Here is a 57,671-nt window from a genome sequence, read left to right on the forward strand (position 1 = left end):
AACAAAGAAGACAAGCGTTACCTGGCAGAAAATTTTGTCGCCTTCTTCAACCGTGATTATCACAAAGTAGCACAATTACATGTCGATTCTGGCTGGGTGCCGGCCAATACCAGCGTTGATGAATTTGAATTTGCCATTCGCAGAGTATGCGAGCCTATTTTTGAAAAGCCTTTAGCCGAAATTTCTTTTGGTCAGGTCTTAGTTAATTTATTTAATACTGCCCGACGCTTTAATATGGAAGTGCAACCGCAGTTAGTATTATTACAAAAAACTTTACTTTATATTGAGGGCTTAGGCCGTCAGTTATATCCACAACTTGATTTATGGAAAACAGCTAAACCATTTTTAGAAGACTGGGTAAAAGAACAAATGGGACCTAAAGCACTATTTAGTTCAATAAAAAGTAGCTTTCCATTTTGGGCTGAAAAAATGCCTGAATTACCAAATTTAGTTTATGACTATTTAAAAACAGGCAAAGAAAGTGCTCTTGCTCAACAAACGCTATTAGTAGAATTGAAACTGCAACAACAAAGGCAGCATAAACGTTTACGCTCAGCAATACTGGCAAGTACGCTATTGGTGGCAGCAACCGTCCTTTATATCGATCAACAGCACTTACTTGCTGCAACGACTTTACTACCCTGTGCCATTTTTGCGCTGTTATCATTTAAAAAATAGCTTTTAGCACAGTTAATTCGCTTGAAAATAGCCTTCAACACGCAAGGCTATGCCTGGGGTTGTTTTATAATTAACATCTTCCGGCCACTCGACAAATGGCTCTACCTCAAAATATAGCCAGCGCCGGTAGGCATTAACTCGATAGCGCCAGCTTAATGTATAGTTATCAACGACAAAACCTCTATCGCCATCATCTTCACCCGCAATAACCACACCTAACGCTGACGCTCGAAAGCGATCGAGTTGATGGAGGTAATAATAGCCATTTCGCCAACGTGTTCCTTCAAAGGCTTCTGAAGTTTTAACACTAAAGTTAGCGCGAAATTGCTTTTTTTCGGCAAAGTTAAAATCATATTCAAAGAATAAGCGACTACCAAAACCGTCATCTAAATAATAAAAAATAGAGGGCTGAAATTTGAATAAATGTCTATCTGAATTGTCTGTTTGTATTTTGGCTCGAACTTTGGCAAATAAATCTCCACCTGAAATACCTATTCTAGAATCGACAAAATCATCAATAGTATCAAGATTAATTAAACGGATGGCCGCAGTAAAAGAGTCATCATTTTGATCACCAGTTAATGCCCTACCGGAATTATTTTGCTCTTCAGAATTATTATCATCATCTTCATCTGAAAATATAATATCTACTTTATTTTCCAAGTTGGGTAATTTAACTCGCAAGCGAAATTTTTGTGTAAACACTTGCCAATCTCTAGCTCTAGGCTCATATCCAAGACGGATGCGAGCTAAGGTGTTCGGTGTTGTTTCTTCTTCCTCATCAATTGCAAAAAAGCTGTCAAACCATTTGGCCGAACCAAACACTGAATCACTAATGCTGTTATGAAACCCAAATAGCCAGTCATCCGCAGGATCGGGATGAACAATCATGGTTTCATCGATAGGTGCCAGAGACTGTTCCTCCTCACTTGCTAAGCAATTAGCACTTATTAATAAACTTAATAGCAAAAGTTTTTTCAGCAAACAATTTTCCTTAATTATTGTTGATTAGAATCAATACCTACATTGGTAAAATAATAGTAAATAACTCTTAGTCTTACAATCACAATAAATAATATGGAAATCAATAACAATTCTTTATTTTATAGTGAAAATAATTACTGAAAACAAGCATCCATCATAGTATATTGCTATGATACAAATAATACCAAGCCGATTGATTATATGAACATTCAAATAATAAAGCGGCTTGGTAAAATATAATTTTAAGCATTTAAGGAATACATCATGGGCGGCATTAGCATTTGGCAATTATTGATCATTTTTGCGATTATCATTTTATTATTTGGCACTAAAAAATTGCGCAATATTGGCGGTGATCTGGGCTCTGCGGTTAAAGGATTTAAAAAAGCAGTTAGTGAAGAAAAAGAAGACGCTAATAAAGACGATAAAGCGCCAGAAAAGCTAAACGAAACAGCACAAAAGAATGAAGAATCTTCTGTAACTAAAGCCGAAACTAAAGAAAAAGATCAGGCGTAAATATGTTTGATATTGGCTTTTGGGAACTGACTGTCATTGCCGTTATGGGGTTGATTGTGCTCGGTCCTGAACGTTTACCAACCGCAATCCGTACTATCAGAGGCTGGATGCGAAACATTAAACAGTTCAGTAGCAGTGTACAAACTGAGCTGAAGGAAGAGTTGCGCATTCATGAATTACATGAAAACTTAAAAAAAGCGGAACAACAAGGGTTGAAAGATTTAGCTCCTGAGCTGCAAGAATCTGTAGATAGCCTCAAAGAGGCGGCAGCACAAGTAACTCGACCTTATGCTAAAAAGACAGAGCCAGATTTAAGTACATCTGCTCCTTTACCAGAAAGCGATGTTAAAAATGACAAGTGATGCAAGTACAGGCGCGTCTTTATTTGACCATTTATTAGAGTTACGCAGCCGATTACTCGCCATAGTGCTTAGTATTTTGCTGATATTCGTTTCTCTTGCGTATTTTGCCCAAGATATTTATCAATATTTAGCGCAACCCCTGTTAGATGTAATGCCCGACGGCAGCAATATGATCGCAACCGATGTTGCCTCTCCATTTTTTGCACCGTTCAAACTAACCTTAGTTGTATCTATTTTCGCCGCTATGCCATATATTTTGTATCAAGTATGGAGTTTTATTGCTCCTGGTCTGTATCAAAATGAAAAACGTTTAGTCGCACCATTATTGTTTGGTTCTAGTTTACTTTTTTATGGCGGAATAGCATTTGCTTACTTTGTAGTATTCCCACTAGCATTTGCTTTTTTTAGTAGCGTAGCTCCGGAAGGAGTGACAATTGCAACTGATATATCAAGTTATCTGGATTTTGTTTTAAAATTATTTTTTGCCTTTGGCGCAGCATTTGAGATCCCGATAGCCATTATTTTAATGTGTTGGACCGGCTTTACTACCCCGGCTAAATTAAGAGAAAAACGTCCATATGTTATCGTCGGAGTATTTGTTCTCGGCATGCTGTTAACGCCACCAGATATTATTTCACAAACGTTATTAGCAATTCCGATGTGGCTGTTATTTGAAGTTGGGGTTATTTTTGCATCTTTTTACACTAAAAATAGCGATGAAGACGAGCAACAGGATGAGCAAACTAACGATGTATAACAAAACGATTCTAGTGCTTTTTTTTAGCACCATCAGCGTGGTCAGCTTTGCCGATATTCCAAGTGAATTAGCTGCTTGTAAGAGTATTGAAGATAAAGAATTACGTTTGCAATGCTTCGATAGTTATATAGTGGAGCAGAGCAATACCGAAAGCAAAGTGACTGCAGAAGCACCTCAACCTTTAGTGTTATCTTCAGAACCAGAAAGTGATGCAATAATAAGCAGTGCTGTTCCCCCAGCGATAGACACAACACAACAGCAAAAATTAATACAGCAACAAGAAGACCAACAGGTTAAACAGAACTTTGGCTTAGAGCATAAAAAAACCGCGATAGAAGAAGCTACGGAATCGCTCACTTTTACCATAGCAAAAGTAAAAAAATCTGTGCATGGCAAATGGACTTTAACCTTCACCAATGAACAAAAATGGGTCACGATCTCTTCTGAAAGAATGAAATTTAAGCCTGAGCAAAAAGTCATTGTTAGTCGAGGTGTGTTCAATTCATTTTTGTTAAAAATAAGTGGCTCTAACCGTTCAGTTAAAGTTAAGCGAATCAAGTAAGGCTATCTTTTGTTGATTGATATTGGTGTTAACCTTACCAATTCGCGATTTGATAAAGATCGAGAAAATGTAATAAACCAGGCACAATTAGCTGGAGTAACAAAGCTGATAATTACTGGTACCAATGTAGTGGAAAGTCAGCAAGCTTTAGATATTTGTCAACACTACCCTAATCTATTTTGCACGGCAGGAGTTCATCCACACGATGCAGATAATGTTAGTAATGGCTACTTGCAACAATTAGCGGAGTTGGCTAAAAATAAACAAGTTAAAGCTATTGGTGAATGTGGACTGGATTTTAATCGTAATTTTTCTACGCCAGAAAATCAGCAGCGAGTTTTTACCGAACAGTTAGAACTAGCTAAACAATTATCACTGCCTGTTTTTCTGCATCAACGCGATGCCTTTAATACATGGCAAAGTCTGCTACAAGAACAATTAAACGAATTAACTGGTGGGGTTAGCCATTGCTTTACTGGCAACCTGGAAGAATTAAAAACTTGTTTAGATATGGGGCTTTATATTGGTATAACTGGCTGGATTTGTGATGAACGCCGCGGTCAGGAGTTATTTGATATTGCTAAATACATCCCCTTAGACCGTATTATGGTTGAAACGGATGCACCATATTTACCCCCTAGAAATATTCGACCTAAACTGAAAAGTAGTCGCAACGAACCTAAATATTTACCTTATGTTGTTCGCACATTAGCGAGTGCAATGAAGGTAGGTGAAGATGAATTAATAAAGCATTCCAGCAACAATGCAACGAAATTATTTAAGCTTGCTGGATAGGAGAAACCATGAATAACAATAATCAATTTGGCCAATACCCGGCAAGGCGTTTACGCCGAATGCGTAAAGATGATTTTTCCCGCCGTTTGATGGCCGAAAATCAATTAACCGTTAATGATTTAATTTACCCTGTTTTTGTTTTAGAAGGTGAAAATCAGGTTGAACAAATTACCTCTATGCCTGGTGTTGAACGAAAGAGTATTGATCTTTTGTTAGAAGAAGCTGCAGAATTGGTTGAGTTAGGCGTGCCGGCAATCGCCCTTTTTCCTGTCACCCCAATGGACAAAAAGTCACTACTAGCTGAAGAAGCATTCAATGATGATGGTTTAGCTCAGCGCGCAGTTAGGGCATTAAAAGAAAAGTTTCCTGAGTTAGGGGTAATTACCGATGTTGCCCTGGATCCGTTTACTACCCATGGTCAAGATGGGATTATTGATGATGAAGGCTATGTATTAAATGAAGTAACCAAAGAAATCTTGGTTAAACAGGCGTTGTCACATGCAAAAGCTGGTGCTGATATTGTCGCCCCTTCAGATATGATGGATGGCCGAGTTGGCGCTATTCGTGAAGAGCTCGAAAAGCAAGGTTATGTAAATACCAAAATACTTGCCTACTCAGCAAAATATGCATCAAATTATTATGGCCCATTTAGAGATGCTGTCGGTTCAGCCAGTAATATCAAGGGTGGTAATAAATATTCATATCAGATGGACCCGGCTAATTCAGACGAAGCTTTGCAAGAAATTGCCCAAGACATTTATGAAGGTGCGGATATGGTCATGGTAAAGCCTGGTATGCCTTATTTAGATATTGTTCGACGAGTAAAGGACAATTTTCATGTACCTACTTATGCCTATCAAGTCAGTGGTGAATATGCCATGCACATGGCAGCAATACAAAATGGCTGGTTGGCAGAGCAGCCTTGTATTATGGAAGGTTTATTAGCTTTTAAACGCGCTGGCGCAGATGGTATCTTGACCTATTTTGCTAAACAGGTTGCTCGGTGGTTAAAAGAAAACTAACAGCAAGTATAACAAGCACACAAACTGCATATTTTTCTTTGCACGGGGCGGTAATATTACTCGCCCTTTGTGCATTATTTGCCAAATGGCTTACTCTACCAGCCTTGTATATCGTTGTCGGGCGAAGTTTATTTGCCGCTTTGGCTATCTTGCTCTTTTGCCGTTTTAACTCTCTTTCACTCAATTTGTCGAAACATTTGATAATCAAACTTGCACTCAGTGGGCTGATACTTGCTATGCATTGGTGGAGTTTTTTTTATACTATACAGATCAGTAGCGTAACCATAGGTTTATTAACTTTTGCCTGTTTTCCTTTATTTGTTGCCGTCATGTCTATCGCGTTAAAACTGCAAAAGTTAACAGTATCAATTCTAGTTCAAGCTTTGCTGTGTATTCTCGGTATTTACTTAGTCGAAGCCGCTCAACCGATAGCTCAGTCAGATATAACCGCTTTGGCGATTGGTTTATTTTCGGCTCTTAGTTTTGCTATTTTAACAATGTTTAATCAAAAATTTGTACAACACTGCTCCCCCATCGCAGTCACTTTTTGGCAAAACCTGTTTGCCGGTTTATGGTTATGCCCTGCTCTTTTCATTTATCAGATATGGCCAAGCGCCAATGAAACATTATTGATTGCTTTGCTCGGCATAGTATTCACGGCATTAGCCCACAGCCTTCTACTGTCGTCCTTAAAGGTGATCAATGCTTTTTTGGTAAGCTTAACCCTAACATTAGAGCCATTGTATGGAATTACTGCAGCGTGGCTTTTACTCGATGAACGTTTAACGCTTTCAATATTTGCTGGCGCAGGGTTAATTATATTAATGAATTATTGGGCAACTAGAGAACAAATAAATGAGTCAGCTAATTAACAACGTTTAAGCTAGTTAGAATTTACCGTTAAGGTCATATCAAGTTCGGTTAAATCTGCACACTCTTGTTTTAACTCAGCCGAAATCAGGGGATGCTTTCGCAGAAAGATTTTTGGTAAATTCAAGCTAAGCTGATATTGCTTAGCATCTATCGAAAAACTAGGCATTACATCGTCTGTGCGACGTTTAGATAAGATGACCGCAAGGCGTAAGATCACGATAAGGCATATTGCTTGTTGCTTAGTGGTAAAGTATTGCTTATCAATGACCGTACGATCTATGTCGGTTTTATAGTTCGTGACTAAAGCAATTAATAATTGTCTTTCAGAATTTGAAAATCCCGCTAAGTCAGTATTTTCAAGTATGTATTTGGCGTGCTTTTTACTACCCTTGTATTCAAGTAATAAGCCTATTTCATGAAGCACACAGGCAGATTGTAAAATAGTTGCCAGTTCACTGTTTAGATGCCAAATTGTTTGCAGCTGTGCAAATGCGTTATTAGCAATATCGGCAACACGATAGGCATGCCGCTCATCAATACTAAAGCGTTCAATTAAGCCTGATAACGTGCGCTGCCTAATATTTACGTTACGCATATTAGGCAATAATTCATATAAAATGCCTTCGCGTATAGCGCCACCTGCAAGGTGTACTTCCGTAACTTTAAATTCAGAAAAAATTGCGATTAAAATGGCAATGCCCGAAGCAAACACCGGTTTACGTTCAGTTTCCAGGCCGATAATATCAAGTTGTTCAATACGCTGACAAGCGATAATTTGTTGCTTTATTTCTTGCAGGTTGTGCAACGTTATCTTTTGCACTTTACCTTGCGAAGTTAAGACTTCGGCAACGGCTTGCAACGTTCCTGAAACACCTAATGCAGTATCCCAACCTATGGCTTTATACTCGGCAGTTTTTTCAGCTAAGATGAGTTCAGCTTTGTTTATAGCTTGGCTAAAAGCAATTTCACTTAACACCCCATCAGCAAAAAATTCATTATTGAAGGTTACACACCCCATATCTAACGAACAAGCTACTTTTACATCAAAACCAGAGCCGGCAATAAGTTCAGTGCTTGCACCACCTATATCAATAACTAAACGGTTATCAACACTACTCGTAGTGTGAGCCACGCCTAAATAAATATGATGAGCTTCTTCTAAACCTGAAATGAGATTTATTTTATGACCGAGAATTGTTTCGGCTTTGGTGATAAAGTCATCAGCATTAGTTGCTAAGCGCAATGTAGCTGTGGCAACAATTTTAATGTTTTGCTTGGGAATATCTTGTAAGCGTTCGGCAAAAAAACTTAAACACTCCCAACCTCGTGCCATAGCCTTGTCATTGAGAGTATTATTAGCGTCTAATCCTGAAGCCAAACGTACTTTACGTTTCACTTTATCAACTACCTGGACGCTATCAGCGACCAGGCGTGTGATTAACATATGAAATGAGTTAGAGCCCAAATCAATAACCGCATAAAGCGGCTGTGAGCAAGAAGGTAGGCTTGCGGTCACCGCTTATCTATCTCGGGTTATGAGGACGACGATGACCACGGTTATTAGAATTCCCCTGGCGACCACCTTTGCCACGATTGGCATTTGATTGATGGCGACGTGGCCTTGGCGCTGGCTTAGGGAAGTCGGTTAACAGTGCATCTGAATCATATTTACTTACCGGTAAGCTATGTCCAATATAATCTTCAATAGCCGGTAAATTAAACACTGAATCTTCACAAGCAAAACTTATCGCATGTCCAGTAGCACCGGCACGGCCAGTACGACCAATACGATGCACGTAATCTTCAAAATCATCCGGCAAGTCATAGTTAAATACATGAGTAACACTTGGAATATGCAATCCACGTGCGGCAACATCAGTTGCGACTAAAATATCTAATTGGCCTTTGGTAAATTGCTCAAGAATTTTAATGCGTTTGTTTTGTGCAACATCACCGGTCAATAAGCCCACACGATGTTTATCGGCTTGTAAATGCGCCCAAACTCTTTCACACACATGTTTGGTATTAGCAAAAACAATTGCTTTATCCGGCCACTCTTCTTCAATGATGGTTTGTAACAGAGCCATTTTTTCGTCATTTGACGGGTAAAATAACTCTTCTGAAATTCGTAAATTAGTTTTTTGCTCAGGAGCTACTTCAACGCTTTCAGGATCGTTCATATGTTCGAAAGCTAACTCTTTAACTCTAAACGAAAGTGTTGCTGAAAAAAGCATATTTAAACGCTCTTTTGGTCCAGGCATACGGTTGAACATAAAACGGATATCTTTAATAAAGCCAAGATCGAACATACGATCAGCCTCATCAAGAACTACAGCCTCGATATTATTTAGCTGGTAAATACCTTGCTTCAGATAATCAATTAAACGCCCGCATGTGCCGATAACAATATCAACGCCTTGTTCTAATTGTTGACGTTGACTTTCATAGCCTTCACCACCATAAACTACGCCAAGGCGCAAACCAGAACTTTTCGCCATCTCTTTGGCATCATTATGGATTTGAATGGCCAACTCTCGAGTAGGCGCCATAATAATAGCTCTAGGCTGATTATGTGTTGGTTTGTCATTGTTAAGTAAATGGTGGAAAATCGCGGCAAGAAAGGCGATTGTTTTGCCTTCACCTGTTTGTGCCTGACCAGCAATATCTTTACCTGATAATAAAATAGGTAAAGACTTTTCCTGTATTTCAGTACAATAGTGAAAGCCCATGGTTTCCAATCCGGTCACTACTTGCGGGGCAAGGCCAAGACTTGAAAATTTTGTTTCTGTTAAATGTGTTTTTTTCATAGCCGGTAGAATAACACAATTACCTAATCTATTAACTAATATCTCATTGATATTAGTTTATTTTTAAAAAGAGTATATCAACTGAAATGATATTATATAAAAATCGACTTGTATTTCTTGCAAACAGCCCCAAGATCGATAAACATAGCCCAATATAGTCAAGGGTATACCCAATTTATTATGGCGATTTGCCAACTTAACGGAGAGAAAAATGAGCGATAAAATTGTTCAGCTAACAGATGACAGCTTTGATACTGACGTAATTAATGCTTCGGCCCCAGTTCTAGTAGACTTTTGGGCTGAGTGGTGTGGTCCTTGTAAAATGATTGCTCCGATCCTTTCAGAAATAGCTGAAGAATATGATGGCAAAGTAACTGTTGCTAAATTAAACATAGATCAAAATGCTGGTACGCCACCAAAATATGGTATTCGCGGTATTCCAACATTATTATTATTTAAAGATGGTGCGATTGCCGATACTAAAGTTGGCGCACTTTCTAAAAATCAATTGAAAGAATTTTTAGACGCAAACTTATAATTGCGACTAAAATAGGAAGAGGTCGACAAATGTTGACCTTTTTTCGTTTATATAAACAAAAATTGCGTCATTATTAAGCAGTTACTTTACCTATTCTAGATTTAGTGCTAATTTATAGAAACTGGTATTAATCATACCGCTCCAAATTCTTTACTCTCTCATTTTAACAAGTTCTTTAATCTGTTTAAATGAGATAATAGCAACATAAACTTAAGCAATAAAAACTAAACTACATCACAAAGACCCATCAAATATGAATCTAATCGAACTCAAAGATAAATCCATTGGCGAATTAATCAAACTCGCTGAATCGATGAAGCTAGAACATTTAGCCCGTACTCGCAAGCAAGACGTAATTTTCGCAATATTAAAATCCCACGCTAAGAGCGGTGAAGACATTTTTGGTGGCGGTGTTTTAGAAATTTTACAAGATGGTTTTGGCTTCTTACGATCGGCAGATTCATCTTTTTTAGCCGGTCCAGACGATATCTATGTATCGCCAAGCCAGATTCGACGATTCAGCCTACGTACAGGTGATTCGGTTTTTGGTAAAATTAGACCTCCAAAAGATGGCGAACGTTATTTTGCCTTATTAAAAGTTAATGAAGTTAACTTTGATAAACCTGAAAACTCTCGCAATAAAATCCTTTTCGAAAACCTTACTCCTATTCATCCAAATCAACGCTTAACCATGGAACGTGGTAACGGTAGTACTGAAGATATTACTGCCCGCGTATTAGATTTAGCTTCTCCAATAGGTAAAGGTCAACGTGGTCTTATTGTTGCTCCGCCAAAAGCAGGTAAAACATTATTGCTACAAAACATCGCGCAAAGTATTGCTCATAATCACCCTGACTGTGAGTTGATGGTATTACTTATCGATGAACGTCCAGAAGAAGTTACCGAGATGCAACGCTTGGTTAAAGGTGAAGTAATCGCTTCTACATTTGATGAGCCAGCCAGTCGTCATGTACAAGTGGCAGAAATGGTTATTGAAAAAGCAAAACGTTTAACTGAGCACAAAAAAGACGTGGTTATCTTACTTGACTCAATTACCCGTTTAGCTCGCGCTTACAACACGGTGATCCCTTCTTCAGGTAAAATACTAACTGGTGGTGTTGATGCGAACGCCCTACACCGTCCAAAAAGATTCTTTGGTGCGGCACGTAATATTGAAGAAGGCGGTAGTTTAACTATTATTGCTACAGCTCTAGTGGATACTGGTTCTAAAATGGACGAAGTTATTTACGAGGAGTTTAAAGGTACTGGTAATATGGAATTACACCTTTCACGCAAAATTTCTGAAAAACGTGTATTCCCAGCAATCCACTTTAACCGCTCCGGTACTCGCCGTGAAGAATTGCTTACTAAGCAAGACGAATTACAAAAAATGTGGATTTTGCGTAAAATCGTACACGAAATGGGTGAAATTGATGCCATGGAATTCATGATTGATAAGTTAGCAATGACCAAAACTAACAACGAATTCTTTGATTCAATGAAACGTAAGTAACTCCGAAAACTGAGGAGTTATCCCAAATTCATTTTGGGATCCACTGAGGAGTTATCCCAAATTCATTTTGGCTTATCAGTTGTACATAAAATATTTTAAATAAAAACCGACAACTGTCGGTTTTTTTATGCAATAAATTCAAATTTAAGCGATAATCAGCATATATATATTATGTCCTAGAGAATTCAATCCTTTGTCTACTGAAAACGGTAAACGTCTAAATAAATTTATCAGTGAATCCGGTTACTGTTCACGTCGCGGCGCTGATAAATTAATTGAACAAAGCTTAGTTACCATTAATGGCAAACAGCCAGAGCTTGGCACTAAAGTAATGCCTGGCGACGAAGTGAAAGTTGAAGGTAAGCTAATTTCTGCTGCACCAGAAAATAAATCTGATCGTATTTATATCGCTTATAACAAACCCATTGGCATTATATGTACTACCGAGCTAGATGTTAGAGGCAATATTATCGATGCCATAGGTCACAAAGAACGTATTTTTCCTATTGGCAGATTAGATAAACCATCAGAAGGATTAATATTTTTAACCAGTGATGGTGATATTGTTAATAAAATTCTGCGGGCAGAAAATGCCCATGATAAAGAATATGTGGTAACTGTCGATCAACCAATTAGCGAACGATTTCTAGAGCGTATGGCACGTGGTGTACCAATTTTAGGAACGATCACTAAGCCCTGTAAAGTAAGCATGGTTGGCAAGTTTGTGTTTAAAATTGTGTTAACGCAAGGTTTAAACCGACAAATTAGACGTATGTGTGAATACCTTGGCTATGAAGTAACTAAGTTATCCAGATCTCGAATTATGTCGATATCAATCGGTAATTTAAAACCAGGACAGTGGCGAGATTTAAATGCTCAAGAAATGCAAGAAATCAACGATGCTGTTGCCGGGTCGACAAAAACGGCACCAGATAATCATCGTAAAGTTAATCCTAATGAAAAGGTGAATCCTTGGGCACAAGTAGAAGCAGAGCTTAATACTAAAGGTCCGAGTAAAAACTAAAAGGCTCTCTGTTCTAAAAAACCTAAACGTTAAGTTAGAACTGCCAACATTTATAACAAAATCACCACTGCCAGCACAAATAACAGTGGTGATTTAAACATGTTGACTCAACTAATTTTAGTTATCTATTCATCTTCATCATCTTCGCTAATGATTTCAAAACAACCTTCTGTGGCAGATTTATTACCATTTTCATCGCGTACTAAAATTTCAAATTTAAATTCTTCGGCCAATTCAAAATACTCTTCAGGAAATTCAAATTCAGTAACATCAGGCGGTAATAATGTACTAGAATCTATCTCTAATTCATCATCATCTTCACCTACTTCAGTTTCGATAACGACTTCGTAATACACGGGATTAACATCACCGGCTATGCCTAAAGTTGCGTGTGAACTCATGACTTCCCCCCAACTGATGGTCACTTCTTCCTCGGCTAGACCTTCCAACTCAACACAAACAAGTTCATCTTCAGCATCGAATTCAGCTGGAGGCATCTCTATGGTCTCATCACATTCATGTTTATCATGTGGGCCCATTCCGTTGCCGCTATGACACGGTACTTCGTATGACAACATAATGTCTGCTGGCGCAGCAGGAATAACATGAGATAAATCAACTTCTCCCTCAATCATGGCGCCTCCTAAAGTCATACCTTCTACTATGTATGTGCCCTCAGGAAATCGGTTAAAAAAGTCCATAGGATCAAGGTCATCAAATGTTGGCTCTGCCGATTCAAAAAAAAGCTCTGTAAGGCCTTGTTCCTGAAGATTGTTATAAATACTCAAATCCAGTAAAACGTCATCATCAGAAGTCAATATTTTTAACACTTTCCATTCTTCACCATCAAATTTACCATGAATACCTAAATCGCCATCAGTATCATTAAGTTCAAAAAATAGTTCCATTTCTTCAAGTTCGACAGCCCACGACAGCGGAGTCATCAACATCGCAGAAATAACTGCTGCGACCACTGTTTTAAGTAAAGTTTTCATCATCATTCTCCTAAACATAACTGTGTAAGTGTTAGCGACGATTTTCCAACAGCTCAATATAGCAACCCCCGCCGATAAGCTATTACTTGCAGTAATACTTCGCTCTAGTTAATAAGCTTAAGTAAGGAAGTTAATCTAAACCTTGCCCAATGATTACCATTTGGTTAACAAACAAAAAAAATCTAATTTTTGTTGTGTTATTAGCTATGCTGATACAAAGATAATTAAAACAGCAATTCGGTAATTTTATAGATATGTTCTACACTCTTTATTAGTGTGATTAATATTCAATAAAAATAATTAGTTAGGTGTCAATGAAAGCCTTCTCCAAGATACTTTTAAGTTTACTCTTTACGCTAATTATTTGCGGACAAGTTTATGCAGAAAATATTGAAGTAGATGGTGAGTTGGAAGAGTCTATTTGGCAGAATGCTACTGTAATTGAAGGCTTTAAAATAACCCATCCGTTATCTTTAGCCACACCTCCTAATCAAACCCAAGTGCTAGTAGCTTCTGATGAAATGGGAATTTACATTGGTTTTATTAATTATCAGCAAGACAACGAAAGCATAGTTTCAAACTCATTAAATGATGCTGATATTAACACCGATTATAACGAAGTGATCATTGATTTTGACGCCCAGGGCATCAGAGCCTATGGTTTTAAGGTGAGTCGAACCGGCGCAATTCAAGACTCTATTTGGAGTGATGAGAATCGTGAATCAACTGACTGGAACGGTGAGTGGCAACACGGTGTTGAAATTGAAGATGATGAAGGGTTTTGGTCTACTGAAATATTCATCCCCTGGTCAATTGCTGCCATGGTATCCACCGATAAGAGCAGCAGAATTGTTAATTTATATTTTTCTCGTTTTCATCAGGGGAAAAATATGCGCTTTTCATTCCCTGCGATTGAGCGCACGCAGAAAACCTTTGTTGGCAATTTTCAGTCGCAACAATTAGTGTTCAAAGAATCTTCAAAATTAGACTTTTTCCCATATGTCGCCTACAACCGAGACTTAGAACATCATAAAGACGACGAACGTTTTGGCGCTGACTTATTTTGGAAAATATCTTCATCACAACAATTAAACTTCACTTTGAATCCAGATTTTGGCCAAGTAGAATCAGATGAACTTGTGGTTAATTTCAGTGAAGTGGAAACGTTTTTCAGTGAAAAGCGGCCTTTCTTTCGAGAAAACCATGATGTATTCGATATGCAGGGCCCCGAAAACTTAATTCTGGTTCATACTCCCCGCATTGGCGGTGAAGCTGATGACGAGGACATAACGTCAACGGATATCGACGGTGCAGGTCGATATACTTATATAGGTAAAAGGTTCGATATTGGCCTGTTTTCAGCATTTGAAGAAGATACTAACTTTGCCGATGGCCGAGAATATTTTGCCGCTCGAATTCAGTATAAAAAAGATGATTTTCGCCTTGGCTTACTGCAAACCCACACTGAACGTCCAGTATTCGATCGACAATCTGATGTCACGGCGTTTGATTTTCAGTGGGAAGTAATAGATGAACTCCAACTTTCAGGCCAATTTATTAGCACCAACATTGAACAAAACCTGATTGAGGAGACTAGCCTCACTGATTATGATGACGATGGCTGGTGGCTGGGTATTGAATGGGAACCAAGCGAGCAGACCAGCCATGAACTTGCAATTATTGACTATGGCCGCTTTTTAGATCTTTCTGACTTTGGTTTTGTCGAGCGAGTCAATCGCCAAAAGCTACAATATGAAGGAAGTTATGAGTGGACACAGCTAAGTAATAACCTTAGAGATATCGAGTGGGAATGGCTTTATCAATATAATGAAAACGAACAAGATGACGATTTACCGAGCGAAGTTGAAACTGAATTAATTGTAAACTTTAATGAATCTGATGCTATTGAACTAGAGCTGGAATATCGTGAAGAAGGCATTCATGACACCATTACTAGAGGTAATAATCCAGTATTAGCACCTGAATTTTATAAGGCCGGGATCAAATATATCTCCGAGCAAAATAATTTTTTCACCTATGAAATAAGTTATGCAACAGGTGAAGATTACCTTGCCGGAGATTTTTACGAAATCGAGTTTATTCCAATTTTTCAAATCAATGATAATGCCGATTTATCATTTGAATTTGAATGGATAGACAATGACAGCTGGCTTATATGGGATGAAGAAAACGTACTGGAAGAATTCAAGCGAGAAGAATTGTCTATTGCGTTAAATATCAATGCCGTATTTTCTGAGCGTCATGAATTAAGATTGAAAATTGAGTCCGTTGCTCTTGAGGCGGTAGCCATTAATGAGTATGAAGCTGAATTTGACGGGGCATTAACCTTGGGCGATGAGCCACCGGATAGTTTCAGTTTAAGTGAATTTGCCGCGCAAGTTCGCTATCGCTATGAAATTAGCGCATTGTCCGAACTGTACATTGTTTATTCTCGTGCGGGTGAATTTGAGCAGGAGCGTATCGGCTTTCAAGGATTCGAATTGATGAATAAAAGTATTAATAGAGTAGATGATGAGAATTTTTTAGTAAAAATTAAATTGCATTTATAATGTAATCGATAATGTTCAATGCTCTTTATACCTATAATAGGCTTATAAAACTCAATTTTGGTACAAGTATTGTAGCTCATTTTATTACGAGCTTATTTAAATTGGGTTCGCTTGCAATAGAACCCTAAAACAACTACCTTGCCCTCGAATGCTTTCCACTTCAATTTTACCACCATGAGTTTTTACCACCGCCCTGGCAAAACTTAAGCCCAGTCCACAACCTCTTTGTAATCGAGATTGATCGCAACGGTAAAATCGTTCAAATATTTTACCTTGTTCCTCTTCAGGAATTCCAATACCACTGTCTTTCACTAAAAGGTTTATATGGCTGCCACCATTGCTCAGTTCTACATTTATTTGACCATTTTTGTCTGTATATTTAATCGCATTGTCCAATAAATTAGCGAGCATTCTTTGCAGCTTTTCTTCATCACCCGTCACATAACAACTTTCGATTATATTCATCTTTATGGTGATCAATTTTTCTTCGGCTAGCGGTTGGAATAAATCACAAGCATCATTGATAAGCTTACTAAAATTTACCGCTGTCATGTTGATTGTGGCAGCCCCAGCTTCCATTTCAGCTAAATCCAGTGTGGCATTAATCATGTGAATTAAACGGTCACACTCTTCGATGATATCGGCTGAGGCATCTTTATGCTCCTCAATGGTACTAAGTTGCGACAGTGATGTTTCAGCAATCACTCGTATTCTGGCCAAAGGACTACGTAAATCATGAGCAACATTGTCGGTTAGAGCTTTCATTTCTTGTACCAGATCACTGATTCTATCGAGCATGGTATTAAAGGTATTGGCCAACTGTTGTATTTCATCGCCCCACATTTCACCAGATACTCTTTTATCAAGTTCATGTACATCAATATCGTTGGCAATACGGCTTATTTTATTAATTCCTGACACCGCTTTTTTTGACATTAAAAAGCCAACAAACAACGCCATTGGCATGCCAATAAAAAACAATGCAACAATTAGCACCAAAAATAATTCATTAAGCTCTTCGTTCGCTTCTAACGATTCGCCAATATGCACTATATAGTCTTGGTTTATCACACCATACAAGGCGCGGATATCTTCATCAATGTCATCATCTTCATAAATATAAAGCACTGGCTTATCTGCAGCTTTTGCTTGCTCTAATAGCTTGGGATCAGTTTTTAAAGACGGCCATTTACTCAAATTTGTACTAAATAAATTATTGCCTTGATAATCTAACATGCGAATAAATTCAGAATCTGACGCGCCTTCTTCCATCGCTTCTCTGGCTATTTCACTTTTTAAGCCAGCTAAACCTTCAACTTGGAGAATTTGCTGGAACTCTTCAATATCTTCAACCAAGTCCTCATCTAAGCGCGCACTTAAAATTGAATTAAATGCAACAAAAAATATCGCAAAGATCCCGCCAATGAGTAGAGCATACGCTAAGCTATACCATAGAGTTAATCGCGCTGACAGGGTCGAAAACTTAATCATTATGATCCTTTAAAACATATCCTAAGCCTCGCACGGTATGAATTAATTGTTGTTCAAAGCCTTTATCAATTTTATTTCGTAAGTTACTTATACGTGCTTCAACAATGTTGGTTTGTGGATCAAAGTTGTAATCCCAAACTCTCTCCATAATCATGATTTTTGACACTACGTGATTAACATTGCGCATTAAATACTCCAGTAGCGCCAACTCTTTTGGCTGTAAATCAATTTTTTTGTCTTGACGGTGAGCAGTTCTGGCCAATAAATCGATAGTGAGTTCACCAACGGTTAGTGATGTTGATTGGGTATCATGATTTGAACGTCGTAAAAGTGCCTGAACTCTTGCTAATAATTCGGAAAAAGAAAACGGTTTTGTCAGGTAATCATCAGCGCCATCTTGCAACCCCCGCACCTTGTCATCTAATGAACGTTTTGCACTTAGGATAATAATAGGCATTTCAATTTTATTTTCACGTACCCTTTTAATTATTTCTAAGCCATTAAGGTTGGGTAACATGATGTCAAATATGCCTAAATCATAGCTGTTATTTTGCGCCAATTGCCAGCCTTTGCGGCCTTCCTCTGCATGCTCAACCACAAACCCAGCTTGCTTCATACCATTAATAACGAAGTTTGCTATGGTTAGGTCGTCTTCAATCAAAAGTATTTTCATGTTTGCGTATTGTTAACCGTGATTGACTGCATTCTATTTTTAAGCATAGCCTTTCTATGTTTATTTGTAATATTTTCAGCCGCTTCCTTACCAAATGGTAATAAATAATTAAACGATCAATAAAGCCAGTAACTTAAGTAAATTACTGGCTTTATAATCTTTATAAAATCGCTTAAAAATTAAGGACGGGTATACTGCTGTGGTTTTTCGTTATCAATTTTTAGGTAACGATCACGCAGTTTAGTTTGACGTGATTCAAGAGGTACTTCTTCACCATTGATAATCACATTTGTTGGTGCATGCATTACTTCCAGCGGATCGCCAGACCATATTACAACATCAGCTTGCATTCCTGCTTTTATACTACCCACCTGTTTGTCGATACCGTAAATTTTTGCCGGGGCTGTAGTTAGTGAAGCAAGGCCTGCTTGCCAAGGCAAACCGTTTGCTACAGCATTACCCGCATGTTGAGGAGCAAGGCGAATGTTATGAGTATTCATCCCAATTGCGATATTTACACCGGCATCATTTAAACGTGCAGCGTTCGCTAAGGTAGCGCCGTTTTGCTCAAAGGTATAAGGTAAATTAGACTCAGGATTTAATATTACCGACATCCCGGCAGCAGCAATTTCATCAGCAACTCGCCAAGCCTCGCTAGCACCTACTAAAGTGACATTTAAACGCTTAAAATTATCCGTCATTTTGATGATACGACGAATATCACTGGCACGGTGGATTTGAACTAATAGTGGCATTTCCCCTTTAACTACTGGAATTAAAGCCTGAACATTCGCTTTACTTAAAGTACCATGCCATTCAGTTTGTGGAGTAAAATTAATACTTTGCGCATAAATTGCTTCGTTTAAGGCATTACGAAAATCTACCCATAAAGCCGCTCTGCTGCCACCACTGACATCTGCACCACTATTCGATAAATCGATAGACATAAACGCCCGTTTTTTCATCACCGGATCAGCATCATCGCCTAAAGTAATTACAGCGCCACGACCTTTGTAGATTGAATCGGTATTGCCCACTGAAGTCGCCGCACTAGTAATACCTTCTATGCGTGAAATATTTATTAATGTGCTATCAGGGTTAACCGCTAGACTAGCATCTAAAGCGGCATGTAATTTGGACTTAGCAACGCTTGCATCGTTGGTGCCTGCCCAAGAAGAAACTTCAACTAAACCTAGAGAGGTAAATGCGCCAATAAAGCCTGGAGTAACCACTTTGCCTTTTGCATCAATAACACGATAACTGGCATCAGTAGACACCTCTTGCGAGATCACTTTACTTATTTTGCCATCTTCAATTAGTACAGTGGCATTTTCAATCGCGCCTTGCTCAGTCATGGTATGAACAGTGCCACCAATAATAGCTATTTTTTCAGCTTGTGCACCCGCACTGAAAGTAAGTGCCGTGATTGTTGCTATTGCGGTTAACGTTAATTTGCTCATTTGCGATCTCCTTCAGCCACTTGTCCTAATTCATAATCACTTACCGCCCATGTTTCTGGCTTGTTGCGATCAAATGCGACACCACCATCGATGAAGACCATTTCAGCTTGTGAGTAAGTTGAGAAAGGCTCAGCACTCCATATTACAATATCAGCATTTTTGCCCATTTCAATTGAGCCGGTTTGATCAAAAATCCCTAATGATTTAGCCGGATTTGCTGTTAACCAAGTCCAAGCATCGGCTTTGCTAAAATTGATACCAGCACGTTGGCCATCAGATAAAGCTTTGGCGGCTTCTTGGTTCAACCGCTGGATACCTTGGTCACTATCTGAATGCACTATTGCACAAGCTTTAGCGTTAGCTACCATAGGTATGTTTTCACGAATGCCGTCATAGGCTTCCATTTTAAAGCCCCACCAATCGGCCCACATAGCAGAACAAACATTGTTTTCAGCTAATTTATCTGCAATTTTGTAAGCTTCAACGGCGTGTTGGAAAGAAGCAATTTGATAATTAAATTCTTTCATGACATCCATCATGGAGCCCATATCATCAGCACGATAACAATGCATATGCACTAATATATCACCGCGTAGTACACCGGCCAAGGTGTCTAAATTCAAGTCACGTTTTGGCGCTTTGGCATCTTTGCCTGCATCATAGTCTTTCTTGTATTTATCCCATGAGCGCTGGTAGTTTTGCGCATCAGCCCAAGCTTGACGATAACCAGCAACATTACCCATACGGGTCATTGGCCCACCTTTCTTACCATAAACACGTTTTGGATTTTCACCACACGCCATTTTCATACCGTATGGTGCATCTGGAAATTTCATGTCTTGTATAACACGGTTCGGTAAGTTTTTAACGGTAACACCGCGGCCACCAATTAAATTACCTGAACCAGGTAAAATTTGCATTGCAGTGACACCGCCGGCTAATGCTCGGCGAAAGCCAGGGTCTTGCGGCCAAAGTGAATGTTCAGCCCAAACAGCTGCAGTCACTGGTTTAACCATCTCATTACCATCAGCATGAGAGCCGGTATCTGGAGTAGCATAGACCCCTAAATGACTATGAACGTCAATAATTCCAGGTGTTAGCCATTTACCTTTGCCATCAATAACGTTGGCATCATCGGCCGGCGTTGGTAATTTATTGCCAACGGCTTTTATCTTACCGTTTTCCAATAGCACAGAAGTGTTTTCAATTAAGTTACCAAGTCCATCATAAACATTCACATTTTTAATCAGCGTTGGCACACTTGTTAATGCTTTATAAGTACTCGGGAATGGGTCTTTGTTTATTTCAACAAAGGGAGACTGAGCTGTTTTCGCCTTATCACCGCCACAACCAACTAAGGTAGCAGCCGCTACTAAGCTAAAACCTGTTAACAGGACTTTATTTAGTGTTTTCATAGCTTCACTTTTATTTTTAATAATTTTATAAATAATCGCATTTACTCTAGCAGTGGATCCCATTAATGTCATGGTAACTTAACGTAAATATTTGTTTAACCAACTTAACTTACCTACTAAAAATTATTACTTTTTAGCAGTATAAGTACCATCAAAGAGAGTTTTCCAAGAAACGCCAGCATTATTGCTTTGTTGCCAATGTTGTCTTACTTTATTGTTTTCTAATTTACTCCAAGTTATTTTTTGTAATAACTTTGTACCTTTGCTATCAACAATAACTCCTGTTAACACCATGGCATTATCAATAAACTCACCATTGAGCTGTAACAATAAACCACTATTATCAGTCCATGATTGGTGCCATCTTTGCTGCTGTTTGTCATAAATATTTAAACTTTTACCTTCATATCCCGATGGTGTTTTATATTCTTCCAAAATAACGCAGCCACCCAATATTTTGGTAATTTTGCTCTCACTCACCTGGTTATTTTCTGGGTTAGTGACCTGCCATTGCCCTAGCCAAAAATCAAATTGTTGATACTCACTACTCGCACAACTTTCTTTTGCTTGCAGGTTAAATGTGAATAGCAGCAGGCTAAATACGCTAATTATCAGTGATTTCATAAAGTCTTCTCTCATTTTTATAGTATTGAGCCTAAACTTGAATGGTAAATAATTCAAATTAATGATGCTTGCAGGTATAATACCGACAAACAAATACTCGTATAAGATTATGAAATATAAGGATCTACGCGATTTTATTGCTCAGTTAGAAAAAATTGGCCAGTTAAAACGTATTAAACAACCCATATCAACTAATTTAGCTATGACTGAAATTAGCGATCGCACGTTGCGCGCAGAAGGTCCGGCTTTGCTATTTGAAAACGCAATCGGTTACGACATGCCGGTGCTTACTAATTTATTTGGTACGCCTGAACGTGTTGCATTAGCGATGGGACAAAAGGATGTTAGCGAACTTCGTGACGTTGGCAAGCTCTTGGCCATGTTAAAAGAGCCTGAGCCGCCAAAAGGCTTTAAAGATGCTTTTGATAAGTTGCCGGTATTTAAGCAAGTATTAAATATGCCAACTAAGCGTTTGAAAAAAGCGCACTGTCAGGAGGTGATCATATCTGGCGACGAAGTAGATTTAACCAAGTTACCAATCCAAACTTGCTGGCCAGGTGATGTTGCTCCTCTTATTACTTGGGGCTTAACAGTCACACGAGGTCCTGAAAAAGAACGTCAGAATCTAGGAATTTACCGCCAGCAATTACTTGGTCCAAACAAAATTATCATGCGTTGGTTATCACATCGCGGCGGCGCGCTGGATTTTGAAGACTTTAAAAATAAATTTCCTGGTGAGAAGTACCCTGTTTCAGTCGCTCTTGGTGCCGATCCGGCAACAACATTAGGCGCCGTAACCCCAGTGCCTGACTCTTTGTCTGAATATGCCTTTGCAGGCCTGCTCCGTGGCAGTAAGACCGAAGTCGTTAAAAGCATCAGTAACGATTTAGAAGTACCTGCTACCGCAGAGATTATTCTTGAAGGTTATTTAGATCCAGATGAAATAGCTCCGGAAGGCCCTTATGGTGATCATACTGGTTATTATAATGAAGTTGATAACTTTCCAGTAATGACGGTTACTCATATTACGCATCGTAAAGATCCAATTTACCACAGTACCTATACAGGCCGTCCGCCTGATGAACCAGCAATACTCGGTGTGGCCTTAAATGAAGTATTTGTGCCTATTATCCAAAAGCAATTCCCTGAAATTGTGGATTTTTATTTACCGCCTGAAGGTTGTTCTTATCGTATGGCAGTAGTCACCATGAAGAAACAATACCCTGGTCATGCAAAACGTGTGATGATGGGCGTTTGGTCGTTTTTACGACAGTTTATGTACACCAAGTTTGTTATTGTTTGCGATGACGATGTAAATGCCCGTGATTGGAAAGATGTAATTTGGGCTATGACTACTCGAATGGATCCGGCTAGAGATACTGTATTAGTAGAGAATACCCCGATTGATTATTTAGATTTTGCTTCACCAGTTTCAGGCCTAGGTTCAAAAATGGGTATGGATGCCACCAATAAATGGCCTGGTGAAACAACCCGGGAATGGGGTGAACCAATCACTATGACCGATGAAATTAAACAGCATGTGGACGAAATTTGGGACGAATTAAACATTTTCGGACTAAACTTAGATCATAACGAACCACAAAATTAATAGACCAACTTAAGAAATAAATAATGAATACCATTAGTTGCCAAGTGCAATCATTAACCCCGTTAACTGACAATGTTTTTCAAGTGTTGTTAAAGCCAGAGCAGAACGTGAGTTTTGCTGCAGGTCAGTACCTAAACTTTGTCATGAGTAGCGATGATAAACGTCCATTTTCAATTGCTTCAAGTCCAGATTGTGAGCTAATTGAGTTACAAATTGGTGCATTTGCTGCCGACAGTTGGGCTATGCAAGTAATTGATCATGTAAGAAACAACAAAAACGTTACTATTGAAATGCCGGGCGGACACGCGCAGCTTCGCACAGAAAGCCTACGACCAATTATTCTTTTAGCTGGTGGTACAGGTTTTTCTTATATCAAATCTATTCTTAGCGATTTAGTGAAGCGTAAAGTACAACAACCGGTACTAGTGTATTGGGGTCTTCGAGATCCAAGTGCCTGTTATCAGTTAGATGAAACTCAGGCAATGGTTGAACAACTAGCACATGGCCAGTTTATGCCGGTAGTTGAAACTCCTAATGATAACTGGCAAGGGCGGGTAGGTAAGGTTCATGAGCCTTTATTACATGATGTGATCAGCCTAGAGCCGTACGATATTTATATGGCTGGTCGTTTTGATATGGTTGGTTTTTTACGAAGCGAATTTATTGAACACGGCGGCATTAAAGAACATATGTATGCGGATGCATTTGCGTTTATCTAGGTCATTACTGGTTTGCACTCCTGCATCGCTGAAGTTACAAACCTAAAACCTTCCCTGGTGGTTTGCATTCCTTCGTCCCTGAAGTTACAAACCTAAAAACCTTCCCTGGTGGTTTGCATTCCTTCGTCCCTGAAGTAAAAAAACCGCTCACAATTGTGAGCGGTTACTCAAAATCGAGTAATATTGGTTGGAACTAAACAATAGAGTCTTTCCACGATTTTCATGAGGAGAAACTATACTTATGGGTAGTGGCCAAGGACTTTAAAAGTCTAAACGGTAGCCTACTAAAATTGTATCAGTTGCTTCATATACTTGTTCTGCTTCATCACCCCAGGCGCTGTATTCAGCATAGAAAGTACCCGCTTTATGATGATAAATGACATCTAAGATCACTTGGCTAGTATCAACCGTAAGGCCACTTGGCGAGTCCATTGAGACATCAGCGTAGGTAGCTTGTATCTGCCATTCGTTAATTTTGTAACCGGCATAAACTTCATAAATTTCTTCTTCAACAATTTCACCACTTGGGTTTAATCCTTCGTAAAAACGCATATCGCTAGAGTCTTGATAACGCGCAGCCAGGCTTAATTGTTCGTGATTGTAAGCAACCTGAACAGCATCAACCTTGTTATCGCCTACCATACCGGTTAAATCATAACGAGAAGCCGACACAGTAATATCCGCAATAGTATATTTAGCGGCAAAGTTGTAGCCAACAATGCTTTCACTTTCTGTACCGGCAGCATTAGATTTAACATCACCGTTATTGGTGACTGCCATTATCGCAGCTTGAAAGCCTGCCATATTTGGCGTCATATAAGTGATGGCACGATCTGGACGTAAATATTCGATATAATGACCATTGCCTGCGGCATCTACTGCCCATAAACCATACCTATGGGTATGACAAATAACCCCAGCAGATTCATTAGTACAACCGGCCGATTGATCAATATCAGAGAAGATATCAATTGCATTGTCGGTGAAATTCCAGTGTGGTGAATATTGCTTACCAATTAGAAATGAACCAAAATCCCCTTCCAGTCCAACGTTGGCAAGACGTGCTCTGTCATCATCTCCAGCAAAAGAGCCATCGTCAGTAAACAGACGAAACTCAAAATTATAAGTTGCTTTGATCCCATCCAAGATTTCGGTACTACCATAAGCACCTATACGAGAATAGTTATCTTTATATTCAACTTCGCCATCTTTGGTGTCTTGTAGCTGCACGCGAATGCTGCCATACCAATTAAATAATTCGCTATTCGCTTGTGCTAGCGTTGGCGTTAACATTGTTGCCACTAAGGCTATGCTCGTGCTTAATTTCATAATAGTACCCTTCAAATAAAACCGTAATTACATCGTATTTTTATATCGACAGCCAAAATGTTCTGCGTTATCGATATTCGACTTAAAACTAAATTTGTTATTGTTAATATTCGATAATGATAATAAGAAGGTGAGAGAATATTGTGAAATCAGTTAACTTAATCGGTTAATAAGTGGTTCTTATTTTAGTAATTCTACATTTAGATTAACATCTTGTTTACAAATGATATTTTGATGATTTACAGACAACTAAAAACGATAAAAAACGGCTGTATTTGCGGATATTAGTAAGTCTTATCCAACAGTAAATCATTCTAATTAGACGTCTTATAAGCAAACATGGATAATTGACTTCCTATGCGCTGAAATAGCACTTTAATACCAATTTGGTATACAGCAACGGTAAATTCACTATGTTCAATGATCCCAACCTCCTTATAATTGCCATAGTGGCTGTCACATTGGGCGCGGCGCTACAAAGCTTGGCCGGGTTTGGTATTGGAGTGATAGCTGCGCCGATTTTAGTGATGATAGATCCTGCATTTATTCCGGCGCCAATCCTGATGATGGGATTAGTATTGTCGCTGTTAAACACCATTCACTATCGCCAACAATTAAAGTTTGGCAATATTGGCGTTGCTTTATTAGGTCGTATTACCGGCTCCTTATTGGCAGTAATGTTATTATTATTATTGCCGCCAGTATTTTTTACGCTATGCTTTGCCTTATTTATTATGCTGTGTGTGTTCTTAAGCTACAGTCACTTTCACATCAAGTATTCGCCACGAAATTTATTAATTGGTGGATTTTTTTCCGGGCTGGCGGGTACCACAACTTCGGTAGGTGGCCCGCCGATAGCAATGGTCTACCAAAATAGTGAACTCAACTCTACGCGGGCCGAACTTGGCTTATTTTTTCTTATCGCAACCCTTATATCACTCACCTTATTGCTCATTTCGGGAAATTTCAGTTATTATCAACTGCAGCTTACTCTGCCATTGTTACCGGCAATATTTCTTGGCTTTGGCATATCATTGTGGTTAGGTAAGCGCTTCAAGCCGCATTACCTAAAACCTGCTATAGCCTTACTTTCATTAACTTCCAGCGCCATTATCGTAATGCAGTTAGTCAATGATTTATAAGTCTAGCTTTATCATTTAAGACGATAAGTTATTCTTTTCCCCGCCTGCCGGGTAAAATTCCACTGTGCTTTTTACATCCGGATCAGTCGTTTTCGAGGATTCTGCATAGTCGATACGAGGATCCAGGTCAATTGCCGAAGAAATCGCTGTTCCTTGCATGACAAAGTTTTCCTGTTCAACCACCGGTAATGCCCTACGTTTGACCATACGGTAGATCACGAACCCGGCTAATAAAAGTTGAATTATTGCCAGAAAATAAAATAATGACGTATTACCAAAAGTTTTCATCACGACTGATGCTGCATAAGGACCAATAATTCCGCCAAAAGCAAACGCCAGAATCATACAGCCCATCGCCGCCGCCATTTCATTCTGACGTAGCCGGTCAAATGCCTCGGAAATGCTTAATGGATAGGTACAGGCAATTATGCCACTAGTAATGGCGGTGACTAAAAATAGCACGGGTGTCATGTTAAGAGGCGCCAGTATAGTTACCGCAACATCTGCCAGCGCAGAGATAAACAGCAGCAGCAGTAATACTGATCGACGATCATAGCGATCCGATAAATAGCCGACCGGAAATTGTAAAATAAAGGCACCAAAAATGGCAGCTCCCATGTAGAGAGAAAGTTGGAATTCAACAATGCTATATTCTTTGGCAAAAACAGGTAGCAGGTTGAATATTGAAGCGTAGATCACGCCAGAAACAAAGCAACTTACCACCCCCAAAGGAGACGTTTTAAACAAGGTTGATAATGACATTGAACTAACTTCATCCATTATCGGACCCGAATGACTGCTTAAGACAATAGGGATCACTGCAGCACAGAGGATAATACCAGCGATAACAAATAGTGTAGGCTGTTGTGGATCGGCCAGGTTCATAAAAAACTGACCAGCAAACAACCCACTTAACACCACGGCATTATAGACCGCAAGTATTTTTCCTCGAGTTTTCTTAGTTGAACTGTGGCTAAGCCAGCTTTCCATCGCCGTAAAAGCACAGGCATTACAAAATCCGAGAATTATCCTCATAGCCCCTAATAACAGCGATTCAGGATAAAGACTACAAACCAGTATGCTGACCGCCCCCAGTGCAACACAGCCGGCAAACATCCGCACATGTCCGGCGCGCCTGATCAGGTTGATACTGTATATCGCACCGAGTAACAAGCCAACAAAATAAAGCGATAGCACCATGCCAATAGTATCAGTACCAGCACCATCCAAGCCCATGCGCACCGGCAACAGAACATTAATTAAACCATTGCCTAAAAGAAGAATAAAACAACTGCTAAACAAGGCAAATAACGAGAACAAGGTTTTATGCATAAATAGAAGCCTAAAATGGTTTGAATACCAAGACCTATGAATTTTTGAATTGGTATAATCAATAAAATAAAAAAAGCCAGCACAAGGCCAGCTTATTGATTTCCACAGTAATAACATAGCAACTTACGACGCTAAAATATCATTTTACTTAAGTACTGGGTTTGCTACACGGTATTACGGCACAGCGGCATAAGCCACAACTTCACACAGCATTTCTTCCCGTGCAAGGCCGGCAACAATCATTGCAGCACGGTTTGGATATGGTGCCTGAAAATATTCAGCATAGACTTTATTAAAAACAGCTAACTGAGAGCGTTCGGTCACATAAATCAACACTTGAGTTACGTCATCCATAGTTAGCTCAGCAGCTTCAATAGTGTGTTTGAAGTTGTCCATGGTTTGGCGAGCTTGTGCTTCAATGCCGCCATCAACAACCTTGCCTTCTGCGTCAATTGGAATTTGCGCCGTCGACAAAGTGCCATTGGCAATAATGGCCCACTCCAGCGGTGCTTTCGAGGCAAATAATTCTGTTTTTACAGGGGTTTTCATATTCGTTTCTACTCTATTAAGGTAATTATAAATAATGGGGTAAGTAGCCACGTTCGTGGCTACTTTTGGCTAAATCAGCTTATAACCCTTGTTCTTTAGCCATTTTTATGGCGATTTGCGGCGCTGTCCATAAGGATGGCAGTAACACTAATGATACTGGAACGGCTGTCACTACGATAAAGGATTGCAGTGCAGAAATACCACCAGAACCAATTGAAATTAACAGTGCTGCCATAACACCCATCATAATCCCCCAAAATACTCTAATTGAAGCTTGTGGGTGATCGGTACCTGTCATCACCATAGAGACCGAATAAGTCATCGAATCACCTGTGGTAGCCACAAATATGGTGGTAAGGATTAAGAATAATACTGAAATCAAGAAGCCCATTGGTAACTGTTCGGTAATCGCTAACAACGCCGCGGGTAAATTGAAACCGGTAAATGGTTCTGAAATGACACCAGGAGTTGCCAATTCAAAAAACAAACCTGAACCGCCGACAATGGTAAACCAGAAACAAGTAATAATTGGCGCAACAATAGATATTAATAACACCATTTCACGAATCGTACGGCCGCGAGAAATACGTGCAACAAACATAGCCATTAATGGACCATAACCTAAGAACCAGCCCCAAAAAAATACTGTCCACCAGTCTAACCAACCAGTACTGGCCCTAAAAGTCGCCATGGGAATGAATTCATTAAGATAAATGCCAAAAGAATGTAAATAGCTATCGATTATAAAGGCCGTTGGTCCCATTAATAGAATGAATAGCATTAACACTACCGCCAAGATCACATTGAAACGGCTCAGTATTTGAATGCCTTTAGTTACACCACTCACTGCAGATAAGGTATAGATACAGATCAAGCCAAATAAAATGGCTACTTGAGTAACATATGTGTCAGGAATGCCGAACAGTTTTTCTAAACCAAAGCTCATTTGCAAACCAAGAAAACCAATCGGTCCTACAGTTCCGGCAACAACAGCCAGAACACAGCATGAATCAACAATTGCACCAAACGCGCCAGTCATTACACGATCACCAAACACTGGGTATAGCAAAGTGCGAGGCTTCAGTGGCAGTCCTTTCTCGTAGTGCAAGTACATGAATACAATGCCGGTTAAACTACCAAGAATGGCCCAGGCCAAGAATCCCCAGTGCATAAAGCTTTGTGCCAAAGCATTATACGCCGCATCAGTTGTACCTGTTTCACCACCAAATAACGGTGGCGGCGAAGTAAAGTGTGCCATTGGCTCAGCTGCAGCCCAGAATACACCGCCACCAGCAAGCAGCGTACACATGATGATACAAATCCATTTAAAGGTGGTAATTTCAGGAGTTTTTAAACCACCTAAAACCACAGAACCGGTACGACCAACAGCAAGAAATATACCTATGACAAAAGTCAGAAGTAATAGTACCTGCCAGTAGGCGCCAAATATTTTAGTGGATGCGGCAAAAGCTGTATTTACCCAGCCAGACATCATCTCAATGTCATAAAGCGCCAATATGGCAAATAACACCAGTACCCCGCCGCTGATTAAAAACACCGGCATATCGACACCTTCAAATAATTTACTTTTTGGCATTTCGACACCCCTATCGCTTACGATCTCTTGTGTTGCACTATTCATTTTACACTCCCATCAGATTAATTCTGCTTATTATGTGTTAAAGAATCCTTTTGATATGGCTACAGTTTGGGCTGTAGCGCATCATCCAGAAAATTCAGCCAGTTTAATCCCATAATTTTGGCTACTTCGTTATCACTAAACCCTCGTGTTTGCAGGCCTTTGGTGATATTTGGAAAATCACGACTATCTTTAAACCAGGACAAAGATCTTGGCCAATCGGCATCCGACTTAGAGCCCTCGCCATAATCCATGTCTTTTGACCAACGGCCATTACGCATCCACTCAAGAATGGAAACCGGTTGTTCCTGACACAAATCGGTACCAATACCGATATGGTCAATGCCCATCAAGTCGGCGGTATTTGCCACCATGTCGCAAAATTCGTTCAAACTACAATCCGGGCCATTTTTAAGATGGAATGGGTATAAACTAAAACCCAAAAGTCCACCGGATTCTCCTAACGCTTTCAATACAGTGTCTGATTTGTTGCGTTTGGCAGCATGAAAACTACTAGGGTTGGCGTGTGAAATAACGATAGGACGTTCTGATATTTCTATCGCTTCAAGCGTGCTGCGTTCGGCGCTGTGACTCATATCAACCACCATGCCGACACGGTTCATCTCTTTAATCACCTGACGACCAAAACGGGTTACGCCACTATCAACTGCTTCATAACAACCACTTGCTAACAAGCTTTGGTTGTTATAAGTCAATTGCATGATCATCAGGTTTAGCTCACGCATTACCTCAACCATGCCAATATCATCTTCGATTGCAGAACAATTTTGCGCACCAAACATGATGCCAACTTTGCCGAGCTGTTTGGCAAGGCGAATATCGTCAGCACTTTTAACCGGCATGATCAAATCACTGTTCATTTCAAAGTGGCGATTCCATTCACTGATCCGTAATAACGTTTCACGGATCTGCTCGTGGTAAACAATGGTTACATGAACCATAGTTACGCCGCCTTGTCGAAGTTGTTCAAAAATAGTCCGGTTCCAATTGGAGTACTGCAGACCATCTATAACAATTAAATCGTTATGCATAACAACACCCTCCGTTACGCGCGGATGTATGTGGTTTTTACCACGGTATAAAATTCTTTTGCGTAGGTTCCTTGCTCACGCGAACCGAAGCTTGATTCTTTACGGCCGCCAAAAGGTACGTGATAGTCAGTGCCAGCTGTTGGTAAGTTAACCATCACACAACCGGTTTGAGCACGACGTTTAAAGTCTGTTGCATACTTCAATGACTGAGTACAAATACCACCGGTTAAGCCATAATTGGTATCGTTCAGGGTAGCTAGCGCTTCTTCATAATCTTTTACTTTAATCACACAAGCGATAGGCGCAAAGGCTTCTTCACGGTTAATAGTCATATCGTTTGTGGTTTCAGTAAACAATGCAGGCTGTAAATAATAACCTTCTGTTTCTTCAGTGATCACTTCACCACCAATCAGCAGCTTGCCACCTTCATTTTTAGCAACCTCAAGATACTTAAGGTTTTGTTCCATTTGACGACCATCAGCAACCGCACCAATGTGTACACCTTCTTTTAACGGATGACCAACAACCAGTTGCTTCATTCGTTCTACGACGGCATCAACAAAGCGATCATGGATGCCTTCGGTAACAATTAATCGTGAAGAGGCTGTACATTTTTGTCCGGTACCAAAAAAGGCACCACCAACGGCACACTCAACTGCATTGTCTAAATCGGCGTCATCAAGTACAACCAAGGCATTTTTACTGCCCATTTCCAACTGACATTTCACCAAGTTAACTGCAGTAGCTGCTGCAACTTTTCGACCAGTCTCTAAAGAACCGGTAAATGTTAAGGCGTTAATCTTGCGAGAGTTAATTAATAAATCACCAACTTCAGCACCAGGCCCCATTACCAGGTTAAACGTACCGGCAGGCAATCCTTGACGAGAAATGATTTCTGTAAGAGCCCAGGCACTTGCTGGTACCTGATTAGCAGGTTTAAATACGATGGCATTACCGTATGCTAGTGCCGGTGCAATTTTCCATGCGCCAGTTGCCGTTGGAAAATTCCATGGGGTAATAATACCTACCACACCAACCGGCTCTCTACGGGTTTCAATTTCAACACCTGGGCGCACAGAGTCCGCGGTTTCACCCATTTGACGTAACACTTCTGCTGCGTAATAGTGGAAGAATTGACCTGAACGATAGGTTTCACCAACACCTTCAGCGAAAGTTTTGCCTTCTTCGCGTGCCAGTAATTTACCTAATTCATCTTTACGGGCAATAAGCTCATCACCAATTGCCATTAACACAGAATAACGTTGTTCTAGGCCACTTTTTTGCCATTCAAGCTGGCCTTTTACTGCAGCATCAATCGCCGCTTCGGCCTGTGCTTTATCAGCTTGTGCATAATGACCGATAGTATCGCTTAAATCTGCTGGGCTAATATTCGCTATTGCGCTAACACCTTCTACCCACTCACCTGCGATGTAATTTGAAAAAATTGATTCCGACATAAATACCTCCATAAAGTAATTGGACTCATTATAGGAAGCATGCTTTAATAATAAAAATTAATAATTGATATCTTTCGATAAGGAACACTTATCATGCTACCTGAATTTAAAATTGCTCAGCTAAGACACTTCGTCTGGGTCGCTGAATTAAAAGGGTTTCACAATGCTGCCGAGAAAGCTTGCCGTACCCAACCAGCAATTTCTTTATCAATAAGAGATCTGGAAAATAAATTAGGAACCAAGGTATTTGAAAAACGAAATGCTAAAACCACGATGACCGAACTGACTCCATTTGGTAAACATTTTTTACCTAAGGCAAAAGAATTAATCGCTCATCATGACAGTATTTCTCAGGACATGGCTTTGCTGCGTGAACATAAAGCCGGTCATTTACGCCTAGCTTCAGTGCCATCAATTGCCTGCAGAATGTTGCCAGAATTATTATCAAAATTTGCCGAAAATTTGCCAGAATTGCATATCAGTTTTTACGATGATAACTCAGAGGCAGTGTTAAGAAAGGTAGAGAAACAGCAAGTTGATATTGGTATTTCCAGCTTACCGCTTGGACACGAACATGCTGATATTTTATTCACGCCAATTTGGCAAGATCAGATCGGCGTAGTTTGTCGTAATGATCATCCGCTGGCAGATGCCGCTGAGGTGCACTGGAAAGAATTGCGTAAACGGCGTTTGATCAGTAACGGCACTTCACGCTTACTTGAAGACACCGAAGCCGAGCCCCTGCTGGGCGATTCACAATTCTATATTTCCAATATGCTGTCGTTAACTGCAATGCTTGAAGCCGGGCTGGGGATCACCACGTTACCTTGGTTTGCATTTCCGCAAGAGAGTACAAAGCTGCGCTTTATTCCACTAAGTGCGCCAAAAGTACTGCGCCAAATAGGTATTGTACAACTTAAGAATAAATCACTATCGCCAGCGGCTCAGGCTCTTGCAGATTTTATTATTGAACAAAATAGTAATGAACAGGAGTCTAGTTAAGACAGTATAAAAGGTAATATGAACCAGTCGATAAACTGGTTAAACCTTTAGTTGTAACCGCGTACATAACACGATGTGATCACATCGCTGTAGTTAGTTTCATAAGTCGATTTTAGTTTTTGTTCGACGACAAGTTTTATCTGACTGTTAGTTTTGCTGACAGCCATCTCTTCTCGCTCTGAACGACTATGGCTTGTGCAGTTACTATCATTGGCTATTGAATTCATGATCTACCTCTTTTCTGTTACTAATCCCCCCTATAATAGTAAGTAAGCTCATATAATAAAAATTAATTAAAAATATCTTTTGATAAATATTGCTTATCTAAATCGTTAAGCCTAAAAAACGCCATAGGAGACAACATAGATTCGATCAATATTTATCCTAAAATATATTCCACAATAAAACAAAGGTTATATAAGAGCATTTAAATCATATAGTTATCAGCACTTAATAAATTTTACTTATCAGCTGATAGACCTTTCTGACTTGTATGAAATGATGTTTTAGGTCAAATATATTAGCACTTTTAAGTGACCGGCTGTTTTGCTTGTCACTTGTTTTGATAAGCAAATACTCAATTTGCTAGTCTCTGAATATAACCAATGATTAACTATCATTGTGAAAGCGAATTCAGACACTAGAATTTGTATAGCACAAAGGAGCATTAGAATGACTACACATGCCGCTATCCATACATCACTATGGGGAGACAATGCATTACCATTACGTCCCGCCGGTCAAGTGATGAACCTGGAACGCTTAGGTGCATATCACCAAAGCCGCCTGAGCTTTATGCGCACCTTGGTTCGCCGTATTTTTCGTGAACGGTGGAGCATTGAACCGGCAATTTTTGAACTGGATAAGGATGGCTACGGTACTGTAGTCTATGAAGTCGATGCCCCTAATGGCATGTTCAGTTTTGTATTATTCTCAGATTATTTATCGGCTGATGAGCGAAATGATCGCGTAATTGCGACAAAATGGGACCTTACCATGGCCCTGGTAGAAGGCAAAGTTGATCGTCAATATGTAGAACAATTACGCCTAAATGTGCCTAAACAGGAAGCTGGTCGTGTTGACTCTAGAGTATTTGTTTTATCACGAGCCAATCGTAGTTCGCGAAACTTTGGTTATGTTGTCGATCAATTAGCTTCAGGACAGCAACCGGATATCAGCAAAATTTCCGAAGTGGGTTACCTCTATCGTACCACCGCAGTCTACGGCAGTGGTAAACTTGGCATGGCCGACTGGGAAAAAGTACATAGCAAACATAAAGACTTTTCCCGCCCATTTGCCGGTGAAATGTTTGTATGCCTGATGTTACGTAACTTCAGTTTATTGCAGGTAGAACATATTGCTCGTCATCGTTCACCAGAAACCTTTGGCGCAATGCAGCCAGAAATAAAGCGTTATTTTGGTATTGGTAATTCCACTGGCTTAGGTATGGCACCATATTTGGTCAATCACCCATTACTGATTAACCAATGGGTTGAGATGCGTGAATTGGCCTTAGCCCGGATCAGAACTTTAGGAGGTATCGACAAGCAAGTGCTCGCAACACTGAACGAACTGATTGAGCGTTCAGCCCAACATACCCTTGAAACCATTACCGAAGACGACTGGCAAACTCAAAATAACAAAGTTGTTATCGAAGATATGACAAAACTGGGGGGCTTCATTGAAACAGGGTTTAACAGTTGGAATGAACTAGTTGCCTTTAGTGAGCAGCAGTGTTCTTTACAAGGTCAGGAAATGCTGGTTTCCATTATGTTGGAAATGCATCCTGAGTTGGTAGATGAATTAGAAGATTTCCATTGTTCAGATGAACAATTAGACCTTGATCCCTTGATGCCTACCTCAGAACTTAAAGACATTATTGAACGTCGTTATGAGTGGGCATTAGCAATCGATTTTGACGCTGAAGGTGCCCGTGAAACTTATTGGTATCGCTCTGAAGAAAAAATGGAACCGCGCCTGGGCAGTGTTGCTGACATTGAAGGTAAAAAGAAACAAATGGCACTAGGTGTCGGTTATGCAGTGCGAAAATGTTATAACCACTTGTCAAACTATATAGAGCAAAATCCTGGTCACACTACCGCTCGATTTATGGTGGCACACCCCAAATTACGCGGCATTGTTCGTCGCATTCAAGGAATGGATCGCTGCATCTACGGCGATATCCAGGCTAATTTACTCGATCGAGATGTGTTACCTATGCATCTACTCCGTTGTAAGCTGGCGTTTTTTGGCGTAAGTAAATTTGATCCACGTTCTCGATTATGGGTACGTAACACCATGTTTCAGGGCGCACCGCTACTGGAAGATATTGGTAAACCGTTTGTTGATGACTGGTTTATGCCATTAGCACCAAAGCAATAAGGAGAGTCCTGTGAATATATCAATGAATGAACTAAAAGCGTCCCTGAAACGATGTTTTGAAGCCAGCGGCTACTTTGTCGGAAATTATGAAGACGCAGCGAGTATGGTGTTGTGGTTAGAAAAGCACGGTCTCAATGGCTTAAATGAACTTAAACATGCATTACCATACGTAGGCGATGATTTTGATAAACCGTTAAGTAATGTAATTTATGAAGATAGTACCTCAGCAATTATCGATGCTCATCATCGCAGCGCGCTCAATTGTATTGCCGCTGCCGTTGATTTGGCTCATGCCAAAGCATTGGAAAGTGGTATCGCTACAGTTACCGTGCATAACTGCCATAATCGCATGTTTATCCTCAAAGCCTTAACAGACAGAGGTCGAGCAGGTATCAGTGCTGCAGCCTATTGGAAAAATGGCAGTACCACGGTTACCGAACACACCGCAGCAATCCGCTCAGGACAACGTTACCCGAGTTACAGCGAAGCCGTGGCGAACTTGTCAAATAATGACGATGACAAACAAGCACTGACGATTATATGTAGCTCGAGAGTCGATTTAACCTCATCCTTGCAAAATGCCAATAGTACGTTTATCAGCCCAAAGCAGGTTGAGAAGAACAAGGAACATACTGTTGAATATGGCGTAGAGATCGATGAAGACGTTTGGGCCGAGATAAACCGTATTGGTACCGGCGTTTTAGTGGAAAACACTGAACGTTCTCGACAAGACGCTGGCGGGCGATAATAAGCTCAAATGCTTTTGATAACTAATAGTTAAGCCTTGCTGAGCAAGGCTTAACTTATAGAGCAAAGGCATGAATATTCTTAATAGCATTCCAGTCGAAAATTCACTTTCAAAGGTTAAACTGCATCAGGTGCAACAGAGCACACTTTCGTTAAGCACAATCCGTCAAACAGGACTATCACTTTTTAGATTTTAGCACCGCCAAATTAAGCGCTTACCTAAGCGTTTCTCCTAAGTATAAAGTAACAAAGCAAGGGAAAAATATGTCTAAACCTAGTAAAAATCAGTCTCCGTACAGATCACCTGCGGGTGGTTGGGGCGCACTAAAAAGTTCTGCTAAGCATTTAATTCTAAGTAGCGATGCAGCGAAAGGGGTTAAGGCGTTACTAAAGGCAAACCAACCTGGAGGTTTTGATTGCCCAGGATGTGCGTGGGGTGATAGTGCTGGTGCCGGAAAAGTTGATTTTTGTGAAAACGGCGTCAAAGCCATTGCCTGGGAAGCTACCAGCAAACGGGTAGAGCAAAATTTCTTTAACCAGTATTCAATTTCTGAGCTTCAACAATGGAACGATCATTCTCTAGAAAGCAGCGGCCGACTTACAGAGCCAATGTTATATGATGGTAGCAGCGATCACTACCAACCGATAAGTTGGCAACAAGCATTTGAGCTGATAGCCAATAATTTGCAGAGACTGGATTCTCCCGATCAAGCATTGTTGTACACATCAGGTCGAGCAAGTAATGAAGCCGCATACCTATATCAGTTGTTCGGTCGAGTGTTCGGTACCAATAACTTTCCTGATTGTTCAAACATGTGCCACGAAGCCTCTGGAGTCGGGATGACAAGCGGCATTGGTACAGGTAAAGGTACGGTAACCATGGAGGACTTTGATCTAGCCGATGCCATCTTCGTATTCGGACAGAATCCCGGAACGAATCACCCACGTATGCTTGCAACTTTACGCAAAGCGAGTAAACGGGGAGCACAGGTAGTCGCGATCAATAACCTAAAAGAGCAAGGCTTGCAAAAGTTTGCCGACCCACAAAGTCCAAAAGAAATGATCCTGTTCTCAAGCACCAATATTAGCCAGCATTACTTTACCCCTCGCCTGGGAGGCGACATGGCAATTCTGCGTGGTATGGCCAAAAGCTTGCTCGAAAAAGCAGAACATGACGACTCGGTATTAGATCATCAATTTATTGCTGAGCACTGCCATGGCTTTAATGAATATCGTAATGCAATCAACACCAGTTCATGGGATAAAATCGTTCAGCAGAGTGGTTTATCTTTTGATGAAATAGAGCAGATGACAAATATTTATATTAATAGCGACAAGGTGATTTTCACCTGGGCTATGGGCATCACACAGCATCGTCACTCAGTGGCAACAGTTCGAGAACTGCTCAATGTTCTGTTATTGAGAGGTAACATAGGTAAATCTGGGGCTGGAGCTTGCCCGGTAAGAGGCCATTCTAATGTTCAAGGCAATCGAACGGTAGGTATTGATGAACAGCCAAGCGCTGAACTCTTAGCGGCCTTAAAAACACGTTACTCCTTTACCCCCCCGCATAACCCTGGTTTGAATACCGTAGATTCGATTCATGCAATGCTGGCTGGTAATGCTAAAGTATTTATCGGCCTAGGTGGCAATTTTGCTGCAGCCACACCAGATACCGAACGTACTTATCAAGCATTACAACAATGCGATTTGACCGTACAAATAAGTACTAAACTTAACCGCAGCCATTTGATAACAGGAAAATGCGCGTTGATATTGCCCTGTCTTGGCCGTACTGAAATCGATAACCAAAGTAGTGGTCCACAAAGCATTACCGTAGAGGATACAATGAGTATGGTCCATAGCTCTATAGGTCAAAACCAGCCGGCATCGCAGCAGCTCAAATCCGAAGTCGCCGTCATTGCCGGCATCGCTAGCGCCACTTTAGGAGAGCAAGTGGTTGATTGGCAAAAGTTGACCAGTGACTACGGATTAATCCGTAATGAAATATCGGCAGTTTTGCCAGACTTTAAAGATTATAATTCGCGAATTCAGGCTGATAGAGGATTCTATCTGCAAAATCCAGCCGCACAACGCCAATGGAATACAAAACAGCAAAAAGCTGTGTTTTCAGCCGCAATGCTACCACAGCAATTAGCCCACGAAATGGTAAAGGCTCAGTATTCCAAATCAATTTTGACCTTACAAACTCTACGCTCTCACGATCAATACAATACCTCTATATATGGTATGAACGATCGATATCGCGGTGTTTACGGTGAGCGACGAGTATTATTCGCCAATAGTGATGATATGGCAAAACAAGGGTTACAAGATGGCGATACGGTAGAAATAACAACTGAAGCAAATGATGGCATTGAACGTAGAGTAAGTAACTTTAAAGTTGTCAGTTACCAAATTCCATCAGGCTGTGTAGCCGGTTATTACCCAGAAACCAATCCATTAGTGCCACTAGAGAGTGTTGCCGATGATTGCGGCACACCAACGTATAAATCAATACCTATAACACTTGCAAAGATAGGATAGTAAATACCCTATATCAAGCAGCTTAAGAAATGAATTATTTGAAACTCATCACTTTATATTTGACTTTAAAATAATCAGCCGGCCATCGTTTAGTGACCGGCTCAATTAAAATGAAACATTACACTTTAGGCTGTAGCTTGATTTTCTTCACTTGCAGCAACGTTCTCTGCTTCAATGGCGTTATCGATTTCAATCGCTTTTTCACGTCCTGGTAACAGTAAGTTTAGGAATAACGCAACCAATGAACCTGTGGTGATCCCGGACGCTAAAATGACTTTCAAAAACTCAGGAAGGTTGCCCAACAGCTCAGGACGGGCCGTTACAGCCATGCCCGCACCAACACCAACAGCGACAATAATGCTATTACGTTTTGTATGTGCCGTAGTCGAAAGAATATTAACCCCGGCGGAAATAATCATAGCAAACATAATTAAGCCTGCGCCACCAAGTACCGGCAATGGAATAATAACTACCAAGGCCCCTAATACTGGAAACAAGCCAGCTAAAATTAACATCGCGCCAGTAATGGCGACAACATAACGACTGGCAACACCTGTCATGCCAACAATTCCGACGTTTTGCGAAAACGAAGAGAATGGCGTAGTGGAAAAAATTGACGCTAGAGCCGAACCCAAACCATCCGCCAAAATGCCGCGTGAGAGCTTTTTACCGGTTAATTTTGTATTGGTGACGTTAGATAATGCTAGGAAATCACCGGTCGACTCAATTATGGTCACTAAATATGCGATAGACATGCCTATAATGCCACTGATTGGAAAACTTAAACCAAAATGCAGCGGGCTTGGTAAAGCGACCAATGCAGCCTGTTGCACAGGGATAAAGTCCACCAATCCAAGAGCAGCGCAGATAACAAAACCAACAATAATGCCCATCACCACAGCGGATGCTGCAAAAATACCCTTACCAAACTGAGATAACGCAATCACTAGAGCTAAAACAAAAAAGCCAATAATTAAATTAGAAATTGATGCATAACCTTCGCTGCCTACTTGACCGCCGGCGATCCAATCGACTGCTACCGGAATAAGAGATAAACCAATTAAAGTAACCACTGTGCCGGTAACGATAGGAGGAAACAATTTACGAATCATCGGCATAAAAAAACTACCGATAATCATCACCAAAGAAGCCACTAAAGCAGAACCTAAAATTCCAGCGACGCCATGTTCGAAGCCTATCGCTATTGACACACCAACAAAAGTAAAACTTGTGCCCATAACCACAGGTAATCGAATACCAACAGAGCCTACACCACGACACTGGATTATAGTAACCACACCAGAGACCAACATGGCAGCATTAACTAACACCACCATGTCTTCAGTTGAAAGCCCTAACACCCCGCCAACAACTAAAGGCACCGCAATAATTGCGCCCAAAGCAGCTAATAGATGTTGCGCTGCCAGTAAAATAGATGTGCCAACTGGTGGCTTGTCTTCCACTTTATACAATAACTCCATACAACCTTCCTTTAATTTTATTTATGGGTAAGCTTTTTTGACCGGGTGCACCGTGCCGAAAAATAGCTTAATTTCACGATATGATTAAAACAGCTGGTCCGGATGCACCGTGAACGCGGTTAAAATGTAGTGCCGATAAGAAACCGACAAGTTAAGAAGTAAGTATCGTGTTGCCTTACTGCTTATTTCACTCAGCTAAAGTAGCGGAATAAAATCAGTCGCCCAGTCAAAATATTCAGGCTGATTATAATTTAGACATTAGTTCTCTCTTCTTAAAAAATCTACAGTTGTGTCAAGTTTTCCATTTCATATAGTGGTTGTTGATTGACTCAGCAGAGTTAGTATTTACGCTATTGCTGATTTGGAGGAGGAGGGGAACAATTGCTAGAGGATGTAGGGGAATGGTTTTTATTTCTTCGTCTGTCGTTGTGAAATAAAAAAGGAGCTGTCGCTCCTTTTGATAATCAAAAACTATTATTAAAAATTAAATTTCGTGCTTTATTGTCCACAAGTAGTCTTCATGAGAACCACAAATACTGCTGAATTCTTCGCCTATTTTTTTGTCACCTTCGGCAAATAATTTATTAAGTATCGCGGCTCGCGCTTTTAATAAATCATCATAGTTTTCAGCACTCATTGTTGCTAATTTTCTGTATTTGCCACCAACGACATGAGCAAGCCAACCCCAAGAGGTTAATTGACCTTTGCCAACAAACTCGTTATATACCGGCGCAAATACTGTTTTTACAATTTCATCGGCTCTTTCTTCGGTAGTGAAATCACACTCCATATAAACCGACATGCTCGCTTTGCCTCTCGGTGAATTATCACCGACAGGTTTTGAACCGGCGACAAATTGCCATATGTAATCAACATGGCTAGGGCAGCCTGTTGCAATAGCATCTGCACCTTTACCTAAGGCTTTATCAAGCTTTTCGCCCATTTTTTCCTGCGCGCTCAATAACCCACTAACACTGGGTGCTGAATGGTAAAGAATGCGTCGCCATTCACCACCGGTTTGATGAGCTAGCCAGCCCCAACCGGCAATAGTGCCATCTTTAACGGCGGCATCATAAACAGGTGCATAGGAACTTTTAACCAGCTCATCGGCGGCGTCTTCTTTATCTGGTGCACACATAAAGTAAGTTGCATAACTGTACATTTCTGGTTCTTTCGGCTCGGCTGAAAGCGCAGCAAACGGTAGTAATAGTGAGACTGCAAAACTCATAAGAATCTTAAACTGCTTCATATTATTATCTCCTCATCCCATAAAGGGAAAATACCTATGTAACAAAGGGTTTTGTACATTGGTAAAAGATTCAGCTAAAGCATAGTGCATAGTTGAGATTTCTTTAGTTTTAATAATTATAAAAAAACACTTAAATATACTTATCAGATATATATAAAATCTCTAAGTAATTAACATTATTATCTTTTTCTAATCGGTCTTTTTAATCAATTAGCCAGAAATTCGCATTGTGAAGTGATTTGGGTATATAGTTAACAAGGTTAAAAAAACAACAATAAGAGGGATCTATGATATCCATTAAACAGCTAGCAATCTGGTTACTTTTAGCCGGAACCAGCTTTACCGCAACAAGTACTGAAGTTTTAAGCCCAACCTCATTGCCTGATGCTCAATATCCAAATATTTTAACTGGCAAGTATAATGAAAAAATTACTTCGCCAGAGACTTTTTTAGGTTTTGAAGTTGGTCAAAAAACCGCATCAGCAGAACAAATTAATACTTTGATAAACATTTGGGCAAAAGAAAGTGATCGCGCCAATATTATAGAGTATGCAAGAACTTATGAAGGTCGTCCGCTACATTATTTAGTTATTTCAAGCCGCGACAATGTTGCCAATATCGATACGATTAAAGCCAATATAGAAAAATTGAGTAGCCCGGATGATTTATCAAATTCTCAGGTTACAAAATTAATTAAAGATACTCCGGCAACCGCTTGGATGGCCTATTCTATTCATGGTAATGAGTCATCTGGGGCCGATTCATCTCTTGCCTTAATTTATCACTTAATCGCCAGTGAAGGTGAGGATGTTAGTGCTCTATTAAAGGATGTTGTGGTGCTTGTTGATCCGATGATGAACCCTGATGGCAGGGCTAGATTTACCAAACAACTACAACAAAATCGCAGTACCACGCCAAACTTTGACACTCAATCATTACTGCATTCGGGTGTTTGGCCATTTGGCCGTACAAATCATTATCATTTTGATTTAAATCGTGACTTTTATTATGCAGTAAATCCAGAATCGCGCGGTCGGATCAAAGCCATTAACCAATGGTACCCATTACTGATGATTGATGGTCATGAAATGGGCGCTTTAGATACCTTCTTATTTGGACCTCCACGCGAACCCGTAAATGAACATATTGCCGACAGTATTAATCAATGGAGTAAAATATTTGCCAGTGAACAAGCCAGCGCTTTTGATAAAAAATCTTGGCCATACTATACCGGTGAATGGTTTGAAAATTTATATCCTGGCTATTCTAATTATGCTGAATATAAAGGCTCGATTCATATACTTTATGAACAGGCTCGCACCGCAGAAGACGGTGTAAGGCTTGAAAATGGACAAATCCGCAGTTATAAAAAATCTGTACATCATCAATTTTATAGCTCGATGACAAACTTAACTACTTTAAGAAATCATCGGATAAAAATCTTTACTGACTTTGTTAAAAATAGAAAACATCACGTGTCAAAATCAAGCATCTATGCGAATAAAAGTTTTGTAATTTTACCCACTAAAAATCAATCTCGATTAAACAAGTTTTTGGATCTGATGGACTTGCAAGGCATTGAATATTACACCAACAACAGTGCAATAAAGGTGCGTAATGCAAAAAATCAGCTCGGTCAAAAGCTAAATAGCAGCACCATACCAGCGGGTTCAGTTGTTATTCCAAACCGTCAATATGATGCGCCATTAATTGCGGCTATTTTAGAGTTTGATGCGAAAATTAAAGATGAGGTTTTATTAGAAGAGCGTCAAAAAACGCTGCGTGATGGTAGCTCAGTTATGTACGATGCCACAGCCTGGAACCTTACTATGATGTATGGTTTGGCTGCGCTGGAAGTTAACCAACACCTGAAAAATGGCTTATCAAAGCTGACACGTGAAGATAGTCCAGTAGTTAACAATATGGAGAATACCATCGCTTATATTGTCGATGGTGCAAATGATGCATCAGTTGGCTACGCTGCACGTTTATTAGAGCAAGGAATACAAGTTAGGGCGCTAGATCGTAAAGGCGTATTTAACGAGATTGAATTTAGTCGCGGCTCAATAGTTGTGGCTGTTCATGACAATAAAAAGTCAGCTAATTTAATCAGCGTTCTAGCAAAAACAGCTAAAGATACTGGAGTAACAATACAGGCAATAAGCCAAGGGCTAGGTGAAGGAGATTTACCTGATATTGGTGGTGAACATTTTAAACTATTAAAACGCCCACAAATAGCCATGCTCACTCAAAACGGTATTAGCCCTTATGATTACGGTCATATTTGGCATATGCTGGACACAGAGTTAGGTGTTCGTCACTCGCATTTAAGTCAAGAGTTGTTCGACTCTATGGATTTACGCTCATATAACGTTTTGATAATTCCAGGTCGGTGGTACGGAGAATTAAGTGCAGGCAATATTAGCGCCGTTGATGCTTGGGTTAACGCTGGAGGAACACTGATTGTTACTGGTAATTCCACCGCGCAACTGGCGAAAGCTGAAAACTTTATCGGCACAACATTGCTCGGCGATTCATTCGAGAAAATGCAAGATTACAATATCGCCCTTTATAAAGAATGGTTGGCCACACAAGACAGCATTTCAAACCAAGATATTTTAGCGAGTCATTCAGTCGCTGATACCATTTGGTACCCATGGCAGAACCTTGAAGAATTAAAACCGATGAACAAAGAGCAGTTAACCAGATGGGATGCATGGACGTCACAGTTTATGCCTTCCGGAGCATTAGTGGGCACTCGCACAGATCAACAAAGTTGGCTCACCTATGGCGTTAATGAAATATTGCCAGTATTAATCGACAACTCACCACAATTAATGAGTAAAAGTCCTGCCAGCGCCATAGTACGCTACGGGGTATTAGTAGATAACCCGAAAGCAAAAGAGCGCTTAATTGGCTGGTCGACTATTCCTGAAGGTAAAGATTTATACCTGCGTATGAGTGGCTTAGTATGGCCCGAAGCCGCACAGCGGATTAGTAATTCGGCTTATTTAACTCGAGACAAGAAAGGCAATGGCCAAGTGATCATGTTTGCCAATTCACCAAATTTTAGAGGTGCCACAAAGGGAACCGCCAGACTGTTACTGAACGCAATAGTTTACGGCCCAGGACTTGGTAGTAACCAAGCGATAAATTTGTAAACCAAGATTAGCCACTATAATGTTTCCAAGTGGGTAAATTAACCCACTTGGTATTATCATCAATTACGTTATCAAAGATGTAGATTAAAAGCAGAACACTTGGCAATTCAATTCTTTGGCTGCGGCGATAAACTCATGGCTTTGCGATGTTTGGTTAGTGTTAAGATAACAAACCCGCTTACCCTGTTTTAATAGTGACAATGTTTCAGCAATATTGTCTTCATTAAAAGCTGCTTTCGGCGCATCGCGTCGGCATAAATCGATGATTACGCTGTCAACCTCAACATCATGCAGAATATTATCCGCTTTTTGCATATTTCTTACCGCGCCCAAGGTTAATAAATCTGGGTGGTCAGGCGTATTAATTACCAACAATTCAGCCTGAGTGCTGGTGACATCCTCACTGTTTTCAAGTTGCATATTGAATGCAGACTCTAGATCTTCACCTTGCTCAATACCAGTTTTGCTGAAAAACGATTCCCAGAAGACACGACGATTAGTAAAATTAGTAAAGCGGTCTTTTACTGCTTGACGTTTTTGGCCAGCAAAACTTGCTAACTTACCTAACGATTGTGGAATAATGGTTTCAAGTTTTTCTCGCCAGTAGCGTAATAAAACCGGTGACTGACCGGAGCTAATCATCGCAAAGACCATAGGTGAGCGATCAATAATTGCCGGCGTGATAAAGTGACATAAATCGGCATTATCAACTACATTCGCCAATACTCCATGCTCAAATGCTTCTTTATTTATTTGTTCATTTAAACTGCGGTTTTCAGTTGCTACAAACACCAACTGCTTTTGCGCAAGCATTGATTTATCATAATAATCATTGATGTATTTAATTTTTCCAGCAGTAAGTAATGCCTGAATATTCGCCGATATTTTCGGTGAAACTACAGTAACGGTTGCTGGGCTTTTTAGTAATAACTCAATTTTTGCACCGGCAATCTCACCGCCACCGACAACCAATACATTGAGCTTTTTTGCATCAAGGAAAATTGGGAAGTAATTCATTTCATCTCCACAGGAAATACTTGCTTTACACTACCTTTCGGTAATTAATGGCTAGTACCACGCTCATAGTGCGTTTTATTATAAACGTTATATTTTCCAGAAGGTTTCTTCATAGGTAAACGTTTAATTTCTTCTAAGGTATTAGCATCATACACAATTACTGCGCCATCGTTATCCCAAATACTCAATAAAACGTATTTTCCATCTTTGGTGAATTCTACATGTGCTGCCGTTTTGCCTGGCGCCGGAGCCAATGTTTTAACAATTTCCAGTGTATCTTTTTTAATAATATGAACTTTTTCTTTGTTCGGGCCAAAAAATACATCAACCCAGGCATAAGGCGATTTATTGTGGCTGCGCATAAAGAACCCCGGTCCTTCGGTTTTAATTTCTTTGATCACTTGCCAGTTATCCATATCAATTACCGTCACCCGACCATCTTTGATATTTGGTGAAGCAAATACTTGCTTGCCTTGATAATCCCAAGTGATACCTGATCCTAAATGCGGCATACCGGCCATTTCAATGGTCGCTACTTTCTTTTTCGCATCAAGATTAATTACTTGGCCATTTTGGCTATCACGTGAGGCACCAATCAAATTAATGTACTCAGGATCAAAGAAGAAATCATCTAAATAATCTTCGGTGGTAATCCGACGAATTGGGAACTGCTCTTCTGCTTTCCAGTTTTCCAGTTTGCCTTCACCGCCGTCTTTGCGATAGTCATGAGCCCAACCTTTATACACCTCAACACCGCCTTCATCTGAATAAGGAATTTCCCAAACCTCTTTCACATCTTTTAGAGCAACAATAAAACTGGTTCTCGGTGGTGCATTATAAACGGCGCTAACACGAGATGATTTACCATCTTTGTCGCTTGTTGCTACCACTTTAATTGGCGTTAAATTTGTCGTATCTAGAATAACAATATTATGGGGCAAGTAATTACCAACAATGGCGTATTTACCATCAGATGATACGGCCAAATTACGGGTGTTGATACCGGCTCGAATTTCAGCAACGGTTTTCATGTTGTAAATATCGTACTTGCTGATCCAACCATCACGTGAAGCAAAATAAACAAAACGACCATCAGGTGAGTACTTTGGACCACCATGTAAAGCAAAGCGTGTTTTGAAGCGGGTGATCGGCTCAAAGGTATCACCATTAAGCAAAGTTGCAGAATGGTCGGCAAGTTCAACCACAATAAATAAGTTCATTAAATCTGCATCAAATTGTGGTTTGTTGGGTAGTTTACTTTGGTCAAAGTGTTGCACATGAGATGTATTGATATCCGCTAATGTCCATTCAGGTACAGTGTCAGCGGGTGTATAAATATAATCAACTAACTGATCAATATTCTGTTTCGACAATGTTTGTTCAAAAGCCGGCATTTGTGTCGCAACACGGCCTTTACCAATAACAATGCTGGCTTTGTTTTTACGTAGCCTTGACAGGTTTTCAGGAAATAATGCGGGTCCCATACTGCCCAAACGATTTATTCCATGACAGCTTTGGCAATGTTGTTGGTACAATTGTTCAGCACTTTGTTTTTCATCGGCGAAAACATTTTGACTTAGCAACAAACTAAAACCAGTTGCGAATAAACTAAAAAAAGACAGTGTTTTGTTCATTGCTCATTCCTACCCAGCTGATAACTCAGGTACTTGCCCCAAAGTTTCAGTTACAACCTCAGCTTTAGTTTCAGCTTGAAAGTATCCTGCCCCGGCAACGTGTCTAGGGTCAAGTTGATCGATGACCTGACCTACAACGATAAGTGCAGGTGGTTTAATATCATTGTTGATAACCATCTGTTCAAGCGAGCCTAATGTACCGCGAAACACTTGTTGGTCAACCCTTGTGCCTTGCCTAATAATTGCCGCAGGAGTGCTGGCGCCACGACCATGTTCAATGAGTTTCTCTGAGATCATTTTTACCGCACTGATCCCCATATAAAACACTACGGTCTGATTATCATTATTCAAACTCTGCCAAGGCAGCACTAACTGACCATCATTTTGTAAGTGACCGGTTATAAACGTACAACACTGGGAAACACCACGATGCGTTAATGGAATGCCAGCATAAGTTGTCGCTGCTGAAGCTGCGGTAATACCAGACAACACATGGCAATTAACACCATGATTTAAAAGATGTTCAGCTTCTTCGCTGCCCCGGCCAAAAATAAATGGGTCACCACCTTTTAAACGCAGAACACGTTTATTTTGCTGAGCGTAAGTCACTAATACCTCATTAATATCCCCTTGCGGAACACAATGTTTAGCCTGTTTTTTACCTACGTAAAAACGCTCGCACTGGGCGGGTAACAACGCCATGATCTCATCACTAACCAAGCGGTCATAAACAACTACTTCAGCTTGGGCAATAAAGCGCACGGCTTTAACGGTTAATAATTCAGGGTCGCCAGGGCCTGCACCAACTAAAGCCACTTCACCTTTGGCAAAGCTGGTACGCTTAGCAATTTTATTGAGAAGGAAATCTGCCATAATAAGCTCTCTTAATTTTATATGTTGGTGACTGTAATTGCTTCACTGACAACAGCAGTTAAACCAATTTCACTATCAGTTAGGTAGCAACCTGGGTCTTCAGCCCAAACATCTTTGGTTTGAGCAAAAGCTCTGGTGCGGGTATTACCACCACAAATATTTAAATATTCACATTTTGCACAACGACCTTTTACTGGTCTAGGGCTTTGTCTAAAGCCCAGCATTAATGGATCTTGAGTGTTCTTCCAAACATCAGAAAATTTTTCAGTTTTAACGTTGCCTAGTGGATGATTCCACCAGTAGGTATCTGGATGAATTACGCCGGTATTATCAATGTTTGCTACATTTACACCACTGGCATTCCCCCCCCAGTTTATTAATCTTTGTTTTAAATTCGCTACACGCTGCGGATATTGCTCACCGAATTTTTTTTCAACCCATTGCAATAAAAATGGACCATCCGCATCGTTATTGCCGGTCACAAAATCGCTTTCTATGCCTTGCTCTAAATGTGCCCACGCACGTTCGAATAGCTGTTCCATTGCCCCCTTGGTCATAGCAAACATTGCATCATTTTCAGCACTGCGTTTTCCGCGACCAGAATAATTTAAGTGTGATAAATAAAATTTATCAATTTTGTGCTGCTCCATTAAATCTAGAATGGCAGGTAAATCTGCATAATTTTCACGAGTTAAGCACAGACGCATACCTACTTTTATGCCTGCTTCTTTACACAATTTCAGCGCATGCATTGATGTTTTAAAGCTGCCTTTTTGACGACGAAAATCGTCATGAAACTCTTCCAGGCCATCAATACTGATACCTACGTATTGATAATCAGCCGCTTTAATTTGTTCAATATTATCTTCGTTTATTAGTGTGCCGTTAGTTGATAATGCGACATAAAAACCTTTTGCTTTTGCGTAAGCAGTAATTTCATAAATATCAGGTCTTAGTAGAGGCTCACCACCTGATAGAATTAATACTGGCACCTGAGCAACTTTTAAATCATCGATGGTTGCTTTAATTTGTTCGGTATTAAGTTCATCTTTAAAGTCGATATCAAGCGATGTTGAGTAGCAATGTTTACACTGTAAATTACAACGTCGAATTAAATTCCAAATAACCACAGGGCCTGGCATTTTTACCGCTTTGCCAACCGGCAAATCATCATGCAAAGTTTTCAATAATTGTGAAATTCTAAACATTGGCTAGTCCTTTTTCTTTTGTAAACGCAAACCAGTTTTCTTCAGTATTTTGCTACTGGTTAACATGTCATTTGATTTATGTTGACCAGTTTGCAACACATCCTTTAACAATTGTTTGATCTGGGTTCTATATTCGCTAATTTGTTGTTCATTTTTACCATGGATCATGGCAAATAAATTGTAATTCCATTCAGGTAAACATCTGGGACGTCGATAACAATGACTAACAAAAGGCAGCCTGCCGATTAACGCGCCGTATTCCTTTACAACATCATCTTGCACATCCCAAACCGTCATACCATTAAAAGTGTAACCAGCTCGATAATGATTCGGAACGGCAGCAATACGCCTGATCACTCCCCGCTCTAATAAGTCTTCGCTCATTGCCAAAATTTCAGCCACACTTAACTTTAATTTTTCAGCCAAGTGATCATAAGGCCGACTTACAATTGGCAAGCCTTGTTGAGTTAACAAAATAAATTCACGCTCTATTGCTGTTAATGGCGCTTTTTTTCTTTCTCTAGACTGGTAAGTAGAGTCCAACATAAAACTCTTCCTCCTTTGGAAAATCATAAACTCGCAGTGAGCTTTGCTGTTCAATGTTTTGAAGCACCGCTTGAATCTCATCTTGCGATTCACACGCCACTACAAACCACATATTTAATCGATGTTGGCGCTTATAGTTATGAGCAACTTGACTGAATGCATTCACAATTTCAGTTACTTCATCGAAGCGTTCTTCTGGTACTTGCATTGCTGAAAGGGTAAATGCGCCGCCCAGGCTCGCTGCGTCATACATGGGGCCAAAACGACTTAGCAAACCATCATCAAGCATGTGTTGTAGCTTGTTGATAACTTGCTCTTCAGTACAATCTAGTTCATTGGCAATATCGGCAAACGGCTGTTCGCTTACCGGAATGCCACGCTGAGTTCGATTCAATATTTTTTTATCTAATGCATCCATAAATTAATTTCCTGATGCCGAGGCCTGGCTATATTTGCCGCCTCTTTGTTTATAAGCTTTATTGCTAAACAATATCTTTTTATCTATGCCGGCTAATTCGCTGTGCTGACACATATCATCTAACTGTTTGATCACTTGCGCTCTGTCTTTACCATGTATCATGCAAAATAAATTGTATGGCCAATCAGGCAGTACGCGCGGGCGGCGATAACATAGGGTAATTACTTTTTTCTGGGCTAAAATAGCGGCGACGTCATCGACACATGCATCATCAACATTCCAAACAACCATGGCATTTGCCACATAGCCTAGCTTTCTGTGACGAATAACCAAACCAAAACGACGAATCATTCCTTGTTCTTGCCAGTGTTCAATTGTTGAAATAACTTGCTCTTCAGTAGCACCAATTTCTTCGGCAATTGCTAAATATGGTTGAGCAACTAATGGTAATCCTTGCTCAATTGCAGCAAATAATTCCAATTGCTGTTCAGGGCTTAATTGTAGAGAATCAATATTGTCTGCTAGTAATTGTTGAGCCGTCATTATTGCACCCCGGTACTTTCAGTAAATTCAATATTAAAGCCAAGATCTATATGGTATGCCTGCTCCATAGGTAATATTAGTGGCTTAAAGCCAGTTTCTCGATGAATATGAGCTAGGCATTGCTGTAAAGCATCTTCATTCGTAGCCGTAGCCACAAACCAGAGATTGTAACTGTGCTCTCGGGCGTAATTGTGATTCACCTGAGTAAACTGATTCACTAGCTTGGCAATTTCATCGATTTGCTCCTCTGGCACAGCTAGGGCAGCTAAAGTGCTAGCGCCGGCTTTCTGGTGATTAAACACCGGTCCTAAACGAGACAACACTTGCATTTGTTGTAGGTCTTGAAAACACTCTAGCACTCGTTTTTCTGTGCTATTAAAGCGATTCGCCAGCTCCAAAAAAGGCCGATTACATAATGGAAATCCTTTTTGATAAGCATTGATTACTTGTTTGCTTAAATTATCTAAAGTGAAATTAGCATCATTCATCATTACAGCCCTATTTGGTGAGCTCGGTTAGTAAAGAAAATACCGCTTGGACTTTGTGCCGGTAGTTTTTTCAATAACTCAAAATTTTGGCTGTTATAAATCTGGATCTCATTACTATCACGTACCGACATCCACACATGTTCGCCACGCGGGGTAAATTCCATATGTAAAACACCTGGACCTGGCGTTAACGTTTTGATCAAACTTTGATTTTTAGTATCTATGACTTGGATAGTATCGTTTAGCGGGAAGGCGAAATTAACCCAAACTTGTCTGTTGTCAGGTTGAGCCATAACAAATACTGGCTGACCATGCACATCAATAGCGCCAACCTGCTGCCAGGTTTGCGTATCTATGATCAGCACTTGGTGTAAACCAACCGCGGGTACATAGGCAAAATTTCCAGCCATAGCCCAACCTTCCAAATGCGGCATTTTGTAAACCGGTAATTTTTTCTCACCTTTACCGTAGCCATCAAGAATGCGTTTAACACCTTGCTCAGGGGACCATAAATCAAGTAACGCCATACCATTTTCACCAAACAAACCGGCAATGTAGTAACGGCCATCAGGGCTTATTAAGGCATCATATGGATTAAGACCAATATCAGTATATTTAGTTAGTTCTATTTCTGGTTTAGAAAGATCTGCTATCCAGATTTCATGACTATCAAATAAACTGAATACAAACTTTTGCCCGGGTGCATCGACTAAACCAACGACTTTTGAGCGTTTAATTGAACCGTCTTTATTTCTTGGATGATTCACTAACTCAGTTGCCGGAATGTCAGCAACCAATTCTAAGGTATCACTGGCAAAAATTTTAACTCCACCGGGGGTGTAATTTGATACCGCGACAAATTTACCATCTTGACTAATCGCGCCGCCAATACTATTGCCTGACTGAATAACTCGTTTATCAATTTTGCTTTTCAATAAGTCAACTTTGGTTAGCCCCCCATCACGACCAAATACATAACCAAAACGTTGATCACGTGAATAAACAATAGAAGCATGTGATAAATCTCCCAAACCATCTATTTCTGCCAAACTATCTTTATTACTGTGATTAACAACTTTAACTTGTCCCGTAGCGCGCTCAATAACTAAGCCTAAATCGCCGGTTGCTCTTAATCCTGTTTGTACTGTTGCCATTGATGCGGAACTTGCTGTAGTTGTATCGTTCAGTTGCTGGCAACTCATTACAAATAAAGGTAATAGTAAGCTGATAAAAAGCTTCGTTTTAGTTTTGATCATTGTCTAGCCCTTTAATTAGTTGTTCTGCTATCCATTTAGCGTCTTGCTGATTTAGTATGTCTTTCCAAGGCGGCATTGCCGTACCTGGACGTCCTTCCAGGATGGTAATGGTAAGGAAATATTCAGGCTTATTAATTAATTCTTCCGGTAATAAAGATGGGCCTAAGCCACCTTTTAACGTCATGCCATGGCAAGAGCCGCAATCTTGTTTCACCAGATGCAGGAGGTATTTTTTACGCTGTTTGCTTAGTTCAGAATTGCTTGTTTTTGCTGTAGAGGTTTTATTAACATGCGGGCTGGGTTCGGCATAAGCTGAAAATAAGTTCAAGCTTAAACTTAAGCAAATGCAGGTTATAAAAATTGTTAAACTTTTCATTGGCAAACTTCAACGTTTCCTAACAAGGTAGCTAAAATTTACCAGTAAAAAAGGTAGGGTTTATTGTTTAAGATCACATTTTTAACAAAAAACTACCTATGGTTACACATATTAAGTTTTAGTTTTATATGAGTTAAAAATGAGCAGGTATTAATCAACTAGGTATCATTGTTTTTGAACAATCACGACACCAGTCATTTTTGGATGAGGACCGCATTCATACGGGAACTCTCCGACGTTATCAAATACATACTCATAACTTTCACCAGGAAAAAGGTAATCTGGCTCTTCTTTTACGAACTGTTTAAACCAAACATTGTGATACTGCCTTTTTTCAATATTTTTCCAAATTACTCTATCGCCAGGAGCAACAGTAATAGTCGCGGGAATAAATTTCTTTTTATATATTTCAACCACGACATCTTTTGCCAAAAGGTTAGCACTAAATACAGAAAGCGAAATTGCGGTAGTTAAATGAATAAATATCTTAAACAAGGTTAAGTTTCCTTAATTTTATACCTGTATCATCAAACGAAATAAACCTCACTGCCTTAAACAGTGAGGTTTTACTTCAAGTAACCTAAACTAGGTTTAGGACGACCTAGGTCGATTTTTCTTTAACTTACTAACTTAATTTTAGCACTTTCAAGCACTATTGCTTAATCGCGTTAATCTCTGCATCGCTATTATCTAAAGCCAGCTTATAGCCAAATGATACATGGTGATAACGCGCATTAGAGTAATCATCGTGGATGGCAAAACCAAAGTTATAAACTTGTCCTGCTTCTATTGAAACATCGCCAGATTTAGCTGATTTCAGCTTACGTTTGATCTCTACTGTCCAAGTACCATTTTTAAGATTTGCAACCGCTTGAGCGCCTTGGCCACCATGCATTAATCTTTGCTCAAGTATTTGCCCATCTTCAACTTGCTTACTACCAGATTTGTAGCGAACTATATCCATAAATTTTTGAGCTTGTTGATATTCAGCAATTTCTTCAGCTGTTTTAAGTTTATCCCAGCCACCTAAGGCTTTACCGCCTCGACCTTTAAGCTCTAACTTAGTCCGTGTTTCTTTGAGGTATTTGGTTACACCAGAATTTAGGTCTAGGCTTTTGCCCAATTCACTGCCAGCTAAAGCATCTTTGTCAGGTGCAAATGGCATTGAATTGGCATCTGCATGACATGTCCCCCAACAACCGGCTCTGTCGGCAAACTCGACATCGTCTGTTGAGATCATATAGGCCAGTTTCATTTGGTTTTCAGGGTCCATTTTACCCCCTTCAACAAAAGGTACCGGTGCATGGTCACCATCAGGCCAGCTAAATTTCAAAAATAAATTTTCACTGTCATGGGTTGCGGCGATACTAACGTCGATACTGCCACGCTTGTTCGGAATGATATTCGGTTCAAGTTCTTTTTCACTTTCACCTGTTACTATCAAATTACCAATATCAGCAATTTCTTCAGCATGACATTCAATACAACGGTCACCTTTGGTAAAGGCGCGTTTACCGCCGTGATTTCTGCCTAAGATCCACTCGATAGAAGCTGTACCTGGGAAGAACACACTAATGTCTGTTGAGCTGGCTTTTTTCCAGTTAACATTCAGGCTTTCAGCTGAGCTGGCTTTTGCCGCTTTCTTGCTTGCAGTTGGTTTACTATTGCTCGCTTGCGCGCTTGCTAATGCTGTTGCTACTGCTTGCTCTATTTGTAACTGAACTTTCTCTTTTTCAGCAACTGATTGAGCTTTCTTCTCGGCAGCAAGGGCTGCTTCTTTCGCTTCAACGCGTGCTAAGCCTTCTTTGTATTCTTGTGGCACTTCACGAATATACGCTTCTACCGGCGCTTCTAGCTCTTCCAATTGTTCATCGGTTAATTGATCACGAACATCATGGTGAGCAATACCTTTATGACAATCAATACATGTTTGTCCCGTTTCAAAAGCGTTAAGATGCTGCTTACGCGCTCGTGGTTTTTGGAATTCCGGATTCATAGATTCAAAGTTATGACAATTTCGACACTCTCTAGAATCTGTATCCTTCATCGCTTTCCATACATTTTGAGCCAGCTCAAAACGATGCTCATTAAATTTTTCTGGCGTATCTATTTTTCCAGTTAACCAAAAGAATACTTCTCTTGAGGCTTGAATTTTTCGAACAATTTTGTGAACCCAAGGACGCGGAACATGGCAATCAGGACAACCGGCACGTACACCTGTTCGATTGGAGTAATGGATTGTAGGTGTGTATTCTTTATAAACGTTATCTTCCATTTCATGACAACCGATACAAAACTCGGTTGTGTTGGTAGCTTCCATCGCGGTATTAAAGCCACCCCAAAAAATAATGCCGACAACGAAAAATATCACTGCGCCTGAAATAGTGGTGCCCAAGATCAAGCGACGAGACCAAAAACTTGGTTTATTTAATGTTTGATTTACCATAACTAACTCGTACTAAATTATACCAATCAGACTAAATAATCAGTCATTAAACAATCATTTACTCTGATTGGTATTAAGCGGAAAATTGCGAGCATAACCTTTGTTATGCTCGCATTATCAGTAAAATTACTGATTAGGTTTTGTGGTTCATACGGTTGTACACGTTGAACTTACCTGTTGGCGTAGTTAAGCCTTTAATGCGGTGTAACTCTTTAAGAGTTTTGGCATCATAAACTACGATTTCACCGGTAGGGTTCTTCGCGTCTGTACGGTTCCATACAGAGACCCAAACTTCAGTACCACCTTTGTTGAATTCCATGTGAAGAGCAGCTTTACCTTCTTCTTCAGTTACACGGATAGTCTTCACAATTTCACGCGTTTTCTTATCGAAAACTTGTACTGATTGTTGTACTTCAGGTTCTGGATGTTTTAATTGATCCGCCCAAACAAAGTCTGAGTTTTCGTGGGTACGGATGAACGCACCGGCACCATCGGTTTCCACTTCATAACAAAGTTTCCACGCTTGATCCGGGTGACCCATAGGATCGTTACCCCAAACAGATACTAGACCAGTACCTAAGTGAGTTGTACCACCAACAGGACCACATTTTTTATCAATCCAGTTAGCACCTGGACCAGGATGTGGTAAAGAATCAACATCAATTTGTGCTTCTAGCTTGCCCGTTTCGGTATCAACAACAACCATTTTGTTTGATGCATTCGCAGCAATTTGGAAGTAACGACCTGAAGGATCGTAAAAACCATCATGTAGGAACTCTGAAGAGGCAATTGAAGTAATATTTAAGTTATCTAAGTCACTGTAATCAACTTGCAACATTTGACCTGTTTCTTTAACAGCAACAGTAAATTCAGATTTATTAGGAGAAGTGTAAACCGCAGCTACACGTGCTTCGTTAACAAACTCACCTTTAGTGTTATAACCACGTGTGGTAACAACTTTAAGTGGGTTTAAGGTTACAGCATCCATGATGACAAAATGCGCAGGCCAGTAACCACCAGCAATTACGTATTTACCGTCACCAGAAACCGCGATATCACGTGCGTCATAGGCCATTTTAGTTTCAGCAACTAACATTTTTTCAGGCGTTTGCCATAAATCGATCTTGTTCACTTTACCGTCACGACCAATGGTGTACCAGAAACGACCTACATCTTTAGCTGTGTCTATCTTATGCTTTTCAGTACCTTTGATTACGTGAACCGCATAACCTGTATCGATATGGGTAATGACTTTTTTGGTATCACCATCAATGATAGCGGCTTTACCAGCATCACGTTCGATTACAACAAAGAAGTTTTTCCAATTAAGGCCATGCAATGGCTTAGTTGGGTAGTCTTTTGGTGCAACAAACTCTTTAGTGTGAGAGCGCATTTGCTCTAATGACATTTCCGGTGGCACCGGTGGTGTCATTTGAATAAAGGTCGCTAAGTTTGAAATTTCTTGCTCGCTGAATAAGTCATCAAAGTTATTCATACCACCTTCAGTACCTAAAGAGATAATTTTCTCTAAGCGCTTTTGGCCTTTTTTCAACATACTTTTAGGTTCTAGGTTTTTACCTGTAGCACCTTTACGTAATACACCATGACAACCAGCACAACGCTGGAAATAATGTAATTGTGCTTTTTCAAAGTCTGCTTCTGATAGTGTTGGCTCTGCCGCAGAAACGGTCATACTCATACCACTAACAGCAACTCCGACAGCAACGCTAAGTACGGACAATCCATATTTTATTGCTTTCATTGATATCTCTCCCGAGGTTATTTAAAAAAACTAGTTAAGGCAGAGAGG

Annotated in this window: 51 protein-coding genes and 1 pseudogene (1 of these 52 running past the window's edge); 20 read left to right on the forward strand and 32 right to left on the reverse strand. The window is 40.1% G+C overall.

Features of this window, described 5'->3' with window-relative positions; translation table 11 throughout:
* Positions 1 to 678, forward strand: the 3' portion of a protein-coding gene (gene ubiB / locus RI844_RS11900; RefSeq protein WP_348394887.1) for a ubiquinone biosynthesis regulatory protein kinase UbiB. 954 nt of this gene lie to the left of the window's left edge; only the last 678 of its 1,632 coding nucleotides appear in the window; the start codon falls outside the window, past its left edge; its stop codon occupies positions 676 to 678.
* 12 nt (positions 679 to 690) lie between these two features.
* Here the strand turns inward: ubiB and RI844_RS11905 are convergent, their stop codons facing one another.
* Positions 691 to 1,662, reverse strand: coding sequence for a hypothetical protein (locus RI844_RS11905; RefSeq protein ID WP_348394888.1), 972 nt, complete (start codon positions 1,660 to 1,662; stop codon positions 691 to 693).
* A gap of 264 nt (positions 1,663 to 1,926) precedes the next feature.
* Here RI844_RS11905 and tatA point away from each other — a divergent pair, with 264 nt between their 5' ends.
* The 7 genes from tatA to RI844_RS11940 are packed head-to-tail and all read left to right on the forward strand — an operon-like array spanning position 1,927 to position 6,548.
* Entirely contained in the window at positions 1,927 to 2,178 is a 252-nt protein-coding gene (gene tatA, locus RI844_RS11910) for a Sec-independent protein translocase subunit TatA (protein ID WP_348394889.1), read from the forward strand.
* Between the two features lie 2 nt (positions 2,179 to 2,180).
* On the forward strand, positions 2,181 to 2,540 hold the full coding sequence (tatB, locus tag RI844_RS11915) for a Sec-independent protein translocase protein TatB (protein ID WP_348394890.1): 360 nt from the start codon (positions 2,181 to 2,183) through the stop codon (positions 2,538 to 2,540).
* Entirely contained in the window at positions 2,530 to 3,297 is a 768-nt protein-coding gene (gene tatC / locus RI844_RS11920) for a twin-arginine translocase subunit TatC (RefSeq protein WP_348394891.1), read from the forward strand. The genes tatB and tatC overlap by 11 nt, the downstream gene beginning before the upstream one ends.
* Positions 3,290 to 3,859: a hypothetical protein gene (locus RI844_RS11925; protein ID WP_348394892.1), complete on the forward strand. Its 570-nt coding sequence runs from the start codon at positions 3,290 to 3,292 to the stop codon at positions 3,857 to 3,859. Before tatC ends, RI844_RS11925 begins: the two co-directional genes overlap by 8 nt.
* Positions 3,860 to 3,868: 9 nt before the next feature.
* The gene (locus RI844_RS11930; protein WP_348394893.1) at positions 3,869 to 4,654 is read left to right on the forward strand and encodes a TatD family hydrolase; all 786 of its coding nucleotides are present in this window, start codon (positions 3,869 to 3,871) and stop codon (positions 4,652 to 4,654) included.
* A gap of 8 nt (positions 4,655 to 4,662) precedes the next feature.
* Positions 4,663 to 5,676 (forward strand): porphobilinogen synthase, encoded by a 1,014-nt coding sequence (hemB, locus tag RI844_RS11935; protein ID WP_348394894.1) that lies wholly within the window; start codon positions 4,663 to 4,665, stop codon positions 5,674 to 5,676.
* Entirely contained in the window at positions 5,658 to 6,548 is an 891-nt protein-coding gene (locus RI844_RS11940; protein WP_348394895.1) for a DMT family transporter, read from the forward strand. Before hemB ends, RI844_RS11940 begins: the two co-directional genes overlap by 19 nt.
* An 11-nt stretch (positions 6,549 to 6,559) precedes the next feature.
* Here the strand turns inward: RI844_RS11940 and RI844_RS11945 are convergent, their stop codons facing one another.
* Both RI844_RS11945 and rhlB read right to left on the reverse strand, forming a co-directional pair.
* The gene (locus RI844_RS11945; RefSeq protein WP_348394896.1) at positions 6,560 to 8,065 is read right to left on the reverse strand and encodes a Ppx/GppA phosphatase family protein; all 1,506 of its coding nucleotides are present in this window, start codon (positions 8,063 to 8,065) and stop codon (positions 6,560 to 6,562) included.
* A gap of 7 nt (positions 8,066 to 8,072) precedes the next feature.
* A complete protein-coding gene (gene rhlB / locus RI844_RS11950) occupies positions 8,073 to 9,356 on the reverse strand; it encodes an ATP-dependent RNA helicase RhlB (protein ID WP_348394897.1) in 1,284 nt (427 codons plus the stop codon).
* 211 nt (positions 9,357 to 9,567) lie between these two features.
* On the opposite strand from rhlB, the gene trxA reads away from it, so the two are divergent.
* From trxA to rluF, 3 genes are all read left to right on the forward strand, one after another.
* Positions 9,568 to 9,894: a thioredoxin TrxA gene (gene trxA / locus RI844_RS11955; RefSeq protein ID WP_348394898.1), complete on the forward strand. Its 327-nt coding sequence runs from the start codon at positions 9,568 to 9,570 to the stop codon at positions 9,892 to 9,894.
* Positions 9,895 to 10,147: 253 nt separating this feature from the next.
* On the forward strand, positions 10,148 to 11,407 hold the full coding sequence (gene rho / locus RI844_RS11960) for a transcription termination factor Rho (protein ID WP_348394899.1): 1,260 nt from the start codon (positions 10,148 to 10,150) through the stop codon (positions 11,405 to 11,407).
* 193 nt (positions 11,408 to 11,600) lie between these two features.
* On the forward strand, positions 11,601 to 12,431 hold the full coding sequence (rluF, locus tag RI844_RS11965; protein WP_348394900.1) for a 23S rRNA pseudouridine(2604) synthase RluF: 831 nt from the start codon (positions 11,601 to 11,603) through the stop codon (positions 12,429 to 12,431).
* Between the two features lie 125 nt (positions 12,432 to 12,556).
* Here the strand turns inward: rluF and RI844_RS11970 are convergent, their stop codons facing one another.
* A complete protein-coding gene (locus RI844_RS11970; RefSeq protein ID WP_348394901.1) occupies positions 12,557 to 13,426 on the reverse strand; it encodes a hypothetical protein in 870 nt (289 codons plus the stop codon).
* A 314-nt stretch (positions 13,427 to 13,740) separates the two neighbouring features.
* Here RI844_RS11970 and RI844_RS11975 point away from each other — a divergent pair, with 314 nt between their 5' ends.
* The gene (locus RI844_RS11975; protein WP_348394902.1) at positions 13,741 to 15,996 is read left to right on the forward strand and encodes a DUF5916 domain-containing protein; all 2,256 of its coding nucleotides are present in this window, start codon (positions 13,741 to 13,743) and stop codon (positions 15,994 to 15,996) included.
* A gap of 96 nt (positions 15,997 to 16,092) precedes the next feature.
* Here RI844_RS11975 and RI844_RS11980 read toward each other — a convergent pair whose 3' ends face one another.
* From RI844_RS11980 to RI844_RS12000, 5 genes are all read right to left on the reverse strand, one after another.
* The gene (locus RI844_RS11980; RefSeq protein ID WP_348394903.1) at positions 16,093 to 17,487 is read right to left on the reverse strand and encodes a sensor histidine kinase; all 1,395 of its coding nucleotides are present in this window, start codon (positions 17,485 to 17,487) and stop codon (positions 16,093 to 16,095) included.
* Positions 17,480 to 18,160, reverse strand: coding sequence for a response regulator transcription factor (locus tag RI844_RS11985; RefSeq protein ID WP_348394904.1), 681 nt, complete (start codon positions 18,158 to 18,160; stop codon positions 17,480 to 17,482). Before RI844_RS11985 ends, RI844_RS11980 begins: the two co-directional genes overlap by 8 nt.
* Before the next feature lie 179 nt (positions 18,161 to 18,339).
* Entirely contained in the window at positions 18,340 to 19,620 is a 1,281-nt protein-coding gene (locus RI844_RS11990) for an amidohydrolase family protein (RefSeq protein ID WP_348394905.1), read from the reverse strand.
* Positions 19,617 to 21,035, reverse strand: a complete 1,419-nt coding sequence (locus tag RI844_RS11995; protein WP_348394906.1) for an amidohydrolase — start codon at positions 21,033 to 21,035, stop codon at positions 19,617 to 19,619. The genes RI844_RS11990 and RI844_RS11995 overlap by 4 nt, the downstream gene beginning before the upstream one ends.
* 126 nt (positions 21,036 to 21,161) lie before the next feature.
* Positions 21,162 to 21,659: a hypothetical protein gene (locus RI844_RS12000; RefSeq protein WP_348394907.1), complete on the reverse strand. Its 498-nt coding sequence runs from the start codon at positions 21,657 to 21,659 to the stop codon at positions 21,162 to 21,164.
* A gap of 109 nt (positions 21,660 to 21,768) precedes the next feature.
* Here RI844_RS12000 and ubiD point away from each other — a divergent pair, with 109 nt between their 5' ends.
* Together ubiD and fre are read left to right on the forward strand one after the other, a co-directional pair.
* Positions 21,769 to 23,268 (forward strand): 4-hydroxy-3-polyprenylbenzoate decarboxylase, encoded by a 1,500-nt coding sequence (ubiD, locus tag RI844_RS12005; RefSeq protein WP_348394908.1) that lies wholly within the window; start codon positions 21,769 to 21,771, stop codon positions 23,266 to 23,268.
* Between the two features lie 23 nt (positions 23,269 to 23,291).
* Positions 23,292 to 23,987, forward strand: a complete 696-nt coding sequence (gene fre, locus RI844_RS12010) for an NAD(P)H-flavin reductase (protein ID WP_348394909.1) — start codon at positions 23,292 to 23,294, stop codon at positions 23,985 to 23,987.
* Between the two features lie 261 nt (positions 23,988 to 24,248).
* Here the strand turns inward: fre and RI844_RS12015 are convergent, their stop codons facing one another.
* The gene (locus RI844_RS12015; RefSeq protein ID WP_348394910.1) at positions 24,249 to 25,316 is read right to left on the reverse strand and encodes a porin; all 1,068 of its coding nucleotides are present in this window, start codon (positions 25,314 to 25,316) and stop codon (positions 24,249 to 24,251) included.
* A 413-nt stretch (positions 25,317 to 25,729) separates the two neighbouring features.
* Between RI844_RS12015 and RI844_RS12020 the strand changes: the two genes are divergently transcribed.
* Positions 25,730 to 26,458: a sulfite exporter TauE/SafE family protein gene (locus RI844_RS12020; protein ID WP_348394911.1), complete on the forward strand. Its 729-nt coding sequence runs from the start codon at positions 25,730 to 25,732 to the stop codon at positions 26,456 to 26,458.
* A gap of 15 nt (positions 26,459 to 26,473) precedes the next feature.
* Here RI844_RS12020 and RI844_RS12025 read toward each other — a convergent pair whose 3' ends face one another.
* The 5 genes from RI844_RS12025 to RI844_RS12045 form a co-directional block, all read right to left on the reverse strand.
* Positions 26,474 to 27,790 (reverse strand): MFS transporter, encoded by a 1,317-nt coding sequence (locus RI844_RS12025; protein ID WP_348394912.1) that lies wholly within the window; start codon positions 27,788 to 27,790, stop codon positions 26,474 to 26,476.
* Positions 27,791 to 27,964: 174 nt separating this feature from the next.
* Positions 27,965 to 28,339 carry a RidA family protein gene (locus RI844_RS12030; protein WP_348394913.1) on the reverse strand — a complete coding sequence of 125 codons (375 nt, stop codon included), beginning with the start codon at positions 28,337 to 28,339 and terminating at the stop codon, positions 27,965 to 27,967.
* A 79-nt stretch (positions 28,340 to 28,418) separates the two neighbouring features.
* A complete protein-coding gene (locus tag RI844_RS12035) occupies positions 28,419 to 29,936 on the reverse strand; it encodes a BCCT family transporter (protein WP_348398348.1) in 1,518 nt (505 codons plus the stop codon).
* A 104-nt stretch (positions 29,937 to 30,040) separates the two neighbouring features.
* Complete coding sequence (locus RI844_RS12040) at positions 30,041 to 31,030, reverse strand: dipeptidase (protein WP_348394914.1); 990 nt, start codon at positions 31,028 to 31,030, stop codon at positions 30,041 to 30,043.
* Between the two features lie 14 nt (positions 31,031 to 31,044).
* Positions 31,045 to 32,487 (reverse strand): aldehyde dehydrogenase family protein, encoded by a 1,443-nt coding sequence (locus tag RI844_RS12045; protein ID WP_348394915.1) that lies wholly within the window; start codon positions 32,485 to 32,487, stop codon positions 31,045 to 31,047.
* 93 nt (positions 32,488 to 32,580) lie between these two features.
* Here RI844_RS12045 and RI844_RS12050 point away from each other — a divergent pair, with 93 nt between their 5' ends.
* A complete protein-coding gene (locus tag RI844_RS12050) occupies positions 32,581 to 33,489 on the forward strand; it encodes a LysR family transcriptional regulator (RefSeq protein WP_348394916.1) in 909 nt (302 codons plus the stop codon).
* A gap of 47 nt (positions 33,490 to 33,536) precedes the next feature.
* Here the strand turns inward: RI844_RS12050 and RI844_RS12055 are convergent, their stop codons facing one another.
* Complete coding sequence (locus RI844_RS12055) at positions 33,537 to 33,716, reverse strand: hypothetical protein (RefSeq protein WP_348394917.1); 180 nt, start codon at positions 33,714 to 33,716, stop codon at positions 33,537 to 33,539.
* A gap of 445 nt (positions 33,717 to 34,161) precedes the next feature.
* Here RI844_RS12055 and RI844_RS12060 point away from each other — a divergent pair, with 445 nt between their 5' ends.
* The 3 genes from RI844_RS12060 (at position 34,162) to RI844_RS12070 (ending at position 39,165) form a co-directional block, all read left to right on the forward strand.
* Complete coding sequence (locus RI844_RS12060) at positions 34,162 to 35,871, forward strand: hypothetical protein (protein WP_348394918.1); 1,710 nt, start codon at positions 34,162 to 34,164, stop codon at positions 35,869 to 35,871.
* A 10-nt stretch (positions 35,872 to 35,881) separates the two neighbouring features.
* Positions 35,882 to 36,619 carry a DUF3726 domain-containing protein gene (locus tag RI844_RS12065; RefSeq protein WP_348394919.1) on the forward strand — a complete coding sequence of 246 codons (738 nt, stop codon included), beginning with the start codon at positions 35,882 to 35,884 and terminating at the stop codon, positions 36,617 to 36,619.
* Positions 36,620 to 36,882: 263 nt separating this feature from the next.
* The gene (locus RI844_RS12070) at positions 36,883 to 39,165 is read left to right on the forward strand and encodes an FdhF/YdeP family oxidoreductase (protein WP_348394920.1); all 2,283 of its coding nucleotides are present in this window, start codon (positions 36,883 to 36,885) and stop codon (positions 39,163 to 39,165) included.
* Between the two features lie 125 nt (positions 39,166 to 39,290).
* On the opposite strand, the gene RI844_RS12075 is transcribed toward RI844_RS12070, so the two are convergent.
* Both RI844_RS12075 and RI844_RS12080 read right to left on the reverse strand, forming a co-directional pair.
* Complete coding sequence (locus tag RI844_RS12075; protein ID WP_348394921.1) at positions 39,291 to 40,646, reverse strand: nucleobase:cation symporter-2 family protein; 1,356 nt, start codon at positions 40,644 to 40,646, stop codon at positions 39,291 to 39,293.
* Between the two features lie 484 nt (positions 40,647 to 41,130).
* Entirely contained in the window at positions 41,131 to 41,895 is a 765-nt protein-coding gene (locus RI844_RS12080; RefSeq protein WP_348394922.1) for a hypothetical protein, read from the reverse strand.
* A 287-nt stretch (positions 41,896 to 42,182) separates the two neighbouring features.
* On the opposite strand from RI844_RS12080, the gene RI844_RS12085 reads away from it, so the two are divergent.
* A complete protein-coding gene (locus tag RI844_RS12085) occupies positions 42,183 to 45,056 on the forward strand; it encodes a M14 family metallopeptidase (RefSeq protein WP_348394923.1) in 2,874 nt (957 codons plus the stop codon).
* A gap of 84 nt (positions 45,057 to 45,140) precedes the next feature.
* Here the strand turns inward: RI844_RS12085 and RI844_RS12090 are convergent, their stop codons facing one another.
* From RI844_RS12090 to RI844_RS12155, 14 genes and pseudogenes are all read right to left on the reverse strand, one after another.
* Entirely contained in the window at positions 45,141 to 46,073 is a 933-nt protein-coding gene (locus RI844_RS12090) for an NAD(P)-dependent oxidoreductase (protein ID WP_348394924.1), read from the reverse strand.
* Between the two features lie 44 nt (positions 46,074 to 46,117).
* Positions 46,118 to 47,707 (reverse strand): cytochrome D1 domain-containing protein, encoded by a 1,590-nt coding sequence (locus RI844_RS12095; RefSeq protein ID WP_348394925.1) that lies wholly within the window; start codon positions 47,705 to 47,707, stop codon positions 46,118 to 46,120.
* 9 nt (positions 47,708 to 47,716) lie between these two features.
* On the reverse strand, positions 47,717 to 48,580 hold the full coding sequence (gene cobA, locus RI844_RS12100; RefSeq protein ID WP_348394926.1) for a uroporphyrinogen-III C-methyltransferase: 864 nt from the start codon (positions 48,578 to 48,580) through the stop codon (positions 47,717 to 47,719).
* A 17-nt stretch (positions 48,581 to 48,597) separates the two neighbouring features.
* The gene (gene nirJ / locus RI844_RS12105) at positions 48,598 to 49,788 is read right to left on the reverse strand and encodes a heme d1 biosynthesis radical SAM protein NirJ (RefSeq protein WP_348394927.1); all 1,191 of its coding nucleotides are present in this window, start codon (positions 49,786 to 49,788) and stop codon (positions 48,598 to 48,600) included.
* A gap of 3 nt (positions 49,789 to 49,791) precedes the next feature.
* Positions 49,792 to 50,334, reverse strand: a complete 543-nt coding sequence (gene ahbB, locus RI844_RS12110; protein ID WP_348394928.1) for a siroheme decarboxylase subunit beta — start codon at positions 50,332 to 50,334, stop codon at positions 49,792 to 49,794.
* Positions 50,309 to 50,752, reverse strand: coding sequence for an Lrp/AsnC family transcriptional regulator (locus RI844_RS12115; protein ID WP_348394929.1), 444 nt, complete (start codon positions 50,750 to 50,752; stop codon positions 50,309 to 50,311). Before RI844_RS12115 ends, ahbB (RI844_RS12110) begins: the two co-directional genes overlap by 26 nt.
* 3 nt (positions 50,753 to 50,755) lie before the next feature.
* Positions 50,756 to 51,295: a siroheme decarboxylase subunit beta gene (ahbB, locus tag RI844_RS12120; protein ID WP_348394930.1), complete on the reverse strand. Its 540-nt coding sequence runs from the start codon at positions 51,293 to 51,295 to the stop codon at positions 50,756 to 50,758.
* Positions 51,295 to 51,786 (reverse strand): Lrp/AsnC family transcriptional regulator, encoded by a 492-nt coding sequence (locus RI844_RS12125; protein ID WP_348394931.1) that lies wholly within the window; start codon positions 51,784 to 51,786, stop codon positions 51,295 to 51,297. Before RI844_RS12125 ends, ahbB (RI844_RS12120) begins: the two co-directional genes overlap by 1 nt.
* Entirely contained in the window at positions 51,786 to 53,039 is a 1,254-nt protein-coding gene (locus RI844_RS12130; RefSeq protein ID WP_348394932.1) for a cytochrome D1 domain-containing protein, read from the reverse strand. The genes RI844_RS12125 and RI844_RS12130 overlap by 1 nt, the downstream gene beginning before the upstream one ends.
* Positions 53,026 to 53,367: a c-type cytochrome gene (locus tag RI844_RS12135; protein WP_348394933.1), complete on the reverse strand. Its 342-nt coding sequence runs from the start codon at positions 53,365 to 53,367 to the stop codon at positions 53,026 to 53,028. Before RI844_RS12135 ends, RI844_RS12130 begins: the two co-directional genes overlap by 14 nt.
* A gap of 213 nt (positions 53,368 to 53,580) precedes the next feature.
* A complete protein-coding gene (locus RI844_RS12140) occupies positions 53,581 to 53,910 on the reverse strand; it encodes a cupredoxin domain-containing protein (protein WP_348394934.1) in 330 nt (109 codons plus the stop codon).
* A 157-nt stretch (positions 53,911 to 54,067) separates the two neighbouring features.
* Positions 54,068 to 55,237 (reverse strand): ethylbenzene dehydrogenase-related protein, encoded by a 1,170-nt coding sequence (locus RI844_RS12145; RefSeq protein ID WP_348398349.1) that lies wholly within the window; start codon positions 55,235 to 55,237, stop codon positions 54,068 to 54,070.
* A gap of 72 nt (positions 55,238 to 55,309) precedes the next feature.
* Positions 55,310 to 55,861 (reverse strand): annotated as a pseudogene (locus RI844_RS12150) (NapC/NirT family cytochrome c); the annotation flags it as partial.
* Between the two features lie 133 nt (positions 55,862 to 55,994).
* A complete protein-coding gene (locus tag RI844_RS12155) occupies positions 55,995 to 57,623 on the reverse strand; it encodes a cytochrome D1 domain-containing protein (RefSeq protein WP_348394935.1) in 1,629 nt (542 codons plus the stop codon).
* Positions 57,624 to 57,671: the final 48 nt, after the last annotated feature.

This window comes from Thalassotalea fonticola, assembly GCF_032911225.1.
GTDB lineage: Bacteria > Pseudomonadota > Gammaproteobacteria > Enterobacterales > Alteromonadaceae > Thalassotalea_A > Thalassotalea_A fonticola.

What these genes read in the sequence shown, in the direction of transcription:
- tatA (WP_348394889.1), top strand. Translation starts at nt 1,927, where the DNA reads ATGGGCGGCATTAGCATTTGGCAATTATTGATCATTTTTGCGATTATC.
- tatB (WP_348394890.1), top strand. Translation starts at nt 2,181, where the DNA reads ATGTTTGATATTGGCTTTTGGGAACTGACTGTCATTGCCGTTATGGGG.
- tatC (WP_348394891.1), top strand. Translation starts at nt 2,530, where the DNA reads ATGACAAGTGATGCAAGTACAGGCGCGTCTTTATTTGACCATTTATTA.
- RI844_RS11925 (WP_348394892.1), top strand. Translation starts at nt 3,290, where the DNA reads ATGTATAACAAAACGATTCTAGTGCTTTTTTTTAGCACCATCAGCGTG.
- hemB (WP_348394894.1), top strand. Translation starts at nt 4,663, where the DNA reads ATGAATAACAATAATCAATTTGGCCAATACCCGGCAAGGCGTTTACGC.
- rhlB (WP_348394897.1), bottom strand. Translation starts at nt 9,356, where the DNA reads ATGAAAAAAACACATTTAACAGAAACAAAATTTTCAAGTCTTGGCCTT.
- trxA (WP_348394898.1), top strand. Translation starts at nt 9,568, where the DNA reads ATGAGCGATAAAATTGTTCAGCTAACAGATGACAGCTTTGATACTGAC.
- rho (WP_348394899.1), top strand. Translation starts at nt 10,148, where the DNA reads ATGAATCTAATCGAACTCAAAGATAAATCCATTGGCGAATTAATCAAA.
- RI844_RS11970 (WP_348394901.1), bottom strand. Translation starts at nt 13,426, where the DNA reads ATGAAAACTTTACTTAAAACAGTGGTCGCAGCAGTTATTTCTGCGATG.
- RI844_RS11975 (WP_348394902.1), top strand. Translation starts at nt 13,741, where the DNA reads ATGAAAGCCTTCTCCAAGATACTTTTAAGTTTACTCTTTACGCTAATT.
- RI844_RS11980 (WP_348394903.1), bottom strand. Translation starts at nt 17,487, where the DNA reads ATGATTAAGTTTTCGACCCTGTCAGCGCGATTAACTCTATGGTATAGC.
- RI844_RS11985 (WP_348394904.1), bottom strand. Translation starts at nt 18,160, where the DNA reads ATGAAAATACTTTTGATTGAAGACGACCTAACCATAGCAAACTTCGTT.
- RI844_RS11990 (WP_348394905.1), bottom strand. Translation starts at nt 19,620, where the DNA reads ATGAGCAAATTAACGTTAACCGCAATAGCAACAATCACGGCACTTACT.
- RI844_RS11995 (WP_348394906.1), bottom strand. Translation starts at nt 21,035, where the DNA reads ATGAAAACACTAAATAAAGTCCTGTTAACAGGTTTTAGCTTAGTAGCG.
- RI844_RS12000 (WP_348394907.1), bottom strand. Translation starts at nt 21,659, where the DNA reads ATGAAATCACTGATAATTAGCGTATTTAGCCTGCTGCTATTCACATTT.
- ubiD (WP_348394908.1), top strand. Translation starts at nt 21,769, where the DNA reads ATGAAATATAAGGATCTACGCGATTTTATTGCTCAGTTAGAAAAAATT.
- fre (WP_348394909.1), top strand. Translation starts at nt 23,292, where the DNA reads ATGAATACCATTAGTTGCCAAGTGCAATCATTAACCCCGTTAACTGAC.
- RI844_RS12015 (WP_348394910.1), bottom strand. Translation starts at nt 25,316, where the DNA reads ATGAAATTAAGCACGAGCATAGCCTTAGTGGCAACAATGTTAACGCCA.
- RI844_RS12020 (WP_348394911.1), top strand. Translation starts at nt 25,730, where the DNA reads ATGTTCAATGATCCCAACCTCCTTATAATTGCCATAGTGGCTGTCACA.
- RI844_RS12025 (WP_348394912.1), bottom strand. Translation starts at nt 27,790, where the DNA reads ATGCATAAAACCTTGTTCTCGTTATTTGCCTTGTTTAGCAGTTGTTTT.
- RI844_RS12030 (WP_348394913.1), bottom strand. Translation starts at nt 28,339, where the DNA reads ATGAAAACCCCTGTAAAAACAGAATTATTTGCCTCGAAAGCACCGCTG.
- RI844_RS12035 (WP_348398348.1), bottom strand. Translation starts at nt 29,936, where the DNA reads ATGCCAAAAAGTAAATTATTTGAAGGTGTCGATATGCCGGTGTTTTTA.
- RI844_RS12040 (WP_348394914.1), bottom strand. Translation starts at nt 31,030, where the DNA reads ATGCATAACGATTTAATTGTTATAGATGGTCTGCAGTACTCCAATTGG.
- RI844_RS12045 (WP_348394915.1), bottom strand. Translation starts at nt 32,487, where the DNA reads ATGTCGGAATCAATTTTTTCAAATTACATCGCAGGTGAGTGGGTAGAA.
- RI844_RS12050 (WP_348394916.1), top strand. Translation starts at nt 32,581, where the DNA reads ATGCTACCTGAATTTAAAATTGCTCAGCTAAGACACTTCGTCTGGGTC.
- RI844_RS12055 (WP_348394917.1), bottom strand. Translation starts at nt 33,716, where the DNA reads ATGAATTCAATAGCCAATGATAGTAACTGCACAAGCCATAGTCGTTCA.
- RI844_RS12060 (WP_348394918.1), top strand. Translation starts at nt 34,162, where the DNA reads ATGACTACACATGCCGCTATCCATACATCACTATGGGGAGACAATGCA.
- RI844_RS12070 (WP_348394920.1), top strand. Translation starts at nt 36,883, where the DNA reads ATGTCTAAACCTAGTAAAAATCAGTCTCCGTACAGATCACCTGCGGGT.
- RI844_RS12075 (WP_348394921.1), bottom strand. Translation starts at nt 40,646, where the DNA reads ATGGAGTTATTGTATAAAGTGGAAGACAAGCCACCAGTTGGCACATCT.
- RI844_RS12080 (WP_348394922.1), bottom strand. Translation starts at nt 41,895, where the DNA reads ATGAAGCAGTTTAAGATTCTTATGAGTTTTGCAGTCTCACTATTACTA.
- RI844_RS12085 (WP_348394923.1), top strand. Translation starts at nt 42,183, where the DNA reads ATGATATCCATTAAACAGCTAGCAATCTGGTTACTTTTAGCCGGAACC.
- RI844_RS12090 (WP_348394924.1), bottom strand. Translation starts at nt 46,073, where the DNA reads ATGAATTACTTCCCAATTTTCCTTGATGCAAAAAAGCTCAATGTATTG.
- RI844_RS12095 (WP_348394925.1), bottom strand. Translation starts at nt 47,707, where the DNA reads ATGAACAAAACACTGTCTTTTTTTAGTTTATTCGCAACTGGTTTTAGT.
- cobA (WP_348394926.1), bottom strand. Translation starts at nt 48,580, where the DNA reads ATGGCAGATTTCCTTCTCAATAAAATTGCTAAGCGTACCAGCTTTGCC.
- nirJ (WP_348394927.1), bottom strand. Translation starts at nt 49,788, where the DNA reads ATGTTTAGAATTTCACAATTATTGAAAACTTTGCATGATGATTTGCCG.
- ahbB (WP_348394928.1), bottom strand. Translation starts at nt 50,334, where the DNA reads ATGTTGGACTCTACTTACCAGTCTAGAGAAAGAAAAAAAGCGCCATTA.
- RI844_RS12115 (WP_348394929.1), bottom strand. Translation starts at nt 50,752, where the DNA reads ATGGATGCATTAGATAAAAAAATATTGAATCGAACTCAGCGTGGCATT.
- ahbB (WP_348394930.1), bottom strand. Translation starts at nt 51,295, where the DNA reads ATGACGGCTCAACAATTACTAGCAGACAATATTGATTCTCTACAATTA.
- RI844_RS12125 (WP_348394931.1), bottom strand. Translation starts at nt 51,786, where the DNA reads ATGATGAATGATGCTAATTTCACTTTAGATAATTTAAGCAAACAAGTA.
- RI844_RS12130 (WP_348394932.1), bottom strand. Translation starts at nt 53,039, where the DNA reads ATGATCAAAACTAAAACGAAGCTTTTTATCAGCTTACTATTACCTTTA.
- RI844_RS12155 (WP_348394935.1), bottom strand. Translation starts at nt 57,623, where the DNA reads ATGAAAGCAATAAAATATGGATTGTCCGTACTTAGCGTTGCTGTCGGA.